Annotated in this window: 51 protein-coding genes (2 of these 51 cut by a window edge); 34 read left to right on the plus strand and 17 right to left on the minus strand. The window is 61.7% G+C overall.

Annotation, left to right across the window (positions count from 1 at the left end):
* A protein-coding gene (locus M2394_RS25040; protein WP_259174976.1) for a CaiB/BaiF CoA-transferase family protein crosses the window boundary here: on the minus strand, nucleotides 1–124 show its 5' end (the start). Its footprint begins 1,040 nt before the window's first position; 124 of the gene's 1,164 nt are visible here — the first part of the coding sequence; the start codon lies at nucleotides 122–124; the stop codon falls past the left edge of the window.
* Between the two features lie 157 nt (nucleotides 125–281).
* Here M2394_RS25040 and tusD point away from each other — a divergent pair, with 157 nt between their 5' ends.
* From tusD to M2394_RS25070, 6 genes are all read left to right on the plus strand, one after another.
* Entirely contained in the window at nucleotides 282–674 is a 393-nt protein-coding gene (gene tusD / locus M2394_RS25045; RefSeq protein ID WP_259174977.1) for a sulfurtransferase complex subunit TusD, read from the plus strand.
* Between the two features lies 1 nt (nucleotide 675).
* The gene (gene tusC, locus M2394_RS25050) at nucleotides 676–1,026 is read left to right on the plus strand and encodes a sulfurtransferase complex subunit TusC (RefSeq protein WP_259174978.1); all 351 of its coding nucleotides are present in this window, start codon (nucleotides 676–678) and stop codon (nucleotides 1,024–1,026) included.
* Complete coding sequence (gene tusB / locus M2394_RS25055; protein WP_177052075.1) at nucleotides 1,026–1,304, plus strand: sulfurtransferase complex subunit TusB; 279 nt, start codon at nucleotides 1,026–1,028, stop codon at nucleotides 1,302–1,304. Before tusC ends, tusB begins: the two co-directional genes overlap by 1 nt.
* On the plus strand, nucleotides 1,301–1,636 hold the full coding sequence (locus tag M2394_RS25060; RefSeq protein ID WP_178918782.1) for a TusE/DsrC/DsvC family sulfur relay protein: 336 nt from the start codon (nucleotides 1,301–1,303) through the stop codon (nucleotides 1,634–1,636). Before tusB ends, M2394_RS25060 begins: the two co-directional genes overlap by 4 nt.
* A 14-nt stretch (nucleotides 1,637–1,650) precedes the next feature.
* The gene (locus M2394_RS25065) at nucleotides 1,651–2,634 is read left to right on the plus strand and encodes a glycosyl transferase family protein (protein ID WP_405046585.1); all 984 of its coding nucleotides are present in this window, start codon (nucleotides 1,651–1,653) and stop codon (nucleotides 2,632–2,634) included.
* Nucleotides 2,635–2,722: 88 nt separating this feature from the next.
* Nucleotides 2,723–3,751, plus strand: coding sequence for a glutathione S-transferase family protein (locus M2394_RS25070; RefSeq protein WP_259174982.1), 1,029 nt, complete (start codon nucleotides 2,723–2,725; stop codon nucleotides 3,749–3,751).
* Nucleotides 3,752–3,800: 49 nt separating this feature from the next.
* Here M2394_RS25070 and cysG read toward each other — a convergent pair whose 3' ends face one another.
* Genes cysG through M2394_RS25100 form a run of 6 tightly spaced genes read right to left on the minus strand, consistent with a single transcriptional unit; the run spans nucleotide 3,801 to nucleotide 11,303 of the window.
* A complete protein-coding gene (gene cysG, locus M2394_RS25075) occupies nucleotides 3,801–5,195 on the minus strand; it encodes a siroheme synthase CysG (RefSeq protein ID WP_178918785.1) in 1,395 nt (464 codons plus the stop codon).
* Nucleotides 5,196–6,476 carry a serine--tRNA ligase gene (gene serS / locus M2394_RS25080; RefSeq protein ID WP_176995489.1) on the minus strand — a complete coding sequence of 427 codons (1,281 nt, stop codon included), beginning with the start codon at nucleotides 6,474–6,476 and terminating at the stop codon, nucleotides 5,196–5,198.
* A 16-nt stretch (nucleotides 6,477–6,492) separates the two neighbouring features.
* The gene (gene crcB / locus M2394_RS25085; protein ID WP_078049024.1) at nucleotides 6,493–6,867 is read right to left on the minus strand and encodes a fluoride efflux transporter CrcB; all 375 of its coding nucleotides are present in this window, start codon (nucleotides 6,865–6,867) and stop codon (nucleotides 6,493–6,495) included.
* Nucleotides 6,867–8,189, minus strand: a complete 1,323-nt coding sequence (locus tag M2394_RS25090; protein ID WP_259174983.1) for a replication-associated recombination protein A — start codon at nucleotides 8,187–8,189, stop codon at nucleotides 6,867–6,869. Before M2394_RS25090 ends, crcB begins: the two co-directional genes overlap by 1 nt.
* A gap of 27 nt (nucleotides 8,190–8,216) precedes the next feature.
* On the minus strand, nucleotides 8,217–8,840 hold the full coding sequence (gene lolA / locus M2394_RS25095) for an outer membrane lipoprotein chaperone LolA (protein ID WP_176995486.1): 624 nt from the start codon (nucleotides 8,838–8,840) through the stop codon (nucleotides 8,217–8,219).
* A gap of 54 nt (nucleotides 8,841–8,894) precedes the next feature.
* Nucleotides 8,895–11,303 carry a DNA translocase FtsK gene (locus tag M2394_RS25100; protein WP_178918789.1) on the minus strand — a complete coding sequence of 803 codons (2,409 nt, stop codon included), beginning with the start codon at nucleotides 11,301–11,303 and terminating at the stop codon, nucleotides 8,895–8,897.
* A gap of 498 nt (nucleotides 11,304–11,801) precedes the next feature.
* Between M2394_RS25100 and aat the strand changes: the two genes are divergently transcribed.
* The 3 genes from aat to infA all read left to right on the plus strand — a co-directional run bounded on the left by aat (nucleotide 11,802) and on the right by infA (nucleotide 13,565).
* A complete protein-coding gene (gene aat, locus M2394_RS25105; RefSeq protein ID WP_259174984.1) occupies nucleotides 11,802–12,482 on the plus strand; it encodes a leucyl/phenylalanyl-tRNA--protein transferase in 681 nt (226 codons plus the stop codon).
* 56 nt (nucleotides 12,483–12,538) lie between these two features.
* Nucleotides 12,539–13,246: an arginyltransferase gene (locus M2394_RS25110; RefSeq protein ID WP_178918791.1), complete on the plus strand. Its 708-nt coding sequence runs from the start codon at nucleotides 12,539–12,541 to the stop codon at nucleotides 13,244–13,246.
* A gap of 100 nt (nucleotides 13,247–13,346) precedes the next feature.
* Entirely contained in the window at nucleotides 13,347–13,565 is a 219-nt protein-coding gene (gene infA, locus M2394_RS25115) for a translation initiation factor IF-1 (protein WP_002553999.1), read from the plus strand.
* 257 nt (nucleotides 13,566–13,822) lie between these two features.
* Here infA and clpA read toward each other — a convergent pair whose 3' ends face one another.
* Together clpA and clpS are read right to left on the minus strand one after the other, a co-directional pair.
* On the minus strand, nucleotides 13,823–16,093 hold the full coding sequence (gene clpA / locus M2394_RS25120; RefSeq protein ID WP_176995482.1) for an ATP-dependent Clp protease ATP-binding subunit ClpA: 2,271 nt from the start codon (nucleotides 16,091–16,093) through the stop codon (nucleotides 13,823–13,825).
* Between the two features lie 29 nt (nucleotides 16,094–16,122).
* Entirely contained in the window at nucleotides 16,123–16,491 is a 369-nt protein-coding gene (clpS, locus tag M2394_RS25125; protein ID WP_005789091.1) for an ATP-dependent Clp protease adapter ClpS, read from the minus strand.
* Between the two features lie 224 nt (nucleotides 16,492–16,715).
* Between clpS and cspD the strand changes: the two genes are divergently transcribed.
* Complete coding sequence (cspD, locus tag M2394_RS25130) at nucleotides 16,716–16,976, plus strand: cold shock domain-containing protein CspD (protein ID WP_405046584.1); 261 nt, start codon at nucleotides 16,716–16,718, stop codon at nucleotides 16,974–16,976.
* 78 nt (nucleotides 16,977–17,054) lie between these two features.
* On the opposite strand, the gene icd is transcribed toward cspD, so the two are convergent.
* Complete coding sequence (gene icd / locus M2394_RS25135; protein ID WP_259174985.1) at nucleotides 17,055–18,311, minus strand: NADP-dependent isocitrate dehydrogenase; 1,257 nt, start codon at nucleotides 18,309–18,311, stop codon at nucleotides 17,055–17,057.
* 493 nt (nucleotides 18,312–18,804) lie between these two features.
* Between icd and M2394_RS25140 the strand changes: the two genes are divergently transcribed.
* The 24 genes from M2394_RS25140 to M2394_RS25255 all read left to right on the plus strand — a co-directional run bounded on the left by M2394_RS25140 (nucleotide 18,805) and on the right by M2394_RS25255 (nucleotide 45,941).
* Entirely contained in the window at nucleotides 18,805–21,030 is a 2,226-nt protein-coding gene (locus M2394_RS25140) for an NADP-dependent isocitrate dehydrogenase (RefSeq protein WP_259174986.1), read from the plus strand.
* Between the two features lie 210 nt (nucleotides 21,031–21,240).
* Nucleotides 21,241–21,687: an NUDIX hydrolase gene (locus M2394_RS25145; RefSeq protein WP_259174987.1), complete on the plus strand. Its 447-nt coding sequence runs from the start codon at nucleotides 21,241–21,243 to the stop codon at nucleotides 21,685–21,687.
* Between the two features lie 59 nt (nucleotides 21,688–21,746).
* The gene (gene mnmA / locus M2394_RS25150; protein ID WP_259174988.1) at nucleotides 21,747–22,871 is read left to right on the plus strand and encodes a tRNA 2-thiouridine(34) synthase MnmA; all 1,125 of its coding nucleotides are present in this window, start codon (nucleotides 21,747–21,749) and stop codon (nucleotides 22,869–22,871) included.
* A complete protein-coding gene (gene hflD, locus M2394_RS25155; protein ID WP_094950626.1) occupies nucleotides 22,868–23,491 on the plus strand; it encodes a high frequency lysogenization protein HflD in 624 nt (207 codons plus the stop codon). The genes mnmA and hflD overlap by 4 nt, the downstream gene beginning before the upstream one ends.
* A 124-nt stretch (nucleotides 23,492–23,615) precedes the next feature.
* On the plus strand, nucleotides 23,616–24,986 hold the full coding sequence (purB, locus tag M2394_RS25160) for an adenylosuccinate lyase (protein WP_034098692.1): 1,371 nt from the start codon (nucleotides 23,616–23,618) through the stop codon (nucleotides 24,984–24,986).
* Nucleotides 24,987–25,070: 84 nt separating this feature from the next.
* The gene (locus M2394_RS25165) at nucleotides 25,071–26,237 is read left to right on the plus strand and encodes a cupin domain-containing protein (RefSeq protein ID WP_178918798.1); all 1,167 of its coding nucleotides are present in this window, start codon (nucleotides 25,071–25,073) and stop codon (nucleotides 26,235–26,237) included.
* Nucleotides 26,230–26,652, plus strand: a complete 423-nt coding sequence (locus tag M2394_RS25170) for a GNAT family N-acetyltransferase (protein WP_178918799.1) — start codon at nucleotides 26,230–26,232, stop codon at nucleotides 26,650–26,652. The genes M2394_RS25165 and M2394_RS25170 overlap by 8 nt, the downstream gene beginning before the upstream one ends.
* A gap of 145 nt (nucleotides 26,653–26,797) precedes the next feature.
* Nucleotides 26,798–27,535 carry a secretin N-terminal domain-containing protein gene (locus tag M2394_RS25175; protein WP_259174991.1) on the plus strand — a complete coding sequence of 246 codons (738 nt, stop codon included), beginning with the start codon at nucleotides 26,798–26,800 and terminating at the stop codon, nucleotides 27,533–27,535.
* Nucleotides 27,536–28,021: 486 nt separating this feature from the next.
* On the plus strand, nucleotides 28,022–29,347 hold the full coding sequence (aceA, locus tag M2394_RS25180; protein ID WP_016969250.1) for an isocitrate lyase: 1,326 nt from the start codon (nucleotides 28,022–28,024) through the stop codon (nucleotides 29,345–29,347).
* A gap of 651 nt (nucleotides 29,348–29,998) precedes the next feature.
* Nucleotides 29,999–30,412: an NADH-quinone oxidoreductase subunit A gene (locus M2394_RS25185; RefSeq protein WP_003219575.1), complete on the plus strand. Its 414-nt coding sequence runs from the start codon at nucleotides 29,999–30,001 to the stop codon at nucleotides 30,410–30,412.
* A gap of 10 nt (nucleotides 30,413–30,422) precedes the next feature.
* Nucleotides 30,423–31,097 (plus strand): NADH-quinone oxidoreductase subunit B family protein, encoded by a 675-nt coding sequence (locus M2394_RS25190; protein WP_016969249.1) that lies wholly within the window; start codon nucleotides 30,423–30,425, stop codon nucleotides 31,095–31,097.
* A 72-nt stretch (nucleotides 31,098–31,169) separates the two neighbouring features.
* Nucleotides 31,170–32,954, plus strand: coding sequence for an NADH-quinone oxidoreductase subunit C/D (nuoC, locus tag M2394_RS25195; protein ID WP_259174993.1), 1,785 nt, complete (start codon nucleotides 31,170–31,172; stop codon nucleotides 32,952–32,954).
* A gap of 2 nt (nucleotides 32,955–32,956) precedes the next feature.
* Nucleotides 32,957–33,454 carry an NADH-quinone oxidoreductase subunit NuoE gene (gene nuoE, locus M2394_RS25200; RefSeq protein ID WP_003174721.1) on the plus strand — a complete coding sequence of 166 codons (498 nt, stop codon included), beginning with the start codon at nucleotides 32,957–32,959 and terminating at the stop codon, nucleotides 33,452–33,454.
* Nucleotides 33,451–34,806 carry an NADH-quinone oxidoreductase subunit NuoF gene (gene nuoF, locus M2394_RS25205; protein WP_178918802.1) on the plus strand — a complete coding sequence of 452 codons (1,356 nt, stop codon included), beginning with the start codon at nucleotides 33,451–33,453 and terminating at the stop codon, nucleotides 34,804–34,806. Before nuoE ends, nuoF begins: the two co-directional genes overlap by 4 nt.
* A 135-nt stretch (nucleotides 34,807–34,941) precedes the next feature.
* On the plus strand, nucleotides 34,942–37,656 hold the full coding sequence (gene nuoG, locus M2394_RS25210) for an NADH-quinone oxidoreductase subunit NuoG (RefSeq protein WP_259174994.1): 2,715 nt from the start codon (nucleotides 34,942–34,944) through the stop codon (nucleotides 37,654–37,656).
* Complete coding sequence (nuoH, locus tag M2394_RS25215) at nucleotides 37,653–38,660, plus strand: NADH-quinone oxidoreductase subunit NuoH (RefSeq protein ID WP_060755669.1); 1,008 nt, start codon at nucleotides 37,653–37,655, stop codon at nucleotides 38,658–38,660. The genes nuoG and nuoH overlap by 4 nt, the downstream gene beginning before the upstream one ends.
* An 11-nt stretch (nucleotides 38,661–38,671) precedes the next feature.
* Nucleotides 38,672–39,220, plus strand: coding sequence for an NADH-quinone oxidoreductase subunit NuoI (gene nuoI, locus M2394_RS25220; RefSeq protein ID WP_003174725.1), 549 nt, complete (start codon nucleotides 38,672–38,674; stop codon nucleotides 39,218–39,220).
* Nucleotides 39,221–39,229: 9 nt separating this feature from the next.
* Nucleotides 39,230–39,733 carry an NADH-quinone oxidoreductase subunit J gene (gene nuoJ, locus M2394_RS25225; RefSeq protein WP_016974048.1) on the plus strand — a complete coding sequence of 168 codons (504 nt, stop codon included), beginning with the start codon at nucleotides 39,230–39,232 and terminating at the stop codon, nucleotides 39,731–39,733.
* A gap of 2 nt (nucleotides 39,734–39,735) precedes the next feature.
* Nucleotides 39,736–40,044 carry an NADH-quinone oxidoreductase subunit NuoK gene (gene nuoK, locus M2394_RS25230; protein WP_003174727.1) on the plus strand — a complete coding sequence of 103 codons (309 nt, stop codon included), beginning with the start codon at nucleotides 39,736–39,738 and terminating at the stop codon, nucleotides 40,042–40,044.
* Nucleotides 40,041–41,894: an NADH-quinone oxidoreductase subunit L gene (gene nuoL, locus M2394_RS25235; RefSeq protein WP_017255329.1), complete on the plus strand. Its 1,854-nt coding sequence runs from the start codon at nucleotides 40,041–40,043 to the stop codon at nucleotides 41,892–41,894. The genes nuoK and nuoL overlap by 4 nt, the downstream gene beginning before the upstream one ends.
* 49 nt (nucleotides 41,895–41,943) lie before the next feature.
* Complete coding sequence (gene nuoM / locus M2394_RS25240; protein ID WP_178918804.1) at nucleotides 41,944–43,476, plus strand: NADH-quinone oxidoreductase subunit M; 1,533 nt, start codon at nucleotides 41,944–41,946, stop codon at nucleotides 43,474–43,476.
* A 7-nt stretch (nucleotides 43,477–43,483) separates the two neighbouring features.
* The gene (gene nuoN / locus M2394_RS25245) at nucleotides 43,484–44,947 is read left to right on the plus strand and encodes an NADH-quinone oxidoreductase subunit NuoN (RefSeq protein WP_012724956.1); all 1,464 of its coding nucleotides are present in this window, start codon (nucleotides 43,484–43,486) and stop codon (nucleotides 44,945–44,947) included.
* A gap of 339 nt (nucleotides 44,948–45,286) precedes the next feature.
* Nucleotides 45,287–45,637, plus strand: coding sequence for a type II toxin-antitoxin system RelE/ParE family toxin (locus M2394_RS25250; RefSeq protein WP_259174995.1), 351 nt, complete (start codon nucleotides 45,287–45,289; stop codon nucleotides 45,635–45,637).
* On the plus strand, nucleotides 45,627–45,941 hold the full coding sequence (locus M2394_RS25255; protein WP_178918806.1) for a DNA-binding transcriptional regulator: 315 nt from the start codon (nucleotides 45,627–45,629) through the stop codon (nucleotides 45,939–45,941). Before M2394_RS25250 ends, M2394_RS25255 begins: the two co-directional genes overlap by 11 nt.
* Nucleotides 45,942–46,273: 332 nt before the next feature.
* On the opposite strand, the gene tagF is transcribed toward M2394_RS25255, so the two are convergent.
* The 7 genes in view from tagF to tssH are tightly spaced (at most 39 nt apart) and all read right to left on the minus strand, a layout consistent with a single transcriptional unit that may run on beyond the window.
* Nucleotides 46,274–46,933 carry a type VI secretion system-associated protein TagF gene (tagF, locus tag M2394_RS25260; protein ID WP_178918807.1) on the minus strand — a complete coding sequence of 220 codons (660 nt, stop codon included), beginning with the start codon at nucleotides 46,931–46,933 and terminating at the stop codon, nucleotides 46,274–46,276.
* 9 nt (nucleotides 46,934–46,942) lie between these two features.
* Nucleotides 46,943–50,506 (minus strand): type VI secretion system membrane subunit TssM, encoded by a 3,564-nt coding sequence (gene tssM, locus M2394_RS25265; RefSeq protein ID WP_259174996.1) that lies wholly within the window; start codon nucleotides 50,504–50,506, stop codon nucleotides 46,943–46,945.
* A gap of 2 nt (nucleotides 50,507–50,508) precedes the next feature.
* Entirely contained in the window at nucleotides 50,509–51,795 is a 1,287-nt protein-coding gene (gene icmH, locus M2394_RS25270) for a type IVB secretion system protein IcmH/DotU (RefSeq protein ID WP_259174997.1), read from the minus strand.
* Between the two features lie 15 nt (nucleotides 51,796–51,810).
* Nucleotides 51,811–53,142: a type VI secretion system baseplate subunit TssK gene (tssK, locus tag M2394_RS25275; protein WP_259174998.1), complete on the minus strand. Its 1,332-nt coding sequence runs from the start codon at nucleotides 53,140–53,142 to the stop codon at nucleotides 51,811–51,813.
* A 39-nt stretch (nucleotides 53,143–53,181) separates the two neighbouring features.
* A complete protein-coding gene (gene tagH, locus M2394_RS25280; protein ID WP_178918811.1) occupies nucleotides 53,182–54,564 on the minus strand; it encodes a type VI secretion system-associated FHA domain protein TagH in 1,383 nt (460 codons plus the stop codon).
* Between the two features lie 18 nt (nucleotides 54,565–54,582).
* A complete protein-coding gene (locus M2394_RS25285; RefSeq protein ID WP_259174999.1) occupies nucleotides 54,583–56,544 on the minus strand; it encodes a type VI secretion system Vgr family protein in 1,962 nt (653 codons plus the stop codon).
* Nucleotides 56,545–56,550: 6 nt separating this feature from the next.
* Nucleotides 56,551–57,671, minus strand: the final stretch of a protein-coding gene (tssH, locus tag M2394_RS25290; RefSeq protein ID WP_259175000.1) for a type VI secretion system ATPase TssH. It continues 1,516 nt past the right edge of the window; 1,121 of the gene's 2,637 nt are visible here — the last part of the coding sequence; its start codon lies off the right edge, out of view; the stop codon is at nucleotides 56,551–56,553.

The following is a 57,671-nucleotide window of genomic DNA, read 5'->3' on the forward strand; positions in this document are numbered from 1 at the left end:
GGCGTGTGGGTGATTCGATACGCAGCACCTCGGCGCCCATGTCCGCCAGCATCAACGACGCAAACGGGCCGGGCAGCAAGGTGGAGAAATCCAGTACTTTGAGGGACGCCAAGGGACCTGACATGGGCACTCCAATTCCGTTTCGGGTGCCCACAGACTAGGCAGCCTTGGGCCCGTCGGCAATCGCCGGAACGGTCAGCGACAGTGACCGTTTTGATCACGGCGGGCTTTTTCGTGGCGGCGGCTTTATCATTGGCCCACGTTTGCTGGCAGAGTGTTCCATGAAGTTTGCAATTGCCCTGTTTTCCGCCGCCCATGCGCCCTCCTCGCGCCGCGCCTTGCTGTTTGCCAAGGCCGCGCTGGCCGGCGGGCATGAGATCGTGCGGCTGTTTTTCTATCAGGACGGCGTGTACAGCGCTTCCAACGCCATCGTCGCCCCTCAGGACGAGCAAGACATCGCCCGCCAATGGCGCGAATTTGTCAGCGAGCACAGCCTCGACGGCGTGGTGTGCATCGCCGCCGCCCTGCGCCGTGGCGTGCTCAACCAGGAGGAAGCCACGCGCTATCAACGCAGCGCGGTGAACCTGGAAGCGCCGTGGGCGCTCTCCGGCCTGGGGCAGTTGCACGATGCTGCGCAGGCCGCCGACCGCCTGATCTGCTTTGGAGGGCCGTGAGATGTCCAAATCCTTATTGGTGATCAGTCGCCAGGCGCCCTGGTCCGGCCCGAGTGCGCGGGAAGCCCTGGACATCGTGCTGGCCGGTGGCGCCTTCGATCTGCCGATCGGCCTGCTGTTCATGGATGACGGCGTGTTCCAGCTCGCACCGCACCAGAATGCCAAGGCCGTACAACAGAAGGACCTCAGCGCCAACCTGCAGGCATTGGGGCTGTTCGGCGTCGACGACGTATTTGTCTGCCGTCATAGCATGGCCGTGCGTGGCTTGACGCCGCCCACCGAGGCGCAACCGTTGAGCAACGAAGCCATTTCCGAATTGATTGACCGTTACGACCAGGTGATTACCCTCTGATGTCGACTTTACACGTGGTGTCTCACTCGCCGTTTTCCGATAGCCGTCTCGACAGCTGCCTGCGTATCTGCGGCACCGAGGACGCAATCCTGCTGTGCGGCGACGGCGCCTACGGGCTCCATGCCCCCGCCCTGCACACCAAGGGCGTGAAGGTGTTTGTGCTGGCCGAAGACATGCAGGCACGTAACCTGCCCCTGCCGGACTGGGCCGACAGCGTCGACTACCCGGGCTTCGTGCAGTTGTCGATCGACTACGACAAGGTCAACACCTGGCTATGAACACCCTGACCGTAGGCGAACACACCCTTGAGCTGGACAAGGACGGCTACCTCGTCGACCTCAATCAATGGTCTGCCGACGTGGCCAACGCCCTGGCCGCCGCCGAGTCCCTGGAGCTGACCCCGGCCCACTGGGAAATCCTCGAACTGCTGCGCGGTTTCTACGCCGAGTTCCAGCTGTCCCCGGCCACGCGCCCGCTGATCAAGTACACCGCCTTGAAGCTCGGCCCGGAAAAGGGCAACAGCCTGCACCTCAACAAACTGTTCAACGGCACTCCCGCCAAACTCGCCGCCAAGCTGGCGGGCCTGCCCAGGCCGACGAATTGCTTATGACCGACTTTGCCCCGCTGACCCTCCAAACCCCGGCCGAACACCCGTTTGCGCAGTTCGTGCGCATCCTGGGCAAAGGCAAGCGCGGCGCGCGCAACCTCACCCGCGAGGAAGCCCGCGAAGCCATGGGCATGCTGCTCGATGAAAAAGTCGAAGACACCCAGCTCGGCGCCTTCCTGATGCTGCTGCGCCACAAGGAAGAAAGCCCGGAAGAACTCGCCGGCTTCACCGAAGCCGTGCGCGAACGCCTCGACGCCCCGGCGTTGAACGTGGATATCGACTGGCCGACCTACGCCGGCAAGAAGCGCCACCTGCCGTGGTACCTGCTGGCGGCCAAGTGCCTGGCACAGAACGGCGTGCGCATCCTCATGCACGGCGGCGGCGCGCACACGGCCGGTCGGCTGTACACCGAACAATTGCTGGAAGGTTTGCAGATCCCGCTGTGCCGCACTTGGCAGCAGGTCGAGGCGGCCTATGAGCATGGCAACCTGGCGTTTATCCCGCTGGGCGACTGGGCACCGCAACTGCAACGCATGATCGATTTGCGCAACACCCTGGGCCTGCGCTCGCCGATCCATTCCCTGGCGCGCCTGCTCAACCCGCTGAATGCGCGCCTGGGCCTGCAAAGCATCTTTCACCCGGGCTATCAGGGCGTGCACCGCGATGCCAGCGGCCTGCTGGGCGATAACGTGATTGTGGTGAAAGGCGATGGCGGCGAAATCGAGATCAATCCCGACTCCGCCAGCCATCTGTACGGCACCACCGGTGGCGAAAGCTGGGACGAAGAATGGCCTGCCCTCTCCGCACAGCGCCACGTCAAGCCGGCGGCGCTGGATCCCGAACACCTCAAGGCCCTGTGGCGTGGCGATGTCGAAGACAGCTACCCGCAATTGGCCCTGATCGCCACCATGGCCCTGGCCTTGCGTGGCCTCGGTCACCCGCGGGAACAGGCGTTCGTGCTGGCCCAGCAGTACTGGGACGCGCGGGACAAATCGATTTAATCGATTATTCACGCCCGGTCTTTGCGCTTTTAAATCGAACTCAGCCCTTTAGACTGGCCTCCAACGCTTATTAGCCGAGGAGCCAGTCATGGGCTTGCTGATCGAAGGACACTGGAAAGACCAGTGGTACGAAAGTAGCGCCGATGGCGCATTCCAACGCGAACAGGCACAACGCCGGAACTGGGTCACCGCCGACGGCGCGCCCGGCCCGAGCGGCGAAGGCGGCTTCAAGGCCGAGGCCGGCCGCTATCACCTGTATGTGTCCCTGGCCTGCCCTTGGGCCCATCGCACCCTGATCCTGCGCAAGCTCAAGGGCCTGGAAGACCTAATCGACGTGTCGGTGGTCAGTTGGCTGATGCTGGAGAACGGCTGGACCTTCGACAAGGCCCACGGCTCCACCGGCGACACGCTGGATGACTTCAATTTCATGCACCAACGCTACACCGCCGATAACGCCGATTACACCGGCCGCGTCACGGTGCCGGTGCTGTGGGACAAAAAGCTCAAGCGCATCGTGAGCAACGAGTCGGCGGAGATCATCCGCATGTTCAATAGCGCCTTCAACGGCCTGACCGGCAATACCCTGGACTTCTACCCCGAGGCCTTGCGCCCGACCATCGACGCCCTGAACGAGCGCATCTACCCCGCCGTGAACAACGGCGTGTACCGCGCAGGCTTCGCCACGTCGCAGCAGGCGTATGAGCGTGCGTTTGATGATGTGTTTGCCGAGCTGGATCACCTGGAACAACACCTGAGCGAGCATCGTTACCTGGCCGGTGAGTACCTGACCGAAGCCGACGTGCGCCTGTTCACCACGCTGATTCGCTTTGATGCGGTGTATTACGGGCACTTCAAATGCAACCTGCGCAGGATTGCGGATTATCCGAACCTGTCGAACTGGTTAAGGGAAATGTATCAGTGGCCGGGAGTGGCCGAGACGGTGGATTTTGCGCACATCAAGGGGCATTACTACGCGAGCCATCGCACGATCAATCCGACGGGGATTGTGCCTAAAGGGCCCTCGCAATCGTTCGATACCCAGCACAACCGCGAACGATTAAACGGTAAGTCTGTAGTGAGCGGGCTTGCCCCGCGCGGCGATATACCAGGCGCCTAGAGTCTGCCTGACACACCGCCGCGCGGGGCAAGCCCGCTCACTACAAGGTTCAGAGTTGAGATTGGGCGCCTTCGAACCACTTGAGCTTCTCGCGCAGCACCACCACCTCACCAACGATCACCAGTGTCGGGGCATGCACTTCATGCTCCGCCACCATGCGCGGCAAGTCGGCCAGGGTGCCGGTGAACACGCGCTGGTTGGAGGTGGTGCCCTGCTGAATCAACGCCGCTGGCGTATCCGCCGCACGACCATGCTTGATCAATTGTTCGCAGATGATCGGCAAACCGATCAGGCCCATGTAGAACACCAGGGTCTGCGAAGGGCCTACCAGGTCATGCCAAGGCAGGTCCGACGTGCCATCCTTCAAATGCCCGGTGATGAACCGCACCGACTGCGCATAATCGCGATGGGTCAGCGGGATCCCGGCATACGCCGCGCAACCGCTGGCCGCCGTGATACCCGGCACCACCTGGAACGGGATGCCGTGGGCCGCCAATTCCTCGATCTCTTCGCCACCGCGCCCAAAGATGAACGGATCGCCCCCCTTGAGGCGCAGCACACGCTTGCCTTGCTTGGCCAGGTCGACCAATTGCTGGTTGATCTGGTCTTGCGGCACGGCATGATCGGCGCGGCGTTTGCCGACGTACACGCGCTCGGCGTCACGACGGCACAGCTCAAGGATCGCCGGTGCGACCAGGCGGTCGTACAGCACCACGTCAGCCTGCTGCATCAGGCGCAAGGCGCGGAAGGTCAGCAGGTCCGGGTCGCCGGGGCCGGCGCCCACCAGGTACACCTCACCCGGCGCGTCTGGCGGTGCGCCGTTGACCTTCTCGATCAACAGCCGCTCGGCCTCGGCGCCCTGCCCGGCCAGTTGGCGGTCGGCAATCGGGCCCTGGAAGACGTCTTCCCAGAACGCGCGACGTTGCTGCACATCCGGGTACAAATTCTTCACCTGGGCACGAAAACGCGCCGCCAACCCGGCCAGTTGGCCGTAGGTGGACGGGATCCAGGTTTCCAGCTTGGCGCGGATCAAGCGTGCCAGCACCGGCGCATCGCCACCGCTGGACACTGCAATCACCAACGGTGAACGGTCGACAATCGCCGGGAAGATCACGCTGCACAAGGCCGGCGCGTCCACCACATTGACCGGTACGCAACGACGCTTGGCATCACTGGACACTTGCGCGTTCAGTGGCTCATCGTCGGTGGCGGCGATGATCAGGGTGCACCCGTCGAGGTCGGCCTCCTGGTAACCGCGCAAAATCAGTTCCCCGCCACTGCCCAGCACCAGCTCGTTGAGCTGGCTTTCGATCTGGGGAGCAACCACCCGCAGCAACGCACCGGCGTCGGCCAGCAGCCGGGACTTGCGCAAGGCAATCTCCCCGCCACCGACGACCAACACACGACTGCCGCGCAGGTTATGAAACAGCGGCAGAAATTCCATTTAGCGGATGACCTCAACGCCCGCCATGTAAGGCTTGAGCACGTCCGGTACGCGGATCGAACCGTCAGCCTGCTGGTAGTTTTCCAGCACTGCCACCAGCGTACGGCCCACGGCCAGGCCGGAACCGTTGAGGGTGTGCACCAGCTCCGGCTTGCCGGTTTCCGGGTTACGGAAACGCGCTTGCATGCGACGGGCCTGGAAATCACCGCAGTTGGAGCACGACGAAATCTCGCGGTACTTGTCCTGGCTCGGCACCCACACTTCGAGGTCGTAGGTCTTCACGGCGCTGAAGCCCATGTCGCCGGTGCACAGCGCGAGCACGCGGTACGGCAGCTCCAGCAGTTGCAGAACACGTTCGGCATTGGCGGTCAGGCCTTCCAGGGCTTCCATCGACTTCGACGGTTCGACCACTTGCACCATCTCGACTTTGTCGAACTGGTGCTGGCGGATCATGCCGCGGGTGTCACGGCCCGAAGCACCGGCTTCGCTGCGGAAGCATGGGCTGTGCGCCACAAACTTCAGGGGCAGTTGCTTGGCGTCGAGAATTTCGCCAGAAACGATGTTGGTCAGCGACACTTCGGCCGTCGGGATCAGGTACAGGTCGGCTTCGCCGTCGCGGCTGATCTTGAACAGGTCTTCTTCGAATTTCGGCAGTTGGCTGGTGCCCACCAGCGCCGGCGCCTGCACCAGGTAAGGGGTGTAGGCCTCTTCGTAACCGTGCTCGGCGGTGTGCAGGTTGATCATGAACTGCGCCAGGGCACGGTGCATGCGCGCGATAGGACCGCGCAGTAAGGCAAAGCGTGCGCCGGACATTTTCGCCGCGGTTTCGAAGTCCAGGCCGCCGGTCAGTTCGCCCAGGGCGACGTGGTCCTTGATCTCGAAATCAAAGGCTTTTGGCGTGCCCCAGCGGCGCACTTCGACGTTGCCGTCTTCGTCTTCGCCAATCGGCACGGATTCGTGAGGCACGTTTGGAATGCCCAGCAGGATCGAGTCCAGCTCGGTCTGGATCTTGTCCAGCTCGACCTTGCCCTCGGACAGCTCGGTGCCCATGCGCTCGACATCCGCCATCAACGGCGCGATGTCTTCGCCGCGCTGCTTGGCCTGACCGATGGATTTGGAACGCGCATTACGCTCAGCCTGCAGTGCTTCGGTGCGGGTCTGGACGGTCTTGCGCTGTTCTTCCAGCGCTTCGATGCGCGCGACGTCCAAGGCAAAGCCACGGGATGCCAGGCGGTCCGCTACGTCCTGAAGGTTGCTACGTAACAGTTTGGAATCGAGCATGTCGGTCTCTCGTTTATCAAAGTTTGGTCAAGGACAGGCCAGCCCAGGTGGCGAGCAGCCCGCCGAACACGCTGATGCCCAGATAACCGAAGGCTACCAGGGCCTGCCCGCTTTCCAGCAGGCGCAGCGTATCCAGTGAAAAGGATGAAAAGGTCGTCAGACCGCCTACAAAGCCGACAATCAAGCCGGCGCGAATTTCAATCGGTACTTCCGGGCGCAACAGGAACCAGCCGTACAACAGCCCGATGATCAGGCAGCCCACCAGGTTGACCGCCAGGGTCGCCGCATAAAAATGCTTCGGCCAGTTGGCGCTGACCCAGGTGCCCGCGGCGAAACGCAATAATGTACCAGCGATGCCGGCTGCGGACACGGCAAGAATCGTCTTGAGCACTACTTTCTCCGCTGCCGGGGGCTGAGTCGATCCAGTTGCGCGAGGTGATTGAGCTTTTCACCAATCTTCAGCTCCAGCCCACGGGGCACCGGCTGATAGAGCGCCAGCGGCTCAAGCTCATCGGGGAAGTAGTCTTCACCCGCCGCATAGGCGTCCGGCTCATCGTGGGCATAGCGGTATTCATCACCGTAGCCCAATTGCTTCATCAGTTTGGTCGGCGCATTGCGCAAGTGCATCGGCACTTCGAGTGAGCCGTACTCGGCGGCAGCTCGCAACGCAGACTTGAAGCCCATGTACACCGCGTTGCTTTTGGGCGCGCAGGCCAGGTAGGTAATGGCCTGGGCCACGGCCAGCTCGCCTTCGGGGCTGCCGAGGCGCTCCTGCACGTCCCACGCGGCAAGGCACAGGCTCAGCGCGCGCGGGTCAGCATTGCCGATGTCTTCGCTGGCCATGCGCACCACACGGCGCGCGAGGTAGAGCGGGTCGCAACCACCGTCGATCATCCGTGCAAACCAGTACAGTGCGCCGTCGGGGTTGGAGCCACGCACGGATTTGTGCAGCGCCGAGATCTGATCGTAGAAGGCTTCGCCGCCCTTGTCGAAACGACGACGGGTATCACCGAGCAGGCTCTGCAGCAGGTCGACGCCTATCTCGCCGCCATCTTCGGCCAGGTCCGAGGCGTTTTCCAGCAGGTTGAGAAAGCGCCGCCCATCGCCGTCAGCGGCACTGAGCAGGATCTTGAAACCTTCGTCACTGACGCTCAGCTGGCGCTTGCCCAGCCCTTTGTCTTCACTCAGGGCGCGCTGCAGCAGCTTTTGCATCGCCGCCTCGTCCAGGCTCTTGAGCACGTAAACCCGCGCCCGCGAGAGCAAGGCGTTGTTCAACTCGAACGAGGGGTTTTCGGTGGTGGCGCCGATGAAGATCAGCGTGCCGTCTTCGACATAGGGCAGGAACGCATCCTGCTGCGACTTGTTGAAGCGATGCACTTCGTCGACAAACAGGATGGTGCGCTTGCGGTACTGCCCGGCCTGCTGCTTGGCCACGTCCACCGCCTGGCGGATCTCCTTGACCCCGGCAAGCACCGCCGAGACCGTTTCGAAGTGCGCATCCGAGACTTTCGCCAGCAGCCGCGCCAGGGTGGTCTTGCCCACGCCTGGCGGCCCCCAGAAAATCATCGAGTGCAGCGCACCCTGCTCCAGGGCTTCGCGCAATGGCTTGCCACGGGCGAGCAGGTGTTCCTGGCCGACGTACTCATCCAGGTTGGTCGAGCGCAGGCGCGCGGCCAAAGGTTGAGCAATCGGGTCACTTCGAAACAAATCCATGGGCAGCGTTTGAAACCTCTGGGCAGATTATTCCTGGATCACGTCGGCACCCTTGGGGATGTCGAACTTGAATTTGGACGCCGGCACCGGCTCATTGGCCTTGACCCCGGAGAACAGGATATCGGTGCGCTGGCCGACGCTGTCGATCAGGCGCATGTTGTTGATCACACCGTTGCCAAACGACAGGTTCAGGCTGTCGAACAGCGTGTCCTTGGATTTGGGCTTGAGGGTGAACTCAATCACGTTGCTGGTTTGCTTGGAGGTGATCTCGAAGCTGTCATTGATCTTCGACACATCACCGGACAGCAGCAAGGCCGGGGTCTGGTTCAGGCGCGGGTCAAGCTTCTTGATGGTCGCCTGTTCCAGGTCCGGGTCCCACAGGGTGACTTTCTGGCCGTCGGAGACGATGGTCTGCTCGGACTTGCCTTCGGTGTGCCAGTAGAACAGCCCTGGGCGCTGCACGGCCATTTCGCCTTCGGTTTGCTGCAGCTGGGTGCCGCCGGCATCCAGGGTCAGTTGCGAGAAACGTGCGGTCAGGGTCTTGGATTTGTCCAACAGGTTGGTCAGGCTGGCAACGGAAGCCGGGTCGGCATGGGCCGAAACAGCGGTCAGGGCCAGGGCCGGCAACAACAGCATGCGGATAAGACGCATGGGAGTCCTCATTGAATGGTCAGGGCGCGCCGCGTGCTGCCACGCGGCGCGGGATCAGTCGCGCATCTGCCCGGGGGCAATGACTTCGCGCGAGCCGTTGGTGTTCATTGCGGTGACGACGCCGGCCATTTCCATGGCTTCGATCATGCGGGCGGCGCGGTTGTAGCCGATCTTCAGCTTGCGCTGTACCGCAGAGATCGAGGCACGACGGCTTTCCAGCACGAACGCCACGGCTTCGTCATACAGGGCATCGGTTTCGGCGTCGTCTTCACCGCCACCGCCGCCGTTTTCAAAGCCGCTGCCAGCCTCTTCGACGCCGTTGAGGATGTCGTCGTTGTATTCCGGTGCGCCCCGTAGCTTCCAGGCTTCCACCACGCGGTGTACTTCATCGTCGGACACGAACGCGCCGTGAACCCGGATCGGCAGACTGGTGCCGGGCGGCATGTAGAGCATGTCACCGTGGCCCAACAGTTGCTCGGCGCCGCCTTGGTCGATGATGGTCCGCGAGTCGATCTTGCTCGACACCTGGAACGCCATGCGCGTGGGGATGTTGGCCTTGATCAGGCCGGTGATCACGTCCACCGATGGCCGCTGGGTGGCGAGGATCAGGTGGATACCGGCCGCACGGGCCTTCTGGGCGATACGTGCGATGAGTTCTTCAACCTTCTTGCCGACGATCATCATCATGTCGGCAAATTCGTCGACCACCACCACGATGGTCGGCAGCTTGGTCAGCTTCGGCGCTTCGTCGTGAATGCTTTCGCGCCTGTACAACGGGTCGTCAATGGTCTCGCCGCGCTCGTGGGCTTCCTTGATCTTGGCGTTGAAGCCCGACAGGTTACGCACGCCCATCTTCGCCATCAGCTTGTAGCGGCGCTCCATCTCGGCAACGCTCCAGCGCAGGGCGTTGGCGGCGTCCTTCATGTCGGTGACCACCGGACACAATAGGTGCGGGATGCCTTCGTAGATCGACAGTTCGAGCATTTTCGGGTCGATCATGATCAGCTTGGCGTCTTCCGGGCCGGACTTGAACAGGATCGACAGGATCATCGCGTTCACACCCACCGACTTACCGGAACCAGTGGTACCGGCCACCAGCAGGTGAGGCATTTTCGCCAGGTCCGTGATCACCGGCTTGCCGCCGATGTCGTGGCCCAGGGCCAGAGTGACCGGCGACTTGAAGTTGTCGTATTCCGGTGTCGACAGCACTTCGGAGAAGCGCACGATCTGGCGGTCTTCGTTGGGAATCTCGATACCCACGGTGGTCTTGCCGGGAATCACCTCCACCACACGCACGCTGGTCACGGCCAGGGAGCGAGCCAGGTCTTTGGCCAGGTTGGCGATACGGCTGACCTTGACACCGGCGGCGGGCTGGATTTCGTAGCGGGTGATCACCGGGCCGGGGTGGATGGAGTCCACCGACACTTCGACGCCGAATTCCTTGAGCTTGATTTCCAGCAGGTGGCCGACGGCCGCCAGGGATTCCGGGGAATAGTTGAGTTGTTTCTTTTCGGCCGGGTCGAGGATCGAGATCGGCGGCAAGGTGCCTTCGACGGCGCTGTCGACAAACAGCGGCGCCTGTTTCTCTTTCTGTACGCGATGGCTCGGCTCGGGGGCCTTGGGCGGCGCAGGAGCGATCACCGGCGGCACCTGCTTCTCGCGGTCCGACATGTGCTTGCTCAGGGCCTGTTCGCGCTCGATAAGGCGCTCCTTGACCTTGGCCTGCTCGCGACGGTCCGGTGTGCTCGGGGCGACGACCTCGTTGACGCGGGTGTCCACCTCACGCAACTGGGCCACCATGCGCTTGCGGTCGACACGCGCTTCCCACCAGCGGTTGGCGGCGCCCTGGAACAGCTCCAGCAGGTCGAGGGTGATTTTGCCGGTCACGTCCATCACCTTGAACCAGGACAGGTCGGTGAACACCGTGAGGCCGAACAGGAACAACGCGATGAACATCAGGGTGCTGCCCTGGATATTCAGGGTCCTGCGGGCCAGGTCACCGAGGCTTTCGCCCAGCGCGCCGCCCGCGCCCGCCGGCAGACCGGTGGGTGCATGGAAATGAATATGGGCCAGCGCCGCGCCGGACAGCACCAGGAACACCAGGCCGATCAGGCGCCAGGAAAACAGCCAGCCGCTCCACTGCCATGGCTCATGACGCTGGCGGAAGATCTGCCAGGTCTTGATCGCAAGCAACAAGGGGAAGATGTAAGCGAAGTAACCCAGCACCATGAACAGGATATCGGCGCTGTAGGAACCGGCAGGCCCGCCGAAGTTTTGCACATCTTCGATCTTGCTGTTGTGGCTCCAGCCCGGATCGTCCTTGCCATACGTGAGCAAGGCCATCATCAGGAACAGGCACAGCGCGCCGATCGCGATCAACGCACCTTCCTTGAGTCGATAATGCAGGTGCTGGCGCCAGGCCGGCACGACTGCTGCTTTGGGTGTTGCGGCGGATTTCTTCAAAACGGGTCTATTCCTGCGCCATCAGCGCGTCCATCTGTTGAATGACTGCACATGACTGCCCAATCCGAGCAGCTGAAAAATGAACGAATGTCGTTGAATCTACTTTTAACACCGGATAACGGCTAGGTGAAATGGCGATAACGCCACAATGGCCGCATTGTACGGGTTTGTGCCCCCGATGCCACGCCCTTGCCCCTTACCCAGCAGCATAGACAATTGTGTTGTCATGACGCGGTCAATTTGAGCATGCATTGTCTTTGCTGACAAAGGCTTATGAGCTGTTTTTATCAATCCGGACTAGCTTGCCAAATGGCCTGCACGGCGCGGACCCGATTACGACCGCGACGATGACCCAGAGTTGCAGAAACACCTGCTCACGCTAATCCGTGCCGACACCCGATTCGGGCTGGCCCCACAGCGCTGCGTCGACAATAATCAGCACTTGTGCGGCAGGCGCCTGACCTGCCACTCCCCTCCCCTTCCGTAAGCCTGGATGCCATGCTGACCTGGTTGCAACGCGACTCTTTGACTTTCCCACCGCTGGCCAAGGCCATGCGCGAACCCAATGGCTTGCTGGCCGCCGGTGGCGACCTGTCGGCCGAACGACTGGTACAGGCCTACCGCCATGGCTGCTTTCCGTGGTTCTCCGATGGCCAGCCGATCCTCTGGTGGTCGCCGGACCCGCGCACCGTGATCTTCCCCGACGAGCTGCATGTCTCGCGCAGCCTTGCGAAATTGCTGCGCCAGCAGCGCTATACCGTGACCTTCGACCAGGACTTCGCCGCCGTCATCAAGGCCTGCGCTGCGCCGCGCGCCTACGCTGACAGCACCTGGATCACCGAAGGTATCCAGAATGCGTACCTGGAGCTGCACCACCGCGGCTACGCACACTCTGTGGAAGTGTGGGATGCGGGCACGCTGGTGGGCGGCCTGTACGGCCTGGCGATGGGGCAACTGTTCTTTGGCGAGTCCATGTTCAGCCGCGCCGACAACGCTTCGAAATTCGGCTTTGCCACGCTCACCCGCCAACTGCAGGCCTGGGGTTTCGTCCTGATCGACTGCCAGATGCCCAATGACCACCTGCACAGCCTCGGCGCCCGGGCCATACCGCGCGACGTTTTTGCCGGTTTCCTGCGCGACCACCTGGACCAAGCCAGCTCCGGACCGTGGGTTTCCTAGGCGACTTGCGCGCACCTGGCTTACACTTATTTCAAAGCTTATCCCGAGGGTTGATCATGACCGAGCTGGCGCGGTTGAAGTTCTATGCCACTCAAGCCCACTCTTGCAGCTATCTGCCCGACGAGCAGGCCACGACGCTGTTCCTCGATCCCAGCCAGCCGATGGACGTGCATGTGTATGCCGACCTTTCCGAGATGGGCTTCCGGCGCAGCGGCGATCACCTGTACCGTCCTCACTGCCAGAATTGCAACGCCTGCGTACCGGCGCGCATTCCGGTGGCGCAATTCCTGCCGGACCGCAATCAGAAGCGCATCCTCAAGCGCAACGCCGACCTGACGGTCACCGCCACCAAACCTCGGTTCAGCGAAGAATATTTCGACCTTTACCAGCGCTACATCGAACAACGCCATGCCGACGGCGATATGTTTCCGCCAAGCCGCGATCAGTTTTCGACGTTTCTGGTGCGCGACCTGCCGTTTTCGCGATTTTATGAGTTTCGCCTCAACGGCCGCCTGCTGGCCGTCGCGGTCACCGACTTGCTGCCCAACGGCCTTTCGGCGGTTTATACCTTCTATGAACCCGCCGAAGAGCGCCGCAGCCTCGGGCGCTTTGCCATCCTATGGCAAATCGGCGAAGCCCTGCGCCTGGAACTGGAAGCGGTGTACCTGGGCTACTGGATCAAAAACTGCAAAAAGATGAACTACAAGACCCAATATCGGCCCATTGAACTGCTGATTAATCAAAGATGGGTCGTGCTTAACTAGAACCCCTTGGCTTAAACACCCTTTTTCGGGCACAATGCACGCCGCTTTTGCCTGGCGCAGTTGCACCGGGCCATTCACTGGATACCGAGGGCTTTACTGCATGTCGAAAGAAGACAGCTTCGAAATGGAAGGCACTGTCGTCGACACCCTGCCCAACACCATGTTTCGTGTGGAGTTGGAAAATGGGCACGTCGTAACCGCGCATATCTCCGGCAAGATGCGCAAGAACTACATTCGTATTCTTACCGGTGACAAAGTGCGCGTCGAGCTGACGCCCTATGACTTGAGCAAAGGGCGCATCACTTACCGCGCTCGCTAAGCAAGTCAATACAAAACGCCCGGTTATGCCGGGCGTTTTTGTGTGTGCGCTATTTAACCATCACCACCATTCTCCTGTGGGAGCTGGCTTGCCTGCGATGGCGGTGGATCAGTCACACATAGGCGAGTTGGGCCGCCGCTATCGCAGACAAGCCAGCTCCCACAGTGGATCTTCAGTGATCATGCGATAGCGGCCAACCTCATTACACACAGCAAAAAGGCGCCTTTCGGCGCCTTTTGCTTTATTGCAGTCAGCTATCAGGCCATTTCAGCCGTGGTTTCGAACTCGAAGGTCAGCTCGCCGTCCTTCAGGTCGATGTGCACCACGCCGCCATGGTCGGACAACTCGCCGAACAGGATCTCTTCGGCCAATGGCCGCTTGATCTTGTCCTGGATCAGACGCGCCATCGGGCGAGCGCCCATTGCCGCATCGTAACCACCTTCGGCCAGCCAGCTGCGTGCCGCGTCCGTGACTTCCAGCTGCACGCGCTTGTCTTCCAACTGCGCCTGAAGCTCGGTAAGGAACTTGTCCACCACGCTTTTGATGACCTCATGGCTGAGGCGACCAAACTGGATAATGGTGTCCAGACGGTTGCGGAACTCCGGCGTGAAGCTCTTCTTGATCACTTCCATGGCATCGGAGGAGTGATCCTGATGGCTGAAGCCAATCGAAGCCCGCGCGGCCGTTTCGGCACCGGCGTTGGTGGTCATGATCACGATCACGTTGCGGAAGTCCGCTTTGCGCCCGTTGTTGTCGGTCAGGGTCCCGTGGTCCATCACCTGCAGCAGCAGGTTGAAGACTTCCGGGTGAGCCTTCTCGATTTCATCGAGCAGCAACACGCAATGCGGTTGCTTGGTGATGGCCTCGGTCAAAAGGCCGCCCTGGTCGAAACCGACATAGCCCGGAGGCGCACCGATCAGGCGCGACACAGTGTGACGCTCCATGTATTCGGACATGTCGAAACGTACCAGCTCGATCCCCATGGCCTTCGCCAATTGCCGCGCCGCCTCGGTCTTGCCGACGCCCGTCGGGCCTGCGAACAGGAACGAACCCACTGGCTTGTCCGGCGACTTGAGGCCCGCACGGGACAGCTTGATCGCGGTGGACAACGAGTCGATCGCCGCATCCTGGCCAAAAACGGTCAGTTTCAGGTCGCGCTCGAGGTTACGCAGCAGCTCTTTGTCGGAACTGGTGACGTGTTTTGGCGGAATCCGCGCGATCTTCGCCACAATGTCCTCGACCTGAGGCACGTCGATGCGTTTCACACGCTTCTCGACCGGTTGCAGGCGCTGGTAGGCACCCGCCTCGTCGATCACGTCGATGGCCTTGTCCGGCATGTGTCGATCATTGATGTAGCGCGACGCCAGCTCAGCCGCCGAGCGCAGGGCTTCATCGGTGTACTCGATGCCGTGGTGCGCCTCGAAGCGCCCCTTGAGCCCGCGCAGAATGCCGATGGTGTCTTCAACCGAAGGCTCGGACACGTCGACTTTCTGGAAGCGACGCGCCAGTGCCCGGTCTTTTTCGAAGATGCCACGGAATTCCTGGAACGTGGTCGAGCCGATGCAGCGGATATCACCCGACGACAACAGCGGCTTGAGCAGGTTGGAGGCGTCCATCACCCCACCGGACGCCGCACCGGCACCAATGATGGTGTGGATTTCGTCGATGAACAGGATCGCCTGCGGGCGTTTTTTCAGCTCGCCGAGCAGCGCCTTGAAGCGCTTCTCGAAGTCGCCACGGTACTTAGTCCCGGCGAGCAACGCGCCCAGGTCCAGGGAATAGACGACACTGTTGGCCAGCAGGTCTGGCACCTGGTTGTCGACAATGCGCTTGGCCAGGCCTTCGGCAATCGCGGTCTTGCCCACGCCTGCCTCACCCACCAGCAACGGGTTGTTCTTGCGACGACGCGCGAGGATCTGCGCTACACGCTCAACCTCATTCTCACGCCCCACCAGCGGATCGATCCGCCCCTGGCGCGCCAGTTCATTGAGGTTGCTGGCATAGGCATCCAGTGGATTGCCCGAAGAAGAAGACTCACCGCCCTCGTCGTCCTGCATATCCTGCTCACCCTCGGAATGATCGCCGTGCCCGGGCACCTTGGAGATACCGTGGGCGATGTAGTTGACGACATCGATACGGGCAACGCTCTGCTGCTTGAGCAGGAACACTGCCTGGCTTTCCTGTTCGCTGAAGATCGCCACAAGCACGTTGGCGCCTGTGACTTCTCGCTTGCCGGAGCTCTGCACATGGAACACGGCACGCTGAAGCACCCGCTGGAAGCCCAGGGTCGGCTGGGTCTCACGGTCTTCATCATGAACGGGGATCAGTGGCGTTGTGGAGTCGATAAACTCCTGCAGGTCATGCTTGAGTTTGTCGAGGTTGGCGCCGCACGCACGCAAGACGGTGGCGGCAGCTTCGTTATCCAAAAGTGCCAACAGCAGGTGTTCGACGGTCATGAATTCATGACGTTTCGAACGGGCCTCCTTGAAGGCAAGATTGAGGGTGACTTCGAGCTCGCGGTTTAACATAGCTTCACCTCATACCCAAGTGGTCGGCGTTAACCGTCCTTCTCGATTTCACAGAGTAGCGGATGCTGGCTTTCCCTGGCGTACTGGTTGACCTGCATGGCCTTTGTCTCGGCGATGTCGCGGGTAAACACTCCACATACTGCCCGTCCTTCTGTGTGAACGGCCAGCATTACCTTGGTCGCCAACTCGCGGTTCAGGTTAAAAAACACCTCGAGCACTTCGACGACGAAATCCATCGGTGTGTAGTCATCATTGAACAAAACCACCTTGTACATCGGCGGAGCCTGCAGGGCGGGCTTGGCCTCCTGAACAGCAATGCCTGCAGAACCGTCGTCGTCATGTTCCTGATCCGGGCGATCCTGATTGAATGTTAGTCGAATCTGGCTGTTTGCATGCATGGAAAGAAAGGTTCGTCAGTGGTTCAAATACAGTGGTGGGGGCGACCTGTCAGAATTTCAACTCCGACCGGCTGGTCGCCTTGACTATCGGCGAAACGGTGTTACAACCAATAGAACCCACAGTGGGTAAAAAAGGTCCGCGCAGTCAACCTTATTTATTCGGGTTAGGACGGATAAACTGGATGATACTCCAGTGATGGAGTCTGGTGCAGAGGGATATGGGCATGACTAGCGGTAAGGTCAAGTGGTTCAACAATACCAAGGGTTACGGCTTCATCATTGAAGACGGCAAGGACGAAGACCTTTTTGCGCATTACTCAGCGATTAACATGGAAGGCTACAAAACACTGAAGGCGGGGCAGCCGGTCTCCTTTGACATTCTTCAGGGACCCAAAGGTATGCACGCAGTGAATATCAGTGTGCCAGGCACCAACGACACAGCAACTAACGGCACTGCTCGAAAATCAGAAAACGAATTGGCCTGATTGGCCACTGAGCAAGCGCCCAATAAAAAACCGGCCATTCCGCTTCGACGGTATGGCCGGCTTTTTATGCCCAGCCGCTTACATGTGCGAAATCAGCGCATCACCAAAGCCCGACGATGACACCAGCTTGGCGCCCTCCATCAAGCGCTCGAAGTCATAGGTCACAGTCTTGGCCGAAATCGCGCCATTGGTGCCCTTGATAATCAGGTCGGCTGCCTCGGTCCAGCCCATGTGGCGCAGCATCATTTCCGCCGACAGGATCAGCGAGCCGGGGTTCACCTGGTCCTTACCCGCATACTTGGGCGCCGTACCGTGGGTGGCTTCGAACATGGCCACGGTGTCGGAGAGGTTGGCCCCCGGCGCAATACCAATCCCACCCACCTCCGCCGCCAGCGCGTCGGACAGGTAGTCACCATTGAGGTTGAGGGTCGCGATCACGTCATACTCAGCCGGGCGCAGCAGGATCTGCTGGAGCATGGCGTCGGCAATGGCGTCCTTGACCACCACATGCTTGCCGGTCTTCGGGCTCTTGAACTGCATCCACGGGCCGCCATCCAGCAGCGTCGCACCAAACTCTTCAGCCGCCACTTCATAGGCCCACTCCTTGAAGGCCCCCTCGGTGAACTTCATGATGTTGCCCTTGTGCACGATGGTCAGCGAGTCGCGGTCATTATCCACCACATATTGCAGGGCTTTGCGCGCCAGGCGCTTGGTGCCTTCCTTGGAGACCGGCTTCACGCCAATCCCGCAATCCTGGTCGAAACGGATCTTGGTAACGCCCATTTCTTCCTTAAGAAACTTGATGACCTTGATCGCTTCCGGCGAGCCAGCCTTCCACTCGATGCCGGCGTAAATATCTTCGGAGTTTTCACGAAAGATGGTCATGTCCACATCGCCGGGCTTCTTGACCGGGCTTGGCACACCTTCAAACCAGCGCACGGGGCGCAGGCATACATAAAGATCGAGCTGCTGGCGCAGGGCCACGTTCAGCGAACGGATGCCGCCACCCACCGGCGTGGTCAGCGGGCCTTTAATGGAAACCACGTAATCCTTGACCGCATCCAGGGTTTCCTGAGGCAGCCAGGTGTCCTGGTCGTAGACTTGAGTCGCCTTTTCGCCGGCATACACCTCCATCCAGGAGATCTTGCGCTTGCCGCCGTAGGCCTTTTCAACAGCTGCATCGACCACCTTGATCATCACCGGGCTGATGTCGACGCCAATACCGTCACCTTCTATATAAGGGATGATCGGGTTATTAGGAACATTGAGAGAATGGTCTGCATTGACGGTGATTTTGTCGCCGACTGCCGGAACCTGAATCTTCTTGTATCCCATGCTGAACTCCATCTATGGATTGAACATCTGGCTGCGTTCGAGCCTACTCCAGATAAATGGCGACTGAAACCTCGCGCCATGCTCATTTGCATCGAAAACAGCACATTTAGTGGCCTACAAGCCTGAAAGAAACGGGAAAAGTGCCAATCTTGAGCACAACGTGCGGCTTCTGGCGCAACCCGGCCCCTGCGACCTTTAGACCAATGGACGACACACCTTTTGTATGAAGGCTCGGCGTAAGCATAGCGACCTATGTATAATGCCGCCGCTGACCAAAGAGTCACGACGGCCGACCGCTCTATAACAGTGCCCTCCGCCAGAAAAGCCGGACTAAACAATAGTCCACCCGCTTGACGCTCGACTGATGCAACCCAACATCACCGCGAAGAAACCTCGACATTTCGCTCATGGATGACTTTGAACGAACGCGCTCCACCCGGCGCATCTCGAGTTTCTGCGCACGCTTTCAGCAAAGAAGAGAGTTAATCCGAATATGCCCACCCGCTCGAAGATCATCTACACCTTCACCGACGAAGCCCCAGCCCTCGCCACCTATTCACTGCTGCCTATCGTAGAGGCCTTCACCGCTTCCGCTGATATTGCCGTGGAAACCCGCGACATCTCCCTCGCCGGGCGCATCCTCGCAAGCTTCCCCGAGCAACTGGGCGCCAAGGCCATCCCGGACCACCTCGCCGAACTGGGCGACCTGGCCGTTACGCCTGAAGCCAACATCATCAAGCTGCCTAACATCAGTGCCTCGACCCCACAGCTGCAAGCGGCGATCAAGGAACTGCAGGCCCTGGGCTACGCCCTGCCGGACTACCCGGAAACCGTAACCACCGACGCGGAAAAAGAAACCCGTGCACGTTACGACAAGGTCAAGGGCAGCGCCGTGAACCCGGTCCTGCGCGAAGGCAACTCCGACCGCCGTGCACCGCTGTCGGTCAAGAATTACGCACGCAAGCACCCGCACAAGATGGGCGCCTGGGCTGCTGACTCCAAGTCGCACATCGCGCACATGAACAACGGCGACTTCTACGGCAGCGAAAAAGCCGTACAGATCGAAGCCGCTGACGCTGTCAAAATCGAGCTGATCGCTCAAGACGGCACCGCAACCGTCCTGAAAGAAAAGACCTCGGTACAAGCTGGCGAGATCATCGACACTGCCGTGCTGAGCAAGAAAGCCCTGCGCAGCTTCATCGCCGCTGAAATCGAAGACGCCAAGCAACAAGGCGTTCTGCTGTCGGTTCACCTGAAAGCCACCATGATGAAGGTCTCCGACCCGATCATGTTTGGCCAGATCGTTGCCGAATTCTACAAAGATGCCCTGACCAAGCACGCTGCCGTGCTGGAGCAGATCGGCTTCAACCTGAACAACGGCATCGGCGACCTGTACGCACGCATCAAGGCCCTGCCGGCCGAGCAACAAGCGCAGATCGAAGCCGACATCCAGGCGGTCTATGCTGCTCGCCCATCCCTGGCGATGGTCAACTCCGACAAAGGCATCACCAACCTGCACGTGCCGAGCGACGTCATCGTCGACGCCTCGATGCCAGCCATGATCCGTGACTCCGGTAAAATGTGGGGCACCGACGGCCAGCTGCACGACACCAAGGCTGTGATTCCGGATCGCTGCTACGCCACCATCTACCAGGCGGTCATCGAAGACTGCAAGGCCAATGGCGCCTTCGACCCAACCACCATGGGCAGCGTGCCAAACGTTGGCCTGATGGCGAAGAAAGCCGAAGAGTACGGCTCCCACGACAAGACCTTCCAGATCAAGGCTGACGGCGTTGTCCGCGTCACCGACAGCAAGGGCACCCTGCTGATGGAACAGGCTGTTGAAGCCGGCGACATCTTCCGCATGTGCCAGACCAAAGACGCGCCGATCCAGGACTGGGTCAAACTGGCCGTCAACCGCGCTCGCGCCAGCAACACCCCGGCCATCTTCTGGCTGGACCCTAAGCGTGCACACGACGGCGTGGTGGTCGAGAAAGTTCAGGCTTACCTGAAAGACCACAACACCGAAGGCCTGGACATCCGCATCATGTCGCCAGTCGACGCGATGAAGTTCACCCTGGAGCGCACCCGCAAGGGCCTGGACACCATCTCGGTGACCGGTAACGTGCTGCGTGACTACCTGACCGACCTGTTCCCGATCATGGAGCTGGGCACCAGCGCCAAGATGCTGTCCATCGTGCCGCTGATGAACGGCGGTGGCCTGTTCGAAACCGGCGCCGGTGGTTCGGCGCCGAAACACGTACAGCAACTGGTGGAAGAGAACTTCCTGCGCTGGGATTCCCTGGGTGAGTTCCTGGCCCTGGCCGCATCCCTCGAGCATTTGGGTGTGAACTACAACAACCCGAAAGCCCTGGTACTGTCCAAGACCCTGGACCAGGCCACTGGCCTGTTCCTGGACAACAACAAGTCGCCATCGCGTAAAGTCGGCAACATCGACAACCGCGGCAGCCACTTCTACCTGGCGCTGTACTGGGCACAAGCCCTGGCTGCCCAGACCGAAGACACTGCACTGCAAGCGCAGTTCGGCGAACTGGCCAAGACCCTGACCGAGAACGAAGCGACCATCGTTGCCGAACTCAACGCCGTACAGGGCAAGCCAGTGGACATCGGCGGCTACTACGCGCCGAACCCAGAGCTGACCAGCAAAGCCATGCGCCCAAGCAACACCCTCAACGCGGCCATTGCCAAGTTGAAGTAAGGTTGTAAGGATGCAAAGAAGCCCCGGCCCCGTGCCGGGGTTTTTATTTACACCCCGTTCTCACTGAACAAACCCAATCAAATGTGGGAGCTGGCTTGCCTGCGATAGCAGTCTTTCAGTTAACACAGCAGCAGCTGACCCACCGCTATCGCAGGCAAGCCAGCTCCCACACCGATCGAGTTTCTTCAGTCACTACACATTGAGGCAACCATGACCTGGCAACCCCACATCACCGTCGCCACCATTGTCGAAGACAACGGCCGCTTCCTGATGGTCGAAGAACTCAAGGGCGGCCGCGCCGTGCTCAACCAGCCCGCCGGCCACCTCGACCCGCACGAAACCCTGACAGAAGCCGCCGTGCGCGAAACCCTCGAAGAAACCGGCTGGGACGTGGAAGCCACCGGCATCGTCGGCATCTACCTGTACACGGCCCCGAGCAATGGCGTGACCTACCAACGGGTCTGCTTCATCGCCAAGGCGCTGAAACACCACCCGGACTATCAGCTCGACGAAGGCATCCTGCGCGCCCGCTGGCTGACCCGTGACGAGCTGATGGCCGTGCGCGACGACTGGCGCAGCGAGCTGATCATCCGCTGCATCGACGATTATCTGGCCGGGCAGCGCCACAGTCTCGAATTGATCCGCCCTTCTCTTTAGCCTTGAAGGCCTGAGCCTGATAGAATCGCGTCCTTTTTCAAGACACCCGTTGAAACCCTATGCGTGATCCAGCCCCTTCTGACACACAAAAGAAGCGCGTCATCGTCGGCATGTCCGGTGGCGTGGACTCTTCCGTTTCCGCCGTTCTGCTCATGGAGCAGGGCTATGAGGTGGAAGGCCTGTTCATGAAGAACTGGGAAGAAGACGATGGAACGGAATATTGCACCGCCATGGACGACCTGGCAGACGCCCAGGCCGTGTGCGACAAGATTGGCATCAAGCTGCACACCGCCAACTTCGCCGCCGAGTACTGGGACAACGTGTTCGAGCACTTCCTGGCCGAATACAAGGCCGGCCGCACGCCGAACCCGGACATCCTGTGCAACCGTGAAATCAAGTTCAAGGCGTTCCTCGACTACGCCATGATGCTCGGCGCCGACTTGATCGCCACTGGCCATTACGTGCGTCGCCGCGACATCGATGGCCGCACCGAACTGCTCAAGGGCCTGGACCCGAACAAGGACCAGAGCTACTTCCTGCACGCCGTCGGCGGTGAACAGATCGCCAAGACCCTGTTCCCAGTGGGCGAGCTGGAAAAACCCGAAGTGCGCAAGATCGCCGAGAAACACGGCCTGGCCACCGCAAAGAAGAAGGACTCCACCGGCATCTGCTTTATCGGTGAGCGCCGCTTCAGCGACTTCCTCAAGCAGTACCTGCCAGCGCAACCGGGCGAAATCAAGACCACCGAAGGCGACGTCATCGGCCGTCACCATGGCCTGATGTACCACACCATCGGCCAGCGCCAGGGCCTGGGCATCGGCGGCTTGAAAGATGCCGGTGAAGAGCCGTGGTATGTGCTGGTCAAGGACCTGGAAAACAACGTGCTGATCGTCGGCCAAGGCAACGAGCATCCGCTGTTGTTCTCGGGCGCCCTGCTCGCCTCGGAGATCTATTGGGTCAACCCGATCGACCTGAGCACCCCGCGCCGTCTGACCGCCAAGGTGCGTTATCGCCAGAGCGACCAGCCCTGCACCCTGGAAAAAACCGCCACCGGTTACCGCGCCACCTTTGATGACCCGCAACGCGCGGTCACGCCTGGCCAGTCCGTGGTGTTCTACGACGGCGAAATCTGCCTGGGCGGCGGCGTGATTGAAGTGGCCGAAGCCTGGAGCGCATCGGCATGAGCCCGACCCAGGAGCAATTGACGGCATTGGGCGGGGTATTCCTCGCCGCGGTGCTGGTGGACAAGATTGCCAAGACCGGCCAGGTCACCGAAGCCGGCCTGACCTGCATGCTCGGCAGCCTGCTGATCCGCGACCCCAAGGACACCCTGGAAGTCTATGGCGGTGATGATCTGACGCTGCGTGAAGGCTACCGCGCGCTGATCGGCGCCCTGGAGCGCGACCCGAGCACCCTGCAGCGCGAACCGTTGCGCTATGCGTTGTCGATGCTCGGCCTCGAACGCCAACTGGCCAAGCGCGAGGACATGCTCGAAACCATCGGCAAACGCCTGCCGCAGATCCAGTCCCAAGTGGAACACTTCGGCCCCGCCCACGAAAACGTGATCGCGGCCTGTGGTGCGCTGTACCAGGACACCTTGAGCACCTTGCGCCAACGCATCCAGGTGCACGGCGACATGCGCAACCTGCAGCAACCGAACAACGCCTCGAAAATCCGCGCCCTGCTCCTGGCCGGTATTCGTTCGGCGCGGTTGTGGCGCCAGTTGGGCGGTCATCGTTGGCAACTGGTGATCAGCCGGCGCAAATTGCTCAAAGAGCTTTACCCGTTGATGCGCAACGAATAAGTCGCAGCGACCCGTTTTTTTATAGCCTCACGCGTAATACGCCGGTCAGTTGGCGACGGACCGGCGGATTTTTTCATGTATGATACGCGCCCCATTTCGTTGCCCGACTGTCCGAGAACACCCCATGCAGCTCTCTTCGCTCACTGCGGTTTCCCCTGTTGACGGCCGCTACGCCGGCAAAACCCAGGCCCTGCGCCCTATTTTCAGCGAATACGGCTTGATCCGTGCTCGTGTTCTGGTTGAAGTGCGCTGGCTCCAGCGCCTGGCCGCTCACCCCGCCATCAGCGAAGTGCCGGCGTTCTCCGCCGAAGCCAACGCTGTGCTCAACACCCTGGCGGAAAACTTCTCCCTGGAGCACGCCGAGCGTGTGAAAGAGATCGAGCGCACCACCAACCACGACGTAAAAGCCATCGAATACCTGCTCAAAGAGCAAGCGGCCAAGCTGCCGGAACTGGCCCAGGTCAGCGAGTTCATCCACTTTGCCTGCACCAGCGAGGACATCAACAACCTGTCCCACGCCCTGATGCTGCGCGAAGGCCGTGATGACGTGATGCTGCCACTGATGCGCCAGACCGCCAACGCCATCCGCGAACTGGCCATCCGTTTCGCCGACGTGCCAATGCTGTCGCGCACCCACGGCCAGCCGGCCTCGCCGACCACCCTGGGTAAAGAACTGGCCAATGTGGTGTACCGCCTGGAGCGCCAGATCGCTCAAGTCGCGGCCGTACCGCTGCTGGGCAAGATCAACGGCGCCGTGGGCAACTACAACGCCCACCTGTCGGCCTACCCCGAGATCGACTGGGAAGCCAATGCCCGCGCCTTCATCGAAGACGAGCTGGGCCTGGGCTTCAACCCGTACACCACGCAGATCGAACCCCACGACTACATTGCCGAGCTGTTCGACGCCATTGCGCGCTTCAACACCATCCTGATCGACTTCGATCGCGATATCTGGGGCTACATCTCCCTGGGCTACTTCAAGCAGCGCACCATTGCCGGCGAAATCGGTTCGTCGACCATGCCGCACAAGGTCAACCCGATCGACTTCGAAAACTCCGAAGGCAACCTCGGCATCGCCAACGCGCTGTTCCAGCACCTGGCCAGCAAGTTGCCGATCTCCCGCTGGCAGCGCGACCTGACCGACTCCACCGTACTGCGCAACCTCGGCGTGGGCTTCGCGCACAGCGTGATCGCGTACGAGGCCAGCCTCAAAGGCATCAGCAAGCTGGAACTCAACGAGCAGAAGATCGCCGCTGACCTGGACGCCTGCTGGGAAGTCCTCGCCGAGCCGATCCAGACCGTGATGCGCCGCTACAACATCGAAAACCCGTACGAAAAACTGAAAGAGTTGACGCGCGGCAAGGGCATCAGCCCTGAAGCGCTGCAAACTTTCATCGACGGCCTGGACATGCCAGCTGCAGCCAAGGCAGAGCTGAAACTGCTCACCCCGGCCAACTACATCGGCAACGCTGTAGCGCAAGCCAAGCGCATCTGATCTTCGCAAGACCCTTTGAGACGCCCGGCCGCGCCGGGCGTTTTTATTCCAGTCTGAAAAGTGCTTTCTTTCAATAGGTTACACATGAATCCTGATATCCCTCTTCAACTTCTGGGCGGCATCACGGCACGGGAATTCCTGCGCGACTACTGGCAGAAAAAACCGCTGCTGATCCGCCAGGCCATCCCTGATTTCGAAAGCCCGATCGACGCCGACGAACTGGCCGGCCTGGCCCTGGAAGAAGAAGTCGAATCGCGCCTGGTGATCGAGCACGGCGAGCGCCCGTGGGAACTGCGTCGCGGCCCCTTCGCTGAAGACACGTTCAGCACCCTGCCGGAACGCGAGTGGACCCTGCTGGTGCAGGCCGTCGACCAGTTCGTGCCGGAAGTGGCCGAGCTGCTGGAGCAGTTCCGCTTCCTGCCAAGCTGGCGCATCGACGATGTGATGATCAGCTTTGCCGCACCTGGCGGCAGCGTCGGCCCGCACTTCGACAACTACGACGTGTTCCTGCTGCAAGCCCAGGGCAAGCGCAACTGGAAGATCGGCCAGATGTGCAACTCCGAAAGCCCGCTGCTGCAGCACGCTGACCTGCGCATCCTCGCCGAATTCGAAGAAAGCGCCGAATGGGTGCTGGAACCGGGCGACATGCTGTACCTGCCGCCACGCCTGGCGCATTTCGGCATCGCCGAAGATGACTGCATGACCTATTCCGTCGGCTTTCGTGCACCGAGCGCGGCTGAAGTGCTGACCCACTTCACCGACTTCCTCAGCCAGTACCTGACTGACGAAGAGCGCTACACCGACGCCGACGCACAGCCGGCCAGCGACCCGCACCAGATCCAGGGCGATGCCCTGGACCGCCTCAAGAGCCTGTTGGCCGAGCACATGAGCGACGAGCGCATGCTGCTGACCTGGTTCGGCCAGTTCATGACCGAACCGCGCTATCCTGAATTGGTGGCCGGCGAAGAATTGGGCGAAGAAGACTTCATCAACGCCCTGCAAGATGGCGCGATCCTGGTGCGCAACCCGAGCGCGCGCCTCGCCTGGTCGGAAGTGGACGACGACGTGCTGCTGTTCGCCAGCGGCCAGAGCCGTTACCTGCCGGGCAAGCTGCGCGAGCTGCTGAAACTGATCTGCTCCGCCGACGCCCTGCACGCCGAGAACCTCGGCTCGTGGCTGGCGGACGAAGACGGCCGTGACCTGCTGTGCGAACTGGTCAAGCAAGGAAGCCTGGGATTTGCCGATGAATAAGATTCACGTAAGTGTCGCGGACTGGCAAAAGGATATCGCCGAGATACGGCGCATTCGTGAAGCGGTGTTTATCGCGGAGCAATCGGTTCCACCGGAGCTGGAGTGGGATTCGGAAGACGCAGGCGCGGTGCATTTCCTCGCATTTGAAGGCGACTTTCCTATCGGCACTGCGCGCCTGCTGCCTACGGGCGAGATTGGTCGGGTATCGGTCCTCAAGGACTGGCGCGGCCTGAACGTGGGCGACAAGCTGATGGATGCGGTGATTGGCGTGGCCCAGAAACGTGGCCAGACCAAGCAGTTCCTCAGTGCGCAGGTGTATGCGGCGCCGTTTTATGAGCGCTTGGGTTTCAAGATCGTCAGTGATGAGTTTCTTGAGGTCGGGATTCCGCATGTCGATATGGTGCGCGAGGACTGAGCTGTCTCGTTCGCGAAGGCTATTTCCGCACCAACACAAATGCCCTGCCATGCCAGGGCATTTTGCCGTCTACGATTCAATTTGCGACCCACCAGGCCGACAAACTGGCACTATCCCGCCTAAATGACTCGCAGAGATAACGGACATGTCCCTACGCACCCTGCTCACCGCCCTCCTCCTGACCGCCAGCTTCGCCGCCGTGGCCGACACTGAAGTCGTCAAACTGAGCAACCGCACCAGTGCCGACCTGCTCCCGGTGGCACAAAACTTCATCGGCAAGGACGGCACCGTCAGCGCCTACGGCAACCAGCTTATCGTCAAGGCCGACCCCGGCAAGATCCAGGACCTGCGCGCCCTGCTCACCCAACTGGACACACCGGCCAAGCGCCTGCTGATCACCGTCGACACCAACGAGAACAACCAGCAGAACACCGGTGATAGCCAGACCCGCATCATCAGCTATGGCACTGCCAGCCGTGACGGTGGTATCCAGCAGATCCAGGCCAGCGAAGGCGTGCCTGCGCTGATCCAGGTTGGGCAGAGCGTGCCACTCACCACCACCCAGCCGGACGCCTACGGCCGCCCGCAGAACCAGACCCAGTATCGCAACGTCACCCAGGGCTTCTACGTGACGGCAAGCGTCACCGGCGAGACCGTTCACCTGGCCATCAGCACTAACCGTGACCGCATGAGCCAGGAACGTCCCGATGTAGTGAACGTGCAAAGCACCGACACAACTGTCAGCGGTCGCCTGGGCGAGTGGATCACCCTGGCCGGCATCAATCGCGAGACCCAGGCCGACAAATCCTCTACAACCCGCAGCTACTCTACTCAGGGCCGAGATGACCTGACTTTGCGGGTCAAGGTCGACACCCTGAACTGAAGCACCAAAAACTGACCGATGAGTCGTCTTAGACTAAAGATGTAGTGCTTTAAAAAAAGCACTACAAAACATTTGACGATACAAAAAAGCCTGTGCATGATGGCCTCGCTCCCGCTAATCAGGGGCCCTGGCAAGGGCCTTCGGATCGCCGCTCCAAGCTACCCACCCGAGCCGATTCGTGTCTGTACCGCCCACAAGGCGTGTTTGACTTTGGTTGCGACTGGAACGAAGTTGTCCCGAGGGACGGAAGCTAACCAGGTAACCCGGCTACACACTGATGGAACGTACAAAGGCCCACGACGCCCGAAGACTGTCCGCAGTTTGCCCTTACCTGCTCAACTCCCCCTTGAGCACCACGTTCATCCCGTCGCCTTCCCCGCCAGACCCGACATGACCGCCTAAGCTTCTGGTCAGCGAGCAGCCCTGCCCACGCATTGAATGCACGGCTGGAAAACGGATCTTCTAAACGCGACGAGGTTTATCTCCATGGCACTGACACGCGAACAGCAAATTGCAGCCCTTGAAAAAGACTGGGCTGAAAACCCACGCTGGAAAGGCGTGACCCGCGCTTATTCCGCTGCTGACGTCGTCCGCCTGCGTGGCTCGGTTCAACCTGAGCACACCTTTGCAAAACTCGGCGCCGAGAAGCTGTGGAACCTGGTAACCCAAGGTGCCAAGCCTTCCTTCCGTCCCGACAAAGATTTCGTCAACTGCATGGGCGCCCTTACTGGCGGCCAGGCAGTGCAACAGGTGAAAGCCGGTATCCAGGCGATCTACCTGTCCGGCTGGCAAGTGGCAGCGGACAACAACTCCGCTGAATCCATGTACCCCGACCAATCGCTGTACCCGGTGGACTCGGTGCCGACCGTGGTCAAGCGCATCAACAACTCGTTCCGCCGTGCCGACCAGATCCAGTGGAAAGCCGGCAAGAACCCAGGCGACGAAGGCTACATCGACTACTTCGCACCGATCGTGGCTGACGCTGAAGCGGGTTTCGGCGGCGTGCTGAACGCCTACGAGCTGATGAAGAGCATGATCGAGGCTGGCGCTGCCGGCGTGCACTTCGAAGACCAGTTGGCCTCCGTGAAAAAATGCGGCCACATGGGCGGCAAGGTACTGGTACCCACCCAGGAAGCCGTACAGAAGCTGACCGCTGCCCGCCTGGCCGCTGACGTTGCCGGTACGCCGACCATCATCCTGGCCCGTACCGACGCCAACGCAGCAGACCTGCTGACCTCGGACTGCGACCCGTATGACAAGCCGTTCGTGACCGGCGAGCGCACCCAGGAAGGGTTCTACAAGGTACGCGCCGGCCTCGACCAGGCCATCGCTCGCGGCCTGGCCTACGCACCGTACGCCGACCTGATCTGGTGCGAAACCGCCAAGCCGGACCTGGACGAAGCCCGTCGCTTTGCCGAAGCGATCAAGAAGGAATACCCGGACCAACTGCTGTCCTACAACTGCTCGCCTTCTTTCAACTGGAAGAAGAACCTGGACGACGCGACCATCGCCAAGTTTCAGCGCGAACTGTCCGCCATGGGCTACAAGCACCAGTTCATCACCCTGGCCGGCATTCACAACATGTGGCACAGCATGTTCAACCTGGCGCACGACTACGCCCGCAATGACATGACCGCCTACGTGAAGCTGCAGGAGCAGGAATTCGCTGACGCCGCCAAGGGCTACACCTTCGTGGCGCACCAGCAGGAAGTGGGCACTGGCTACTTCGACGACATGACCACCGTGATCCAGGGTGGCACCTCGTCCGTGACCGCGCTGACCGGTTCGACCGAAGAAGAACAGTTCCACTAAGCAGCAGCGAGTACACGGCCACTGCGGCCCCACGGAAGACCTAACCGCAGTGCCGCGCAGCAATCACGCCCCGACTGGTTCGGGGCGTTTTTTTGCCCGATGGAAAGCCTCCTGACACAATGAAGATCAAAATGTGGGAGCGGGCTTGCTCGCGAATGCGGTAGGTCAATCAGCCCATCAGCGACTAGTACACCGCTTTCGCGACTCCCACAAGGGGAATGTGTGCAACCTCAGAATTTTGCGCAAAACATTGATCCAGAGCGGTATTCCCAAGGATCAGATCGGTTAAAAGATCCACCCCAACAACTAAGCGACAATCAAGCAAGTAACGGCAACTTCCCCCGCCACACGCGAAACATTCGCTTAAACCCCACGCAAACAATATTCATTATCATTTAGCGCATGAAAGCTTCGTTACCAGACAAACAAAACTTAATTGTTCAAAAGCCCGCTAATGCCCACAGCACAAGGGCTGCAGCCCCACAAAGGTGCACTATGTCCTTATTCCATCGAATAATTTCGCTATAGGAATTTTACTTGCCCGGTGTTTAGCCATAAAATCACCGCGATTGATTGCAGTGCGACATATCGTCACTGCATCGTTACTTTTTCGAGCTCAGAGACCTTTGCTCTCTGTTAAGGATTTCCAGCATGACCGAAGCGACAGGACTCATGGCCCACAACTGGGGCTTTGCCATTTTCCTCCTCGGTGTTGTCGGCCTCTGCGCCTTCATGCTCGGTGTCTCCAGCCTCCTCGGGTCAAAAGCCTGGGGCCGCAGCAAAAATGAACCGTTCGAGTCCGGCATGCTGCCTACAGGTGGCGCCCGCTTGCGGCTCTCAGCCAAATTCTATCTGGTCGCGATGCTGTTCGTGATCTTCGATATCGAAGCCCTCTTTCTCTTTGCCTGGTCTGTGTCCGTCCGCGAAAGCGGCTGGACCGGATTCGTCGAAGCCCTCGTTTTCATAGCAATTCTGTTGGCAGGCCTTGTCTACCTATTCCGAGTGGGTGCCCTTGATTGGGCTCCGGAAGCTCGTCGTAAGCGGCAAGCGAAGCTGAAACAATGAGGCTTTGGCGATGCAATACAATCTCACCAGGATCGACCCGGATGCTCCTAACGAGCAGTACCCCATCGGCGAACGGGAAACCGTTTCCGACCCGTTAGAAGACCAAGTCCACAAAAACATCTACATGGGCAAGCTCGAAGACGTGCTGAGTGGCGCGGTCAACTGGGGGCGTAAAAACTCCCTGTGGCCGTACAACTTCGGTCTGTCGTGCTGCTACGTGGAAATGACCACCGCCTTCACGGCGCCCCACGACATCGCGCGCTTTGGCGCCGAAGTTATCCGGGCCTCGCCGCGCCAGGCGGATTTCATGGTTATCGCCGGAACCTGCTTCATCAAGATGGCGCCGATCATTCAGCGTCTCTACGAGCAAATGCTCGAGCCGAAGTGGGTTATCTCCATGGGTTCGTGCGCCAACTCCGGTGGCATGTACGACATCTACTCCGTCGTTCAAGGGGTGGACAAGTTCCTGCCCGTGGACGTCTACGTGCCTGGCTGCCCGCCTCGCCCTGAAGCGTTCCTGCAAGGCTTGATGCTGCTGCAGGAATCGATTGGCAAAGAGCGTCGCCCGCTTTCCTGGGTCGTTGGTGATCAAGGCGTGTATCGCGCCGAGATGCCTTCGCAAAAGGAAGAGCGCCGCGAACAGCGAATCGCAGTCACCAACCTGCGCAGCCCTGACGAAGTCTGATCCAGCCCGCTTCTTTTATAGAACGAACACCTGGCTTCATTCTTTACGTTGACCGAAAGCGATAAAAAAACCATGACTACAGGCAGTGCTCTGTACATCCCGCCTTATAAGGCAGACGACCAGGATGTGGTCGTCGAACTCAATAACCGTTTTGGCCCTGACGCCTTCACCGCCCAGGCCACGCGCACCGGCATGCCGGTGCTGTGGGTGGCGCGCGCCAAGCTCGTCGAAGTCCTGACCTTCCTGCGCAACCTGCCCAAGCCGTACGTCATGCTCTATGACCTGCATGGCGTGGACGAGCGTCTGCGCACCAAGCGTCAAGGGCTGCCAAGCGGCGCCGACTTCACCGTGTTCTACCACCTGATGTCGCTGGAACGTAACAGCGACGTGATGATCAAGGTCGCCCTGTCTGAGAGCGACTTGAGCATCCCGACCGTGACCGGTATCTGGCCGAACGCCAGCTGGTACGAGCGTGAAGTGTGGGACATGTTCGGCATCGACTTCCCGGGCCACCCGCACCTGTCGCGCATCATGATGCCGCCGACCTGGGAAGGTCACCCGCTGCGCAAGGACTTCCCTGCCCGCGCCACCGAATTCGATCCGTTCAGCCTCAACCTCGCCAAGCAGCAGCTTGAAGAGGAGGCAGCGCGCTTCCGCCCGGAAGACTGGGGCATGAAACGCTCTGGCACCAACGAGGACTACATGTTCCTCAACCTGGGCCCGAACCACCCTTCGGCTCACGGTGCCTTCCGTATCATCCTGCAACTGGATGGCGAAGAAATCGTCGACTGCGTACCGGACATCGGCTACCACCACCGTGGTGCCGAGAAGATGGCCGAGCGTCAGTCCTGGCACAGCTTCATCCCGTACACCGACCGTATCGACTACCTCGGCGGCGTGATGAACAACCTGCCGTACGTGCTCTCGGTCGAGAAGCTGGCCGGCATCAAGGTGCCAGACCGCGTCGACACCATCCGCATCATGATGGCCGAGTTCTTCCGGATCACCAGCCACCTGCTGTTCCTGGGTACCTATATCCAGGACGTCGGCGCCATGACCCCGGTGTTCTTCACCTTCACCGACCGTCAGCGCGCCTACAAGGTCATCGAAGCCATCACCGGTTTCCGCCTGCACCCGGCCTGGTACCGCATCGGCGGCGTCGCCCACGACCTGCCAAATGGCTGGGAGCGCCTGGTCAAGGAGTTCGTCGAGTGGATGCCCAAGCGTCTGGACGAATACCAGAAGGCCGCGCTGGATAACAGCATCCTTAAAGGTCGCACCATCGGCGTCGCCCAGTACAACACCAAAGAGGCCCTGGAATGGGGCGTCACCGGTGCGGGCCTGCGTTCCACCGGCTGCGATTTCGACCTGCGTAAAGCGCGCCCGTATTCCGGCTACGAGAACTTCGAGTTCGAAGTCCCGCTGGCGGCCAATGGCGACGCCTACGACCGTTGCATCGTGCGCGTCGAAGAAATGCGCCAGAGCCTGAAGATCATCGAGCAGTGCATGCGCAACATGCCGGCCGGTCCGTACAAGGCGGATCACCCGCTGACCACGCCGCCGCCGAAAGAGCGCACGCTGCAGCACATCGAAACCCTGATCACGCACTTCCTGCAGGTTTCGTGGGGCCCGGTCATGCCGGCCAACGAATCCTTCCAGATGATCGAAGCGACCAAGGGTATCAACAGTTATTACCTGACGAGCGATGGCGGCACCATGAGCTACCGCACCCGGATCCGTACCCCAAGCTTCGCCCACTTGCAGCAGATCCCTTCGGTGATCAAAGGCGAGATGGTCGCGGACTTGATTGCGTACCTGGGTAGTATCGATTTCGTTATGGCCGACGTGGACCGCTAAGCATGAACAGCACGCTTATCCAGACAGACCGTTTCACCCTGAGTGAAACCGAGCGCTCGGCCATCGAGCACGAGCTGCATCACTACGAAGACCCGCGCGCAGCGTCGATCGAAGCCTTGAAGATCGTCCAGAAGGAACGTGGCTGGGTACCGGACGGCGCCCTCTACGCCATCGGCGAAATCCTCGGCATCCCTGCCAGCGACGTTGAAGGCGTGGCCACGTTCTACAGCCAGATCTTCCGTCAGCCCGTAGGCCGCCACATCATTCGCGTGTGCGACAGCATGGTCTGCTACATCGGGGGTCACGAGTCCGTGGTCAGCGAGATCCAGAACAAGCTGGGCATTGGCCTGGGCCAAACCACCCCGGACGGCCGCTTCACGCTGCTGCCGGTGTGCTGCCTGGGCAACTGCGACAAGGCGCCGGCGTTGATGATCGACGACGACACATTCGGTGACGTGCAGCCTGCTGGCGTGACCCAATTGCTCGAGGGCTACCCATGACCCTTACATCTTTCGGCCCGGCCAACCTGATCAAGCGTTCGCCTGAGACCCACCCGCTGACCTGGCGCCTGCGTGACGATGCCGAGCCGGTATGGTTCGACGAGTACCAGGCCAAAAACGGCTACGCCGCGGCGCGCAAAGCCTTCGCCGACATGGCCCAGGACGACATCGTCCAGACCGTGAAAGACGCAGGTCTCAAAGGCCGCGGCGGCGCAGGCTTCCCCACGGGTGTTAAGTGGGGCCTGATGCCAAAGGACGAATCCATCAACATCCGCTACCTGCTGTGCAACGCGGATGAAATGGAACCCAACACCTGGAAAGACCGCATGCTGATGGAGCAACTGCCCCATCTGCTGATCGAAGGCATGCTGATCAGCGCCCGTGCGCTGAAAACATACCGTGGCTACATTTTCCTGCGTGGCGAATACACCACCGCCGCCAAGCACCTCAACCGTGCCGTGGAAGAAGCCAAGGCCGCTGGCCTTTTGGGCAAGAACATCCTCGGTTCCGGTTTTGACTTCGAACTGTTCGTGCACACCGGTGCCGGGCGTTACATCTGCGGTGAAGAAACCGCACTGATCAACTCCCTCGAAGGCCGTCGCGCCAACCCGCGCTCCAAGCCGCCCTTCCCTGCCGCCGTGGGCGTGTGGGGCAAGCCGACCTGCGTGAACAACGTCGAGACCCTGTGCAACGTGCCGGCGATCATCGCCGACGGCGTGGACTGGTACAAATCGTTGGCCCGCGAAGGCAGCGAAGACATGGGCACCAAGCTCATGGGCTTCTCCGGCAAGGTCAAGAACCCTGGCCTGTGGGAACTGCCGTTCGGCGTGACCGCACGCGAGCTGTTCGAGGACTACGCCGGCGGCATGCGCGACGGCTACACCTTGAAAGCCTGGCAGCCAGGCGGCGCCGGCACCGGTTTCCTGCTCCCTGAGCACCTCGACGCACAGATGTACGCCGGCGGCATCGGCAAGGTCGGCACCCGGATGGGTACAGGCCTGGCGATGGCGGTGGACAACACCGTGAACATGGTCTCGTTGCTGCGCAACATGGAGCAGTTCTTTGCCCGTGAATCGTGCGGTTTCTGCACCCCATGCCGCGACGGTTTGCCATGGAGCGTGAAGCTCTTGATGGCCCTGGAAAAAGGCGAAGGCCGCGAGGGTGACATCGAGACCCTGCTGGGTCTGGTCGGTTTCCTCGGCCCGGGCAAGACCTTCTGTGCTCACGCACCGGGCGCCGTGGAGCCATTGGGCAGCGCCATCAAATACTTCCGCTCGGAGTTCGAAGCCGGCATCGCGCCTACCAGCGCCGCCGTCCCGCCTCTGGCAAGGCCGATCGTAGTCGGCGCGTAACGCTTAAACAGGCGAAGGGCGCGTGCCCTTCAACTGCTCATGTGCTGACGCCTTAACGGCTGTGTAGATGCACATGAATAACAAGATTCCATTAGCCACGCCCGCTGACAACGGGCCAACGAAGAACTTTGAACCATGGCCACTATCCACGTAGACGGCAAAGCGCTCGAAGTCGATGGGGCGGACAACCTGTTACAGGCGTGTCTGTCACTCGGCCTCGATATCCCGTATTTCTGCTGGCACCCCGCACTCGGTAGCGTCGGTGCCTGTCGCCAGTGCGCGGTCAAGCAATACACCGACGAGAACGACACCCGTGGTCGTATCGTCATGTCGTGCATGACCCCCGCCACCGACAACACCTGGATCTCCATCGACGATGAAGAATCCAAGGCGTTCCGCGCCAGTGTCGTCGAATGGCTGATGACCAACCACCCCCACGACTGCCCGGTCTGTGAGGAAGGCGGTCACTGCCACCTGCAAGACATGACCGTGATGACCGGCCACAACGAGCGCCGTTATCGCTTCACCAAGCGTACCCACCAGAACCAGGACCTCGGCCCGTTCATTTCCCACGAAATGAACCGCTGCATCGCCTGCTACCGTTGCGTGCGCTTCTATAAGGACTACGCCGGCGGTACCGACCTGGGCGTGTTCGGCGCCCACGACAACGTGTACTTTGGTCGCGTTGAAGACGGCGTGCTGGAAAGCGAGTTCTCCGGCAACCTCACCGAGGTCTGCCCGACCGGTGTGTTCACCGACAAGACTCACTCCGAGCGCTACAACCGTAAGTGGGACATGCAGTTCTCGCCGAGCATCTGCCATGGCTGCTCCAGCGGTTGCAACATCTCCCCGGGCGAGCGCTACGGCGAACTGCGTCGTATCGAAAACCGCTTCAACGGTTCGGTCAACCAGTACTTCCTGTGCGACCGTGGCCGTTTCGGCTACGGCTACGTCAACCGCAAGGACCGTCCGCGCCAGCCACTGCTGGCCAACGGCGGCAAGCTGAGCCTGGACAACGCGCTGGATAAAGCCGCCGACCTGCTGCGCGGCCGCAACATCGTCGGTATCGGTTCGCCCCGCGCCAGCCTCGAAAGCAACTACGCGTTGCGCGAACTGGTGGGTGCCGAGCACTTCTACTCCGGTATCGAAGCCGGTGAGCTGGAGCGCATCCGCCTGGTCCTGCAAGTGCTGAACGACAGCCCGCTGCCGGTTCCGAACATGCGCGACATCGAAGACCACGACGCCATCTTCGTGCTCGGTGAAGACCTGACCCAAACCGCTGCCCGCATCGCCCTGTCGCTGCGCCAGTCGGTCAAAGGCAAGGCTGAAGACATGGCCGACGCGATGCGCGTACAGCCGTGGCTCGACGCCGCGGTGAAAAACATCGGCCAGCACGCGCTGAACCCGCTGTTTATCGCAAGCATCGCTGAAACCAAGCTCGACGACATCGCCGAAGAATGCGTCCACGCAGCCCCAGACGACCTGGCCCGCCTCGGTTTCGCCGTGGCCCACGCCCTGGACGCCAGCGCGCCGGCCGTCGAAGGCCTGGACACTGAAGCCGTTGAACTGGCCCAGCGCATCGCCGACGCCCTGCTGGCCGCCAAGCGTCCCTTGATCATTGCCGGTACCTCGCTGGGTTCCAAGGCGCTGATCGAAGCCGCTGCCAACATCGCCAAAGCCTTGAAACTGCGCGACAAGAACGGTTCCATCAGCCTGGTCGTGCCGGAAGCCAACAGCCTTGGCCTGGCCATGCTCGGTGGCGAGTCCCTGGACGCCGCGCTGCAAGCCGTAACGGATGGCAAGGCCGACGCCATCGTCGTGCTGGAAAACGACCTGTACACCCGCACCGATGCCGCCAAGGTTGACGCTGCACTCAACGCCGCCAAGGTGCTGATCGTTGCCGACCACCAGAAGACCGCCACCAGCGACCGTGCCGACCTGGTCCTGCCAGCCGCCACCTTCGCCGAAGGCGACGGTACCCTGGTCAGCCAGGAAGGCCGCGCCCAGCGCTTCTTCCAGGTGTTCGATCCGAAGTACATGGACGCCAGCATCCTGGTTCACGAAGGCTGGCGCTGGCTGCATGCCCTGCGCGCCACCCTGCTGAACCAGCCGATCGACTGGACCCAGCTCGACCACGTGACCGCCGCCGCCGCTGCCAGCGCGCCGCAGCTGGCGCGTATCGTCGACGCCGCACCGTCCGCCGCGTTCCGCATCAAGGGCATGAAACTGGCCCGTGAACCGCTGCGTTACTCCGGTCGTACCGCCATGCGCGCCAACATCAGCGTGCACGAACCGCGTACCCCACAAGACCAGGACACCGCGTTTGCCTTCTCCATGGAAGGTTATTCGGGATCGGTCGAGCCGCGTCAGCAGGTGCCATTCGCTTGGTCGCCGGGCTGGAACTCGCCACAGGCCTGGAACAAGTTCCAGGACGAAGTCGGTGGTCACATCCGCGCTGGCGACCCGGGCACCCGCCTGATCGAAAGCACCGGTGACTCGCTGAACTGGTTCGCCGCCGTACCGCGTCCGTTCAACCCGGCTCAGGGCACCTGGCAGGTTGTGCCGTTCTTCCACCTGTTCGGCAGCGAAGAGAACTCTTCCAAGGCCGCGCCGGTGCAAGAGCGCATCCCGACCGCCTACGTTTCCCTGGCCAAGTCCGAAGCCGACCGCCTGGGCGTCAACGACGGTGCACTGCTCAGCCTGAACGTGGCCGGCCAGACCCTGCGTCTGCCGCTGCGCATCAACGAAGCGTTGGGCGCTGGCCTGGTAGCACTGCCGAAAGGTTTCGCCGGCATCCCAGCGGCCATCTTTGGCAAAACCGTTGACGGTCTGCAGGAGGCAGCGCAATGACCTGGTTCACCCCTGAAGTGATCGACGTGATCATTGCGGTCCTCAAGGCTGTCGTGATCCTGTTGGCCGTGGTCGTCGCGGGCGCCCTGCTCAGCTTCGTCGAACGTCGCCTGCTGGGCTGGTGGCAGGACCGTTACGGTCCGAACCGCGTTGGCCCGTTCGGCATGTTCCAGATCGCTGCCGACATGCTCAAAATGTTCTTCAAGGAAGACTGGACCCCGCCGTTTGCCGACAAGGTGATCTTCACCCTGGCACCGGTCGTGGCCATGAGCGCCTTGCTGATCGCCTTCGCGATCATCCCGATCACCCCGACCTGGGGCGTGGCGGACCTGAACATCGGCTTGCTGTTCTTCTTCGCCATGGCCGGTCTGTCGGTCTACGCGGTGCTGTTCGCCGGTTGGTCGAGTAATAACAAGTTCGCCCTGCTGGGCAGCTTGCGCGCCTCGGCCCAGACCGTGTCCTACGAAGTGTTCATGGGCCTCGCGCTGATGGGCATCGTGGTGCAGGTCGGCTCGTTCAACATGCGCGACATCGTCGAGTACCAGGCGCAGAACCTGTGGTTCATCATTCCGCAGTTCTTCGGCTTCTGTACCTTCTTCATCGCTGGCGTCGCCGTGACTCACCGTCACCCGTTCGACCAGCCGGAAGCGGAACAGGAACTGGCCGACGGTTACCACATTGAATACGCCGGCATGAAATGGGGCATGTTCTTCGTTGGCGAATACATCGGCATCATCTTGATCTCGGCCCTGCTGGTCACGCTGTTCTTCGGCGGCTGGCACGGTCCGTTCGGCATCCTGCCGCAGTTGGCCTTCTTCTGGTTCTTCCTGAAGACCGCGTTCTTCATCATGTTGTTTATCCTGCTGCGCGCTTCCATTCCGCGTCCACGATACGACCAGGTGATGGATTTCAGCTGGCGCTTCTGCCTGCCGCTGACCCTGATCAATTTGCTGGTGACTGCTGCCGTTGTGTTGTTGAACACGCCAGCGGGCGCGGTTCAGTGAGGATTTGACCCATGTTCAAATATATTGGCGACATCGTTAAGGGTACCGGTACCCAGTTGCGAAGCCTGGTGATGGTTTTCGGCCACGGCTTCCGCAAGCGCGACACCCTGCAATACCCGGAAGAAGCGGTGTACCTGCCGCCGCGCTATCGCGGCCGCATCGTGCTCACCCGCGACCCCGATGGCGAAGAGCGTTGCGTAGCCTGCAACCTGTGCGCCGTGGCGTGCCCGGTGGGTTGCATCTCCCTGCAGAAAGCTGAAACCGAAGACGGTCGCTGGTACCCGGACTTCTTCCGCATCAACTTCTCGCGCTGCATTTTCTGCGGCCTCTGCGAGGAAGCTTGCCCGACCACCGCAATCCAGCTCACGCCGGATTTCGAGATGGCCGAGTTCAAACGTCAGGACCTGGTGTACGAGAAAGAAGATCTGCTGATCTCTGGTCCCGGTAAAAACCCTGATTACAACTTCTATCGTGTTGCAGGTATGGCCGTTGCCGGTAAGCCAAAAGGCGCCGCACAAAACGAAGCCGAGCCGATCAACGTGAAGAGCTTGCTGCCTTAAGGAAGAAAGATGGAATTCGCTTTCTATTTCGCGTCCGGTATTGCAGTGGTGTCCACGCTTCGCGTGATCACCAACACCAACCCCGTGCACGCCCTGCTCTACCTGATCATTTCGTTGATCGCCGTGGCCATGACCTTCTTCAGCCTCGGCGCACCGTTCGCCGGTGTGCTGGAAGTGATCGCCTACGCCGGCGCCATCATGGTGCTGTTCGTGTTTGTGGTGATGATGCTCAACCTGGGGCCGGCTTCGGTCGCCCAGGAACGCGTCTGGCTCAAGCCCGGCATCTGGCTCGGCCCGGTCGTCCTGGCAGCCCTGCTGCTGGGTGAACTGCTGTATGTACTGTTCGCTCACCAGAGCGGCCAGGCCATCGGCCACACCACCGTAGACGCGAAGGCCGTGGGCATCAGCCTGTTCGGCCCGTACCTGCTGGTGGTCGAACTGGCGTCGATGCTGCTGCTCGCTGCAGCCGTCACCGCCTTCCACTTGGGCCGCAACGAAGCCAAGGAGCAATGACGATGCCTGCTATCCCTTTGGAGCATGGTCTGGCGGTCGCCGGCATCCTGTTCTGCCTTGGCCTGGTCGGCCTGATGGTTCGCCGTAACATTCTGTTCGTGTTGATGAGCCTGGAAATCATGATGAACGCCGCCGCACTGGCCTTCATCGTTGCGGGTGCACGTTGGGGCCAGCCGGATGGACAAGTCATGTTCATCCTGGTGATCAGCCTGGCAGCCGCCGAGGCCAGTATCGGCCTGGCGATCCTGCTGCAACTGTATCGTCGCTTCCACACGCTTGATATCGACGCTGCCAGTGAGATGCGCGGATGAACATGATCTTTCTGACTTTCGTATTCCCCCTGATCGGTTTCCTGCTGCTGTCGTTCTCTCGCGGGCGCTGGTCGGAAAACCTCTCGGCCCTGGTGGGCGTGGGTTCCATTGGCCTGTCGGCCATCGTGGCCGCCTACGTCATCTGGCAATTCAACGTGGCGCCGCCGGAAGGCGGCCACTACACCCTCGTGCTGTGGCAGTGGATGTCGGTGGAGGGCTTCAAGCCCAACTTCGCCCTCTACATCGACGGCCTGTCGATCACCATGCTCGGCGTGGTGGTGGGTGTGGGCTTCCTGATCCACCTGTTCGCGTCCTGGTACATGCGCGGTGAAGCGGGCTACTCGCGCTTCTTCTCGTACACCAACCTGTTTATCGCCAGCATGCTGTTCCTGGTGCTGGGCGATAACCTGTTGTTCCTGTACTTCGGTTGGGAAGGCGTGGGCCTGTGCTCGTACCTGTTGATCGGTTTCTACTACAGCAACCGCAACAACGGTAACGCCGCCCTCAAAGCCTTCATCGTGACCCGTATCGGTGACGTGTTCATGGCCATCGGCCTGTTCATCCTGTTCCAACAGGTGGGCACGCTGAACATCCAGGAACTGCTGGTGCTGGCACCGCAGAAATTCCAGGTTGGCGACTTCTGGATCACCCTGGCCACCCTGATGCTGCTGGGCGGCGCTGTCGGTAAATCCGCGCAACTGCCACTGCAAACCTGGCTGGCGGATGCGATGGCCGGTCCTACCCCTGTTTCCGCACTGATCCACGCGGCAACGATGGTAACGGCGGGTGTCTACCTGATCGCACGTACCCACGGCCTGTTCACCCTGGCGCCGGAAATACTGCACCTGGTAGGCCTGGTGGGCGGCGTGACCCTGGTACTGGCCGGCTTCGCCGCGCTGGTGCAGACCGACATCAAGCGTATCCTCGCCTACTCGACCATGAGCCAGATCGGCTACATGTTCCTGGCCCTGGGCGTTGGCGCCTGGGACGCGGCGATCTTCCACCTGATGACCCACGCCTTCTTCAAGGCCCTGCTGTTCCTCGCTTCCGGTGCGGTGATCGTTGCCTGCCACCACGAGCAGAACATCTTCAAGATGGGCGGTCTGTGGAAGAAACTGCCACTGGCCTACGCCAGCTTCATCGTCGGTGGTGCCGCCCTGGCCGCCCTGCCGCTGGTGACCGCCGGTTTCTACTCGAAAGACGAAATCCTCTGGGAAGCCTTTGCCAGCGGTAACCAGAACCTGCTGTACGCAGGCCTGGTGGGGGCATTCATGACCTCGCTGTACACCTTCCGCCTGATCTTCATCACCTTCCACGGTGAAGCCAAGACCGAAGCACACGCAGGCCACGGCATTTCGCACTGGCTGCCTTTGTCGGTACTGATCGTGCTGTCGACCTTCGTCGGCGCCCTGATCACCCCGCCACTGGCTGGCGTGCTGCCAGAAAGCGCCGGCCATGCCGGTGGCGCTGCCAAGCACAGCCTGGAAATCGCCTCGGGCGCCATCGCTATCGCGGGTATCCTGCTGGCCGCGCTGCTGTTCCTGGGCAAGCGTCGCTTCGTGACGGCGGTTGCCAACAGTGGCATTGGCCGCTTCCTGTCGGCCTGGTGGTTCGCTGCCTGGGGCTTCGACTGGATCTACGACAAACTGTTCGTCAAGCCTTACCTGGCCATCAGCCACGTACTGCGCAAAGACCCGCTCGACCAGACCATCGGTTTGATCCCGCGCGCCGCCAAGGCCGGTCACACCGCCCTGAGCCGCAGCGAGACTGGCCAACTGCGCTGGTATGCAGCCTCCATGGCGGCCGGTGCCGTTCTGGTGATTGGCGCCATCGTGGTGGTAGCGGTCTGATTATGAACATTGCCAACTTTGCGAACTTGCGAAAGGAAACGAGCCTGTCATGATTCTGCCCTGGCTAATCCTGATCCCCTTCATCGGCGGCCTGCTCTGCTGGATGGGTGAACGCTTCGGCGCCACCCTCCCCCGCTGGATTGCGTTGCTGACCATGTCCCTGGAACTCGCGCTCGGCCTCTGGCTGTGGGCCCATGGCGACTATTCATTTGCTCCGGCACCGGGTGTCGATCCAACGTTCGCGCTTGAATTCAAGCACGTGTGGATCCAGCGCTTCGGCATCAACGTGCACCTGGCCCTCGACGGCCTGTCGCTGTTGATGATCCTGCTGACCGGCCTGCTGGGTATCCTCTCGGTACTCTGCTCCTGGAAAGAGATCCAGCGTCACGTGGGCTTCTTCCACCTGAACCTGATGTGGATCCTGGGCGGCGTTGTCGGCGTGTTCCTCGCCCTCGACCTGTTCATGTTCTTCTTCTTCTGGGAAATGATGCTGGTGCCGATGTACTTCCTCATCGCGCTCTGGGGTCACAGTTCTTCGGACGGCAAGAAAACCCGGATCTACGCGGCGACCAAGTTCTTCATCTTCACCCAGGCTTCCGGCCTGATCATGTTGGTGGCGATCCTGGGCCTGGTACTGGTCAACTTCAACAACACCGGCGTGATCACCTTCAACTACGCCGACCTGTTGAAGACCAAAATGTCCCTGACCACCGAGTACATCCTGATGCTGGGCTTCTTCATCGCGTTCGCGGTGAAGCTGCCGGTGGTGCCGTTCCACTCCTGGCTGCCTGACGCTCACGCCCAGGCGCCGACTGCAGGTTCCGTGGACCTGGCGGGCATCCTGTTGAAGACCGCTGCGTATGGTCTGCTGCGTTTCGCCCTGCCGCTGTTCCCGAATGCCTCGGCCGAGTTCGCGCCGATCGCCATGACCCTGGGTCTGATCGGGATCTTCTACGGTGCGTTCCTGGCCTTCGCACAAACCGACATCAAGCGTCTGATTGCCTTCTCGTCCGTTTCCCACATGGGCTTCGTACTGATCGGCATCTACTCCGGCAGCCAACTGGCGCTGCAAGGCGCGGTGATCCAGATGTTGGCCCACGGTGTTTCGGCCGCTGCCCTCTTTATCCTGAGTGGCCAGCTGTACGAGCGCCTGCACACCCGTGACATGCGTGAAATGGGTGGGGTGTGGTCGCGTATCGCCTACCTGCCGGCGATCAGCCTGTTCTTCGCCGCCGCGTCCCTGGGCTTGCCGGGCACCGGTAACTTCATCGGCGAGTTCCTGATCCTGATGGGCGCGTTCGTACAGACCCCATGGGTCAGCGCCATCGCCACGTCCGGCCTGGTGTTCGGTTCGGTCTACTCGCTGATCATGATCCACCGCGCCTACTTCGGCCCGGCCAAGTCCGACACCGTCCTGCAAGGGATGGACGCTCGCGAACTGATCATGGTGCTCGGCCTTGCGGTCCTGCTGATCTACATCGGCGTGTACCCGCAACCGTTCCTGGACACTTCTGCCGCAACGATGCATGGCGTGCAGCAGTGGTTCGGCACCGCCTTCTCTCAACTCGCTTCGGCCCGGTAAGAGCGCTATGGAATTCACGATCCAACACTTTATCGCGCTTGCGCCGCTGCTGATTACCAGCCTCACCATCGTGGTGGTGATGCTGGCGATCGCCTGGCGCCGCAATCACTCGCAAACGTTCCTGCTGTCCTGTGCCGGTCTGAACCTGGCCCTGCTGTCGATCATCCCGGCCCTCAAGGTCGCGCCACTGGCGGTCACGCCTTTGATGATGGTCGATGACTTCGCCCTGCTGTACATCGCGCTGATTCTGGTGGCCACGCTGGCCTGCGTCACCCTCGCCCACGCCTACCTCGGCGAAGGCGGCACCGGCTACCCAGGCAACCGCGAAGAGCTGTACCTGCTGATCCTGCTGGCTGCGGCCGGTGGCATCGTGCTGGTCAGCGCACAGCACCTGGCGGGCCTGTTCATCGGCCTGGAACTGCTGTCGATCCCGACCTACGGCCTGGTGGCCTATGCGTTCTTCAACAAGCGCTCCCTGGAAGCCGGCATCAAGTACATGGTGCTGTCGGCGGCCGGTTCCGCGTTCCTGTTGTTCGGTATGGCCCTGCTCTATGCCGAAGCCGGCAACCTGAGCTTCACCGGTATCGGCCACGCCCTGGCCGCCACCAGCATGCCTGCGCCGATTGCCCAACTGGGCCTGGCCATGATGCTGATCGGCCTGGCGTTCAAGCTCTCCTTGGTGCCGTTCCACCTGTGGACCCCGGACGTGTACGAAGGTGCCCCGGCGCCGGTGGCTGCGTTCCTGGCCACTGCGTCGAAGGTTGCAGTGTTTGCGGTGATGGTGCGTCTGTTCCAGATCTCCCCTGCCGCCAATACCGGCGTGCTGAGCACCGTGCTGACCGTGATCGCCATTGCGTCGATCCTGTTCGGCAACCTGCTGGCCCTGACCCAGAACAACCTCAAGCGTCTGCTGGGTTACTCGTCCATCGCCCACTTCGGCTACCTGCTGATCGCCCTGGTGGCGAGCAAAGGCCTGGCCGTGGAAGCCATGGGCGTGTACCTGGTGACCTACGTGATCACCAGCCTGGGTGCATTCGGCGTGATCACGCTGATGTCCTCGCCATTCAAAGGCCGTGACGCCGACGCCCTGTACGAATACCGCGGCCTGTTCTGGCGCCGTCCGTACCTGACTGCCGTACTGACCGTGATGATGCTGTCCCTGGCCGGTATCCCGCTGACTGCCGGCTTCATCGGCAAGTTCTACATCGTCGCGACCGGTGTTGAAGCCCACGAGTGGTGGTTGGTCGCCTCCCTGGTACTGGGCAGCGCCATCGGCGTGTTCTACTACCTGCGCGTGATGGTCACCCTGTACCTGATCGAGCCAAACCTGCGTCGCGTGGACGCCGAGCTGCACTGGGAACAGAAGGCAGGCGGCGTGATGCTCCTGGCCATCGCCCTGCTCGCGTTCTTCCTGGGCGTATACCCACAACCGCTGCTCACCCTGGTGCAGCACGCGGTGTTGGGCGTTTGATCGCTTAGCACAACGTAGAAAACAAAACGGCGCCTTCGGGCGCCGTTTTGCATTCCCGGGAACAACAAAGCCCGCTCACCACAGAATATACCGTTGTAGTGAGCGGGCTTGCCCCGCGCCGCGATCTACCTGACGCACCGCGTCACCTGATACACCGCCGCGCGGGGCAAGCCTGCTCATTACAAACGCAGAAATGTCCTCTCCCGACTGCCTATTCATCTGGCATCTGCCCGCCGGAGGGCGTCGTATGGTGTTTGCGTTTTAGGAAAGTTCCCACAGCAGGGTCACTTGACCCATCACGAGTGGGCCACCAAACTATACGCAGGCTACGTACAGAACATGGATGCTCTATTTATCGAATTGCCGGCCTTCGAGCGGCACCGCAGGGATTATCTGAGTGACGAGCTTTTCCAGGGTTTTCAACAGGCGTTGATGAAAAACCCGGAAGCAGGAGACGTGATCGAGGGCACAGGCGGGCTGCGCAAGGTTCGCTTCGTCGATGAGCGACGCAACAAAGGCAAGCGTGGTGGCCTTCGGGTCATTGACTACTGGTGGTCGGGTGGTACGCAGTTCTGGTTGTTCACCTTGTACGGCAAACACGAACAGGACGACCTGACGCCACAGCACAAAAAAGCGCTTAAACACATGCTGGACAGGGAAATCAAAGCGAGAACACATCATGAAACGTGAAATCTTTTCCGAACTGGTCGAAGGCTTCGATGCGCTGGCGGACGAACGCCAAGGCAAAATCACCCTGCGTACCCACAAGGTTCACCTCAACAAGCTGGAACCACTCACCGCCGAGGAAGTGGTCGCCGTGCGCCAGCAGCTCAATCTCTCCCGCTCGGTGTTTGCCATGTACCTGCGCACCAACACACGCACGCTGGAAAACTGGGAGCAAGGCCGCGCTAAGCCCAATGCCCAGGCGGTCACTTTGATTCGGCTGGTGGCGCGCTTCCCAGAAACCGTCGCACAACTTGCAGCCTTGAACTAAAAAATGATTAGGTGAACGCAGCCCGTAGTGAGCGGGCTTGCCCCGCGCGGCGGTGTATCAGGTAACGCAGTGCATCAGGTAGATCACGGCGCGGGGCGAGCCCGCTCACTACAAAAATCAGCAGTTGTAGTGAGCGGGTTTACCCCGCGCGGCGGTGTCTCAGGTGACGCGGTACATCAGGTAGATCGCGGCGCGGGGCGAGCTCGCTCACTACAGAAATCAGCAGTTGTAGTGAGCGGGTTTGCCCCGCGCGGCGGTGTCTCAGGTGACGCGGTACATCAGGTAGATCGCGGCGCGGGGCTAGCCCGCTCACTACAGGTGATCACCAGGCTCTACCGTCCACCCAGCATGTCAGCGAAGGTCTCGCCATCCGGCAGCCCCTCCCCTACCCAGATCGAAGGCGCAACGCGGGGCGAGCCTTCGGTCCAGAACAGTGAGTGCCGCGCGAGGCCCGAAGGATCGATCTGCGCGCTTAATTGCGGCATGCCGTCACCAATCCGCTCCGGATCGGGCAAGTCGAGCCATTGTGCGGGTACCCAGGCCGTGTCGGCGTGGCTTGCCGGTGTCCAGCAGCCGGCCAATGGCAGGGCCTGCAACACCTCGTCGAACGATTCCAGGGCAAACCCTTCGCTCAGCGCCGACAACGCCAGGCGCTCCAACTGGCCGTACCACACCCCATCCCGTTCCAACCGCGCCAGCAAGGGCACGTCTTCTCCTGCACTGGCGAGGGTCAGCGGAAAATACCGCCCCACGCGGTCCACGCTGGGAATCATCACCCCCGCCCAACCGCTGTCACCACACACCCCCGCCGCCAGCGCAAAACGCCAGATCGGGCTGCACAGGTACACGTCCAGCCATTGCTCCCCCAGGCGCTCACGACTGCACTGCAAACCGGCCTGCAGCCAAGTGTCCCAGGTATTCAAAAACGCCGGCGGCAAACGGCGGCTGACAAAATCCCCATGGCTTGCGACCTTGCCGAAAAATCCATTCATGACGGGTCCTTAAAAACTGCTGGGGCAATGGAACGGCTCAAGGCTGTCACGCCGGAACGGGTTGATCACACTGCTGGCGCGCAACTGGTACGCCACGCGGTGGCCCTCCACGGTGAAGGTCAATTGCAATTGCTCGCCCTGGGCGCTCACCGCCGCCTTGTCCATCATGCGCAGCCAGCCCCAAGGGCCGTCACTGCGCAACGGGTTGACCAGCGCCGGCGTGGCGTCCAGGCGCACCAACCCTCCGGACTTGCCGCTGGGCAGGGAGATGCTGGTGAAGTCCGGCGAGGTGCCGGTGTCGTACACCACCGGCTGGCCATCGATGTCCAGGGTCACTTTGGTCAACGCCGGATCAGCCCCCAGGGCCTTCAGATCAAAACGCATCGACGGCTGGCGCGCCCCCGCCACAAAGAACATGTCCCGTAGTTTGGCGCCGCGCTGGAACTGGTTGAGCACATCCTGGGAAATATTCAGCGGCGTCACACCGGTTGAACGCCAGCGCCACTGGCTGCCGCTCATGTCGACGTAAGGCGCAAGGTTCTTGCTGAAAAAATCATCCATCAACCCACCCGGGCCGAAGAACTTGCCGAAGTCATCGGCGGTGGCATCACGCCCGGAACTGCGCACCAGCGGGTAGCGCCCCTCAATCGCCACCCGGCAGAACGGCGCGCCAGTGGCCTCCCACAGCGCGTTCAAGCGGGCCTTCTCGTTGCCCAGGGTCAGCGCGCTGCCACCGGCCTCCACATCACGCAGCAAGGTCGACAAAGGCGCCGGCTGGGTGTCACCCGAACGCTTCAAGCGCCCCAGCACTTCGTTGGAGGGTGCCGGCACAGCACTGCGGCGGGCCGCATCGGCACTGTCGAAAAACTGCCCAGCATCTTTCAGGGACGCCAGCACATCATCCAGCGGCTGCGGGCCGGTGCCCGTACCCACCAGGCGATGCAACGCGGCAAAATGCTGATCGACCGGGTTGGCCGAAGCGTCCGCAACCGCAGCCGGGGTGTCACCGCCCAAGGCCGATTGCAGTTTCTGGGTGGCGGCAGCGATTTTGTCGCGCACGCGCTGGTCGGTGTCCTTGCTGGTAGCCGAAGTCAGGGCACCGTCCAGGGTTGTTTCCTTGGAGACGGCTTGCAACAAGGCGCGCAGCGGTGAATCAGTGGCAGCCAGCGTATTGGTCACCTGGGATGCCTGGCCCAGGCCGGTCAACGGCACCAGGTGCACATCCGCGAGAAAGGTGTCCCACTGGCGGATGTAGTCCGCGTAATACAACTCCAGCACCGCCGCCTGCATCGCCGGGTTGCCGCCGGCGATCTGCGCCGACTCCTGGCGATCGAGCACCCAACTGTCCTTGGCCATGTCGGCAACGGCTTGTGGGGTTTTGTCGGTCAACTCACGGTAACCGGCGATCCGGTACACACCGCTGACCCCACGGGACAATGGCTCACCACTGGCGCGGGTAAACAGCGACGATACGTCCCGCCCCACCGCGCTGTTGACGCTCAACTCCGGCAGATGTTGCTGATCCACCTGGCGCTTGACCCGGTTATAGATACGCTGGGACAACGGCATGCTCGCCAGCGCCAGGCGCACCTTGGCGATCAACGCGCTGTCGAGTTGCACCGGTTCGGCTTCGTCATCGGCCTCCAGCAACGCCGCCACGTGATCCGACAATTGCTGCAACTGCGCCGGCGTCGCCTGGGGCAGTTCGCGGCGCCAGTCCACATCGACCCAGGCCTGCACCGACGGCGCGTCGAAGAACTGCCGCTCGCCCAGCATCAGGTAAGCGCGCAGGGTTTCATACAGAAACTCCTGATTGCTCGCATCACCCCGGCGCAACGCGTTTTCCATGTTGGCGACGATGTGCGGCAACAACGTACTGCGCAGCAGGCGGCGGTACAGGGTGATCGCCCCCGCACCCAGCTTGTTGCCCTGGTACAGGCCCATGCGGCTGAGCAGCGGCACGCTGTTGTCGGCGTCGCTGTAACCGCTGGGCAAACTGCGCGCGGCATTGAGCAACGGCAACGTCACCAGCACATCACCCTCTACCGGCAGTGCCTTGGCCAATTGCGCGACGTTGGTGGCGGCGCCAGACGCATCGGCGATCAATTGCAGGTTGCGGTTGTAGCTGATGGTCATCGCCGCCAGCAGCAACACGAACACTGCCGCCGCCGTGATACGCCCGGCCCGGCCAAGCAAGCGCCGACGCCGCTCCTCTTGATGATTGACCCCGGCAAGCCCGGCCTCCTTGAAAATTACCTCACGCAGCAACCGCGTGATGAAATAGCTGCGCCCGCTGGCCACATTCGGCGCCAGCACCTTGCGGCCCAGGCCGAACGAGGCTGCCAGCGAAGTCAGCACGCGATCGATCGGGCTGCCTTCCTGAGTGCCGCTGGTGAAATACACCCCACGCAACAGCGCCGGCTCCTGGTAGCGGTTGGTTTCAAACACCGTGTTGAGAAAGCGCGTCAGGCCATCGCCCAGGCTGGCAAATTGTTGCGGGAAGCTATAGAGCAAAGCACGTCGCGACAGGTCGCGCTCCTGCTGCAAACGCTCCAGTACCCGCCGCTGCAACTGGCGCTCCAACGCATCGAACTCGCCCGGGAATGACGCCAACCCCGTGTCGGGCTGCGGTGGCTGGGGCAATGGAAAGGTCACCCCCCACACCTGCGCACGCTCATCGCGGCCGAAGGTCTCGAAAAACTCCGAGAAGCCCGCCAGCAAATCGCACTTGGTGATGATCACGTACACCGGAAACCGCAGGCCCAGGCGCTCGTACAGCTCGTTGATGCGCGCGCGGATCGCCACGGCCTGGGCCTGGCGCTGGGCGTCGGTCTGTTGCAGCAGGTCGCTGACACTCAAGGCCACGATCACACCGTTGACCGGGCGCTGGCGACGGTACTTTTTCAGCAGGTCGAGAAAGCCGCCCCAGGCCGCCTTGTCCACCTCGGTGTAGCTGTCCTGGGTGGTGTAGCGCCCGGCGGTGTCGAGCAACACGGCTTCGTCGGTGAACCACCAGTCGCAATGCCGCGTACCGCCCACGCCGCCGATGGCACCACTGCCCATGGCTTCGCGCAGGGGAAACTGCAGGCCGGAGTGGGTCAGCGCGGTGGTCTTGCCGCTGCCCGGCGCGCCGACAAACATGTACCACGGCAGTTGGTACAGGTACTGCCCGCTCATCTTCCAGCCCGGGTTGGCCTTGCGCAGCACGGCCATGGCCGAGCGCATGCGCTCGCCCAGCTCAGCCACTTCGGCCTGGGTTTCACGCACACCAGGCGCCACCACCGGCGCCTCGGCCACACCAGCCATCAGGCCACGATTGGCCCGCCAGGCACGCCACAGGCGCCAGGCGAAATAGCCCAGCCAAATCAGCATAAACAGCGCGATCAACCCCCAGCGACGTGACTCCGGCGCCAGCGGCTCACTGCCGTTGAACGCCAGCAGCGGGCCTTCGTACCACACCAGCAACGACAGCAGCGCCACGCCGATCAGCGACAGCAACCACGGCTTGAGCAGCCACAGAATAAAGCGCTCCACCGGGGACCATAACAATGAGAAAAACGAAGAAAAGTTCATGGTTATTGCGCCTGGGAAGGGATCAGCACGGTGATATCGACGCGGCGGTTACGTGCACGATTGGCCGCCGAATCATTGGGCACCAGCGGCTCGGTTTCGCCACGGCCCTCGCTGCGGTAACGCTCGGCAGGCCCGGCACGCTGCGCGAGCAAACGCGCCACGGTCTTGGCCCGCGCCTGGGACAAGTCGAAGTTGGACCCCAGCCGCGACGTCGCCGACGGCCGCACGTTATCGGTATGCCCGACCACCACCACATCCCCCGGCACCGTGGCCAGGGCGTCGCCAATGCGCGCCAGCAGCCCGTCAAAATTGCTCGACACCTCGGCACTGCCGGAGGCAAACACACCGTCGCCGCGCAAGGTGATGACCGAGCGGTCGGCACTGTCTTTCACCGCCACCAGCCCTTGGGCCACTTCCGGCGCGAGGAACCCGGCCAGGCGCACTGGCGCCGGCGCCGTGGGCACCGCCACCTTCAGCGGCGAGGCCACACGAATCGAACCCAACTGGGCAAACACCGGGTCGGACGCACGGTTGAGCAGCCAGCTGTAGGTCAACTGCACACTCAACAACAGCACCGCCGCCACCGACGCCAGCACCCACAACGGTACCCGGCGCAGCATTGATGCTTGCGGGGCCTCGGCGCCACGCCAGCGCGGTGAGAGGTCCTGCTCCTGCTGGCCGCGTTGCTGGTTGATCAGTTGCAACAGGCGCTCGCGCAACAGGCCCAGCTGATCCAGGCCGCGCTCCAGCACCCGGTAGCGGCCCTCCAGGCCCAGGGCCATGCACAGGTACATCAACTCCAGCACATCGATGTGAGTGCGCGGGTCCTGGCTGAGGCGCTGCAGGATCATGAAAAATTTCTCGCCACCCCACGCCTCGTTGTGGAACGTCACCAACAGGCTGCGGCTGCCCCACACCCCCGCGCCCCAGGGCGTACTGGCGATGGTCTCGTCCACCAGGGTGCACAACGCGTAGCGCGCAGCGGCCACGGTTTCCACATCCACCTGACTGGCGCGGGCCTGGGCTTCAAAGGCCTGCACCGCCTGGATCAGGCGCTGGCGCAGGCTCTCCATGTCCGGCATCGCCGTCAGGGTGCGCAACGGCACCACCAGGTCCAGCAGCGGGTTGGCCGCCCGTACCAGCGGGTTGAGGCCCTGGCCATGCAGCACAGGCGCGGCGCGTTGCACCGGCGCGGCCGCGGTTGGCGGCGGTGTGGCCCGACGTCCGCCGGGGGTAGGGATCAGCAAGGTGCGGTCCGGGTCCTGGCCGCCTTCAAAAGTGTCGTTCACGTCAGTCACCTTGCCTTAATTGCGGATGGCCCAGAACTGCATATCGAGCCCCGGGAACACCCCGGCGATGTGCATGGCAAACCCCGCCGACTGGCTGAGCAATTGCCAATATTCGCTGCTGCGGTCGAGTTCGAAATAGGTGAAGCCGGCGTGGAACGGCAGCTGCCGTGGCGCCACCGGCAAGGGGCGCAGGCCGATGCCGGGCAGTTGCAGGTTGACCAGGTCGCGGATCTTTTCCACCGAGCCGATCTTCACCTGCGGCGGGAAACCGTTGCGCACGCTTTCAGCCGACATCTGCGCCTGCACCGCCAGGATGAAGGTCGCCGAGCGCAGCAGTTCCTGATCGGGCAGCACCGCCACGCGAATCCCGTACTGGCGCTCTTCCAGCGGGATCGCGATAGCGCGCACATCCATCACTGCCGACAGCGCGCGGCGTAGGTCGAGCATCACCGGGGCGAAGGTCTCCGCCAGGGCGCCATGGCGATACACCGGGTAACTGGCGGCACGCTTGTCATCACGGGTAAAGGTCGCCAACTCACCGGCCAGGGAGGCAAGGTCGCGGTACAGCTGTTCGGGGTGCAAACCGGTCATTGCCGCCAGGTGCCGTACCAGCGGCACGCTGCGGTTGAGCACTTGCAACAGCAGGAAGTCGGCGATTTCCGCCGCACCGCTGCCGTCCGGGCGGGTCAGGCGCGACGCCAGGGCTTCGACTCGTTGCTGCACCAGGCCCAGCAGTTCGTCGTTGAATGCGCGCAGGCGTTCGGCCGCACGAACATCCAGGCACGGCGGGCAGTAATCGCGGTCGAGCAGCACACTTTTGTCGGCGCGTTTTTCCACCACGTGAGCAATGCCCAACACGCTATGGGTGTCGGCCACATCGCCTTCGAACGCCAGGCGCAGGCGCAGTTTGCCGATGCTCATCAGCGCGCTGCTGTCCAGGCCATTGCTGTCCCAGGCCTCGTATTCGCTGCTGCGATGGCGGGCAAAGTTTTCAAAGCTGGGGTTGTCGTCGACTTCCGAGACACCCGGACGCAGGCTCGGCAAGGCCAGCACCACTTTCAGGTCGCGGGCATCGTCGGGGATCTCCAGGGGCAGCGGCATTTCATCATCAAACGGCAGGCCCACGGGTGTGCCGTCGGGCAATACGCCGCTGTAGGAGAGCAGCGACAGCTTGCCCATCGCCAACTGCTGCGGGTCGATGTCCAATTTGGAAAAACCCCAGCCGTAGGCGCGCAAGGTCGCGACCCGGGCTTCGAGTTGGGTTTGCAGAAAACGATCATGCTGCTGCAGGTGCTGGGGCTGCAGGAGCATGCCTTCGGACCAGACGACTTTGTTGTTCCAGGACATAAATTTTTCTCATCAAATGAATGCGTTGCGTGGCCATGATCACGTGCGCATGCGGGCGACTTGTTCTTCGTAAGCCTTGGAAAACAGTTCGCCGAACAGGCGTTGCAGGTCCTCGTCGGCATCCCGCGCCAGGTCTTCGTAGCGTTCCACCAGGCGGTCCCACAGGCGCGCCTTGCGCCGCGCAGGCATCCACTTGTCGAGCGCGCCGTGGGTGGTGCGCCGCTGCTCGACCCGGGCCGGGTCGAAGCGCTGCACCACCGCGCCCAGCGCCGCACGCATGCCGGCGATCACCGCCAGCTCGTGGGCCTTGAGGTCATCGAACGAGGCATTCAGCGCCTTGACCGGGCGCATGTAGGCCGGTGAATCGCTGTTGAGCATCTGGGTCAAGGCGCTGTCGGCGTCAGGAAAGAACTTCAGCGGGTTGTTGGAATAGGCACCGATCATGGTCATGTCGATGTGGCTTTCACGCTTGGTCAGCGCACGGGCCATCAGCACATCCATGGTGCCGCCCGTGGCGGCACGCAGCATTTCACCCACCAGCTGGGCGAGTTCGGTGGGGGTGCGGGTGGTGTGCAGGTCGGGAAGGCCCAGGCCCAAAAGCAGGGCCGTGAGAACACCTTCATCCCCTGTGGGGGCGGGCTTGCTCGCGAAGGTCTCAAGGACGACGGGTTGTTCCTGGATGACCGCATTATCGTTCTTCGCGGGCAAGCCCGCTCCCACAGGGGATGTGGACAGCCCAAGTAACGGGTCGTAATCCTCCGGGATCACCTGGGGCTCGGCTTGCCAGATTGGCGGGTTGAACGCCTGCAGTTGCGGCGCCACATGGTCGCTCTCGGTGCCGCGAAACACCGGGGTCAGCGATGGGTTCAAGCCCAGCGGGTCCGACAGCGGCATCGCCCCGTCGAACAGCGAGTGGCCTTCGAGGATCCGCGCACCGGCCAGGTCGTCGTGCAACAGCACCGGCACCACCACCTCCGGGTCGCGCACGAGCGCCTGCGGCACTTCCAACGGCGGCAGTTCGGCGGCCACGGGCGGTGGTGGCGGCACAAACAGCGGCGGCAGGATGCGCGTGGCCAGGGCGTCGTCTTCGGGTTCCGGCGCCTGGGGCTGTTCCAGGCGCACGAGCAACGCGTAGTCGCCGATCACCAGGCGATCACCCTCCTCCAGCACACGCTCGCGGCCGTTGCCCAGCGGCCGTTCGTTGACCAGGCTGGGGTTGCTGCCGGTGTCGGTGAGGTAGAACTGCTCGCCGCGCAGGTCGATGCGCGCGTGCACCCGGGAGATGTATTTGCCCGGGTCGTCCAAGGTCAGGTCGTTGTCCGGCCCACGGCCAATGGAGCCGCCCACTTCGGTGAAGCGGCAGATCACGTCGCCGGGCATGGGTTGGTCGCGGTAGCTTTTGACCAGCAGGATCAGGTTCATAGCGGGCTCCAGAGTGAGTTACTTGCCATCGTCGGCCTCCTTGGGCGGCAACGGCACGCCGGCCGGTCCGGTGGCGGCCGTGAGGGCCAGGGCTTGTGCCGCCGAGGCGGCTTCGGGCAGTGGCAGCGGGATGGTCGAGGCGACGATCATCGCCGGCGTGAGGGTCAGGAAAGTGGAGCCGACCTTGAGCGTGATGGTCGCCCCGGCCTCGATCACCACGTTCATGCCGCCCTTGATGTAGGTGTCCATGCCAGCGGTGATGCCGGTCTTCATGCCACCGTTGATGATCATGTTGGCGCCGGCCGCCATCGACACGTCGCCCGTGGCTTTCTCGTTGCGATGGCCGCCCACCGACGAATGCCGGTCACCGCCGACCTTCTCGCGCAGGTCCTGGTCGATCTTGGAATGGCGGTCGCCGCCCACCCAGTCCAGGGAGTCCTTGAGCACGCGCTGGTCGAGGTTTTTCTGCGCGTGCAGGAACACCTGTTCCGACCCCTTCTTGTCTTCGAAACGCAGCTCGTTGTAGCCCCCGCCCCCCTTGGACGAGTTGCTCTTGAGGGTCGAGCGCGTGGCGTTTTCCGGCAGTGAATACGGCGGCATGGTGTCGGCGTTGTAGACGCTGCCCGTGACCAGCGGCTGGTCGGGATCACCTTCCAGAAAGCTCACCACCACTTCCTGGCCGATGCGCGGCGTGTACAGCGCGCCCCAGCGCTTGCCCGCCCAGCTCTGCGCCACGCGGATCCAGCACGAGCTGTTTTCGTCGCGCTTGCCTTCGCGGTCCCAGTGGAACTGCACCTTGATGCGCCCGTATTTGTCGGTCCAGATTTCTTCGCCCTGCTTGCCCACCACCATGGCGGTCTGCGGGCCGTGCATCAGCGGCTTGCGCGCTACACAAGGCGCACGGAACTGCTGCTGGCGTGACAGCGCGACAAACTCGCAGCTCAGCACCGGCGCGGGGTCGGCGGGCGGGGTGGGCTCGTAGGTGTCCGAAGACAATGCATAACGCGCCTCCAGCAACAGGAACTGCGCGTTCTGTTCGCTGCGCGGGTGTTCGGTCAGGGTCAACAGGGCGCCGGGGAACAGGCCTCGGGCACGGGTCGCACCGGTCACGCGCTGGGTGCCGGTGTGCAGCGACTCAATCAAGGTGCGCGCATAGGTTTCACCCTGTTTGCGTTCGGTGTACTTGCCCGGGTAGTCATAGCGCTCGTGGCGCGACTGCGGGTAACTGCCGGCCAGAGTGGACTTGGCCAGCAGGTTGGCGCTGGGCTTCTCGAAGTCGAAGTCTTGCAGCGTATAGCCGCCCGGTTCCACGTCGCCGCCCATGCGCCAGTCATAGATCACTTCGCTTTCGCGCATGGCGTGGTCTTCGGCGGGCATGAAGCGGATCTGCGCGTACCCCGGCGCCGGTGAGTGCGCGCCGTAGGAGTCCGCCAGCACCAAGGTGTGACGCCCTGCGGCACTCTTGAAGTAGTAGTAGATGCCCTCCTGCTCCATCAGGCGGCTGACGAAGTTGAAATCGCTCTCGCGGTACTGCACGCAATAGGTCAGCGGCTTGTAGCTGCCGCTGAGGCCCGAGGTGTCGACGTCGGCAATGCTGTAGGGCGCGAACACCTGCTTGAGGATGTCCGGCACACTCAGTTCCTGGAAGATCCGGCAGTCGCTGGTCAGCGTCAGGAACCACAACCACGGGCGCAGCACCGCCTTGTAGGTGGCGTAGCGGCCCTGGCGCGTGCTGAACGAGAAGTGGCTGACATGCCCGCTGAAATAGCGGCTGCCGCCCTTGGGCAGGTCCACGGCCACGGTCATCTGGGTGGCCAGCAGGTCGTCGATGTTCAGGTCGGCGCGCTCGCTGTACAGCTCCACGTGGTATTCGCTGAGCTGGGACAAGCCTTCGCTCGCCTGCATGCGTCGAAACAACAGCACGTCGGGGCCGAGGACGCTGGTCACCTGGATCTCGCGATGGGTCTGGGTCGTTGCCATCGGGGCTTACCTCTCGGCCTCGGCCGTAAAGGCATAGGCAAACTCGCCCGCCTCCACGCTGACCTGCACCTGGGTCGCCGGTGTGCCCAGCAGCAGGCGGTTGAGAAATTCGGTGCTGATCGCCGGCAGCATCGAGTTGGTGAGGATCGCGTCGATCATGCGCCCGCCGCTTTCCAGCTCAGTGCAACGGCTGGCGATCAGGTGCACCACGTCGTCGCTGTAGGTGAACGGGATCTTGTGGTTGTCGGCGATGCGTTTTTCGATGCGCCCCAGTTGCAGGCGGATGATGCGGCCGAGCATGGCGTCGCTCAGCGGGTAATACGGGATCACCACCAGGCGGCCGAGCAAGGCCGGTGGGAACACTTCCAGCAGTGGCTCGCGCAGGGCCTTGGCGATGTCATCCGGCGCGGGCGTGGTCTTCGGATCGCGACACAGGCGGCTGATCAACTGAGTGCCAGCGTTGGTGGTGAGCAGGATCAAGGTGTTCTTGAAGTCGATGATCCGGCCCTCGCCGTCCTCCATCCAGCCCTTGTCGAACACCTGGAAAAACAGCTCATGCACGTCCGGGTGGGCCTTCTCCACTTCATCCAGCAGCACCACGCTGTAAGGCTTGCGCCGCACCGCTTCGGTCAGCACGCCGCCCTCGCCGTACCCCACGTAGCCGGGTGGCGCGCCCTTCAAGGTGGAGACGGTATGCGCTTCCTGGTACTCGCTCATGTTGATGGTGATCACGTTCTGTTCACCGCCATACAGCGACTCGGCCAGGGCCAGGGCGGTCTCGGTCTTGCCCACGCCGGAGGTGCCCGCGAGCATGAACACACCCACCGGCTTGCCCGGGTTGTCGAGGCCCGCGCGGGAGGTCTGGATGCGCCGTGCGATCATCTCCAACGCATGGTTCTGGCCGATGATGCGTTGGCCCAGGCGCTCGGCCAGGCGCAGCACGTTATCGATTTCGTTCTTGACCATGCGGCCCACGGGGATGCCGGTCCAGTCCTGCACCACCGAGGCCACGGCCTGTTCGTCGACACTGATCAGCACCAGCGGGTGTTCACCCTGTTGCGCGACCAATTCGTCCTGCAACTGGCGCAATTCGATCAGCCCGGCTTCACGGTCAGTGGCATCGGCCA

The organism is Pseudomonas sp. BIGb0164, from assembly GCF_024810135.1.
Taxonomy (GTDB): domain Bacteria; phylum Pseudomonadota; class Gammaproteobacteria; order Pseudomonadales; family Pseudomonadaceae; genus Aquipseudomonas.

Bases quoted from the DNA above. Each gene is read 5' to 3' on its own strand.
- nuoL (WP_017255329.1), top strand. From the start codon at position 40,041: ATGAACATGATCTTTCTGACTTTCGTATTCCCCCTGATCGGTTTCCTG.
- nuoE (WP_003174721.1), top strand. From the start codon at position 32,957: ATGAACAGCACGCTTATCCAGACAGACCGTTTCACCCTGAGTGAAACC.
- hflD (WP_094950626.1), top strand. From the start codon at position 22,868: ATGAGCCCGACCCAGGAGCAATTGACGGCATTGGGCGGGGTATTCCTC.
- nuoM (WP_178918804.1), top strand. From the start codon at position 41,944: ATGATTCTGCCCTGGCTAATCCTGATCCCCTTCATCGGCGGCCTGCTC.
- infA (WP_002553999.1), top strand. From the start codon at position 13,347: ATGTCGAAAGAAGACAGCTTCGAAATGGAAGGCACTGTCGTCGACACC.
- tusC (WP_259174978.1), top strand. From the start codon at position 676: ATGTCCAAATCCTTATTGGTGATCAGTCGCCAGGCGCCCTGGTCCGGC.
- M2394_RS25165 (WP_178918798.1), top strand. From the start codon at position 25,071: ATGAATCCTGATATCCCTCTTCAACTTCTGGGCGGCATCACGGCACGG.
- aceA (WP_016969250.1), top strand. From the start codon at position 28,022: ATGGCACTGACACGCGAACAGCAAATTGCAGCCCTTGAAAAAGACTGG.
- tagF (WP_178918807.1), bottom strand. From the start codon at position 46,933: ATGAATGGATTTTTCGGCAAGGTCGCAAGCCATGGGGATTTTGTCAGC.
- nuoF (WP_178918802.1), top strand. From the start codon at position 33,451: ATGACCCTTACATCTTTCGGCCCGGCCAACCTGATCAAGCGTTCGCCT.
- M2394_RS25175 (WP_259174991.1), top strand. From the start codon at position 26,798: ATGTCCCTACGCACCCTGCTCACCGCCCTCCTCCTGACCGCCAGCTTC.
- tssK (WP_259174998.1), bottom strand. From the start codon at position 53,142: ATGTCCTGGAACAACAAAGTCGTCTGGTCCGAAGGCATGCTCCTGCAG.
- M2394_RS25145 (WP_259174987.1), top strand. From the start codon at position 21,241: ATGACCTGGCAACCCCACATCACCGTCGCCACCATTGTCGAAGACAAC.
- cysG (WP_178918785.1), bottom strand. From the start codon at position 5,195: ATGGAATTTCTGCCGCTGTTTCATAACCTGCGCGGCAGTCGTGTGTTG.
- clpA (WP_176995482.1), bottom strand. From the start codon at position 16,093: ATGTTAAACCGCGAGCTCGAAGTCACCCTCAATCTTGCCTTCAAGGAG.
- clpS (WP_005789091.1), bottom strand. From the start codon at position 16,491: ATGCATGCAAACAGCCAGATTCGACTAACATTCAATCAGGATCGCCCG.
- tusD (WP_259174977.1), top strand. From the start codon at position 282: ATGAAGTTTGCAATTGCCCTGTTTTCCGCCGCCCATGCGCCCTCCTCG.
- nuoI (WP_003174725.1), top strand. From the start codon at position 38,672: ATGTTCAAATATATTGGCGACATCGTTAAGGGTACCGGTACCCAGTTG.
- M2394_RS25110 (WP_178918791.1), top strand. From the start codon at position 12,539: ATGACCGAGCTGGCGCGGTTGAAGTTCTATGCCACTCAAGCCCACTCT.
- nuoG (WP_259174994.1), top strand. From the start codon at position 34,942: ATGGCCACTATCCACGTAGACGGCAAAGCGCTCGAAGTCGATGGGGCG.
- nuoH (WP_060755669.1), top strand. From the start codon at position 37,653: ATGACCTGGTTCACCCCTGAAGTGATCGACGTGATCATTGCGGTCCTC.
- tusB (WP_177052075.1), top strand. From the start codon at position 1,026: ATGTCGACTTTACACGTGGTGTCTCACTCGCCGTTTTCCGATAGCCGT.
- cspD (WP_405046584.1), top strand. From the start codon at position 16,716: ATGACTAGCGGTAAGGTCAAGTGGTTCAACAATACCAAGGGTTACGGC.
- M2394_RS25250 (WP_259174995.1), top strand. From the start codon at position 45,287: ATGGATGCTCTATTTATCGAATTGCCGGCCTTCGAGCGGCACCGCAGG.
- tagH (WP_178918811.1), bottom strand. From the start codon at position 54,564: ATGAACCTGATCCTGCTGGTCAAAAGCTACCGCGACCAACCCATGCCC.
- nuoK (WP_003174727.1), top strand. From the start codon at position 39,736: ATGCCTGCTATCCCTTTGGAGCATGGTCTGGCGGTCGCCGGCATCCTG.
- nuoC (WP_259174993.1), top strand. From the start codon at position 31,170: ATGACTACAGGCAGTGCTCTGTACATCCCGCCTTATAAGGCAGACGAC.
- M2394_RS25090 (WP_259174983.1), bottom strand. From the start codon at position 8,189: ATGGATTTGTTTCGAAGTGACCCGATTGCTCAACCTTTGGCCGCGCGC.
- mnmA (WP_259174988.1), top strand. From the start codon at position 21,747: ATGCGTGATCCAGCCCCTTCTGACACACAAAAGAAGCGCGTCATCGTC.
- M2394_RS25170 (WP_178918799.1), top strand. From the start codon at position 26,230: ATGAATAAGATTCACGTAAGTGTCGCGGACTGGCAAAAGGATATCGCC.
- M2394_RS25140 (WP_259174986.1), top strand. From the start codon at position 18,805: ATGCCCACCCGCTCGAAGATCATCTACACCTTCACCGACGAAGCCCCA.
- icd (WP_259174985.1), bottom strand. From the start codon at position 18,311: ATGGGATACAAGAAGATTCAGGTTCCGGCAGTCGGCGACAAAATCACC.
- aat (WP_259174984.1), top strand. From the start codon at position 11,802: ATGCTGACCTGGTTGCAACGCGACTCTTTGACTTTCCCACCGCTGGCC.
- M2394_RS25285 (WP_259174999.1), bottom strand. From the start codon at position 56,544: ATGGCAACGACCCAGACCCATCGCGAGATCCAGGTGACCAGCGTCCTC.
- nuoN (WP_012724956.1), top strand. From the start codon at position 43,484: ATGGAATTCACGATCCAACACTTTATCGCGCTTGCGCCGCTGCTGATT.
- lolA (WP_176995486.1), bottom strand. From the start codon at position 8,840: ATGCGTCTTATCCGCATGCTGTTGTTGCCGGCCCTGGCCCTGACCGCT.
- tssM (WP_259174996.1), bottom strand. From the start codon at position 50,506: ATGAACTTTTCTTCGTTTTTCTCATTGTTATGGTCCCCGGTGGAGCGC.
- M2394_RS25060 (WP_178918782.1), top strand. From the start codon at position 1,301: ATGAACACCCTGACCGTAGGCGAACACACCCTTGAGCTGGACAAGGAC.
- M2394_RS25070 (WP_259174982.1), top strand. From the start codon at position 2,723: ATGGGCTTGCTGATCGAAGGACACTGGAAAGACCAGTGGTACGAAAGT.
- purB (WP_034098692.1), top strand. From the start codon at position 23,616: ATGCAGCTCTCTTCGCTCACTGCGGTTTCCCCTGTTGACGGCCGCTAC.
- nuoJ (WP_016974048.1), top strand. From the start codon at position 39,230: ATGGAATTCGCTTTCTATTTCGCGTCCGGTATTGCAGTGGTGTCCACG.
- serS (WP_176995489.1), bottom strand. From the start codon at position 6,476: ATGCTCGATTCCAAACTGTTACGTAGCAACCTTCAGGACGTAGCGGAC.
- M2394_RS25190 (WP_016969249.1), top strand. From the start codon at position 30,423: ATGCAATACAATCTCACCAGGATCGACCCGGATGCTCCTAACGAGCAG.
- M2394_RS25255 (WP_178918806.1), top strand. From the start codon at position 45,627: ATGAAACGTGAAATCTTTTCCGAACTGGTCGAAGGCTTCGATGCGCTG.
- M2394_RS25185 (WP_003219575.1), top strand. From the start codon at position 29,999: ATGACCGAAGCGACAGGACTCATGGCCCACAACTGGGGCTTTGCCATT.